Annotated in this window: 45 protein-coding genes (2 of these 45 running past the window's edge); 28 read left to right on the forward strand and 17 right to left on the reverse strand. The window is 70.3% G+C overall.

Annotated elements, in window-relative coordinates; genetic code table 11:
* The 4 genes from OG714_RS47880 to OG714_RS47895 all read left to right on the forward strand — a co-directional run.
* A protein-coding gene (locus OG714_RS47880) for a Zn-ribbon domain-containing OB-fold protein (protein WP_406130758.1) crosses the window boundary here: on the forward strand, positions 1 to 195 show its final stretch. The gene continues 762 nt to the left of window position 1, outside the view; 195 of the gene's 957 nt are visible here — the last part of the coding sequence; its start codon lies beyond the left edge, outside the window; its stop codon occupies positions 193 to 195.
* Positions 195 to 1,259: a thiolase domain-containing protein gene (locus tag OG714_RS47885; RefSeq protein WP_406130760.1), complete on the forward strand. Its 1,065-nt coding sequence runs from the start codon at positions 195 to 197 to the stop codon at positions 1,257 to 1,259. Before OG714_RS47880 ends, OG714_RS47885 begins: the two co-directional genes overlap by 1 nt.
* On the forward strand, positions 1,256 to 2,422 hold the full coding sequence (locus tag OG714_RS47890) for a thiolase domain-containing protein (RefSeq protein WP_406130762.1): 1,167 nt from the start codon (positions 1,256 to 1,258) through the stop codon (positions 2,420 to 2,422). Before OG714_RS47885 ends, OG714_RS47890 begins: the two co-directional genes overlap by 4 nt.
* Positions 2,423 to 2,504: 82 nt before the next feature.
* Entirely contained in the window at positions 2,505 to 2,747 is a 243-nt protein-coding gene (locus tag OG714_RS47895; RefSeq protein WP_019057879.1) for a DUF397 domain-containing protein, read from the forward strand.
* Between the two features lie 61 nt (positions 2,748 to 2,808).
* Here the strand turns inward: OG714_RS47895 and OG714_RS47900 are convergent, their stop codons facing one another.
* Positions 2,809 to 3,777 (reverse strand): oxidoreductase, encoded by a 969-nt coding sequence (locus OG714_RS47900; protein ID WP_406130765.1) that lies wholly within the window; start codon positions 3,775 to 3,777, stop codon positions 2,809 to 2,811.
* A gap of 134 nt (positions 3,778 to 3,911) precedes the next feature.
* Here OG714_RS47900 and OG714_RS47905 point away from each other — a divergent pair, with 134 nt between their 5' ends.
* From OG714_RS47905 to OG714_RS47915, 3 genes are all read left to right on the forward strand, one after another.
* The gene (locus OG714_RS47905) at positions 3,912 to 4,514 is read left to right on the forward strand and encodes a TetR/AcrR family transcriptional regulator (RefSeq protein ID WP_406130767.1); all 603 of its coding nucleotides are present in this window, start codon (positions 3,912 to 3,914) and stop codon (positions 4,512 to 4,514) included.
* Positions 4,515 to 4,584: 70 nt separating this feature from the next.
* Entirely contained in the window at positions 4,585 to 5,004 is a 420-nt protein-coding gene (locus OG714_RS47910) for a PPOX class F420-dependent oxidoreductase (RefSeq protein ID WP_406130769.1), read from the forward strand.
* 100 nt (positions 5,005 to 5,104) lie between these two features.
* Positions 5,105 to 6,010, forward strand: coding sequence for a universal stress protein (locus tag OG714_RS47915; RefSeq protein ID WP_406130771.1), 906 nt, complete (start codon positions 5,105 to 5,107; stop codon positions 6,008 to 6,010).
* Between the two features lie 264 nt (positions 6,011 to 6,274).
* Here OG714_RS47915 and OG714_RS47920 read toward each other — a convergent pair whose 3' ends face one another.
* Positions 6,275 to 6,934 carry a pyridoxal 5'-phosphate synthase gene (locus tag OG714_RS47920; protein WP_406130773.1) on the reverse strand — a complete coding sequence of 220 codons (660 nt, stop codon included), beginning with the start codon at positions 6,932 to 6,934 and terminating at the stop codon, positions 6,275 to 6,277.
* A 235-nt stretch (positions 6,935 to 7,169) separates the two neighbouring features.
* On the opposite strand from OG714_RS47920, the gene OG714_RS47925 reads away from it, so the two are divergent.
* Both OG714_RS47925 and OG714_RS47930 read left to right on the forward strand, forming a co-directional pair.
* On the forward strand, positions 7,170 to 10,082 hold the full coding sequence (locus OG714_RS47925) for an ATP-binding protein (RefSeq protein WP_406130775.1): 2,913 nt from the start codon (positions 7,170 to 7,172) through the stop codon (positions 10,080 to 10,082).
* Positions 10,083 to 10,191: 109 nt separating this feature from the next.
* The gene (locus tag OG714_RS47930; protein ID WP_406130777.1) at positions 10,192 to 10,689 is read left to right on the forward strand and encodes a hypothetical protein; all 498 of its coding nucleotides are present in this window, start codon (positions 10,192 to 10,194) and stop codon (positions 10,687 to 10,689) included.
* Between the two features lie 9 nt (positions 10,690 to 10,698).
* Here the strand turns inward: OG714_RS47930 and OG714_RS47935 are convergent, their stop codons facing one another.
* The gene (locus OG714_RS47935) at positions 10,699 to 12,666 is read right to left on the reverse strand and encodes an N-acetylmuramoyl-L-alanine amidase (RefSeq protein WP_406130779.1); all 1,968 of its coding nucleotides are present in this window, start codon (positions 12,664 to 12,666) and stop codon (positions 10,699 to 10,701) included.
* 279 nt (positions 12,667 to 12,945) lie between these two features.
* A complete protein-coding gene (locus OG714_RS47940; RefSeq protein ID WP_406130780.1) occupies positions 12,946 to 14,091 on the reverse strand; it encodes an aminoglycoside phosphotransferase family protein in 1,146 nt (381 codons plus the stop codon).
* Positions 14,092 to 14,334: 243 nt separating this feature from the next.
* Between OG714_RS47940 and OG714_RS47945 the strand changes: the two genes are divergently transcribed.
* On the forward strand, positions 14,335 to 15,843 hold the full coding sequence (locus OG714_RS47945) for a hypothetical protein (protein WP_406130781.1): 1,509 nt from the start codon (positions 14,335 to 14,337) through the stop codon (positions 15,841 to 15,843).
* 70 nt (positions 15,844 to 15,913) lie between these two features.
* Here the strand turns inward: OG714_RS47945 and OG714_RS47950 are convergent, their stop codons facing one another.
* Positions 15,914 to 17,341 (reverse strand): PP2C family protein-serine/threonine phosphatase, encoded by a 1,428-nt coding sequence (locus OG714_RS47950; protein WP_406130782.1) that lies wholly within the window; start codon positions 17,339 to 17,341, stop codon positions 15,914 to 15,916.
* Positions 17,342 to 17,881: 540 nt separating this feature from the next.
* Here OG714_RS47950 and OG714_RS47955 point away from each other — a divergent pair.
* Positions 17,882 to 20,155, forward strand: a complete 2,274-nt coding sequence (locus tag OG714_RS47955; RefSeq protein WP_406130783.1) for a M4 family metallopeptidase — start codon at positions 17,882 to 17,884, stop codon at positions 20,153 to 20,155.
* Between the two features lie 322 nt (positions 20,156 to 20,477).
* Here the strand turns inward: OG714_RS47955 and OG714_RS47960 are convergent, their stop codons facing one another.
* Complete coding sequence (locus OG714_RS47960) at positions 20,478 to 21,365, reverse strand: SDR family NAD(P)-dependent oxidoreductase (protein ID WP_406130784.1); 888 nt, start codon at positions 21,363 to 21,365, stop codon at positions 20,478 to 20,480.
* 71 nt (positions 21,366 to 21,436) lie between these two features.
* Between OG714_RS47960 and OG714_RS47965 the strand changes: the two genes are divergently transcribed.
* Positions 21,437 to 22,378: a LysR family transcriptional regulator gene (locus tag OG714_RS47965; RefSeq protein WP_406132190.1), complete on the forward strand. Its 942-nt coding sequence runs from the start codon at positions 21,437 to 21,439 to the stop codon at positions 22,376 to 22,378.
* A 157-nt stretch (positions 22,379 to 22,535) separates the two neighbouring features.
* On the opposite strand, the gene OG714_RS47970 is transcribed toward OG714_RS47965, so the two are convergent.
* Positions 22,536 to 23,696: an MFS transporter gene (locus OG714_RS47970; protein ID WP_406132191.1), complete on the reverse strand. Its 1,161-nt coding sequence runs from the start codon at positions 23,694 to 23,696 to the stop codon at positions 22,536 to 22,538.
* Between the two features lie 261 nt (positions 23,697 to 23,957).
* Here OG714_RS47970 and OG714_RS47975 point away from each other — a divergent pair, with 261 nt between their 5' ends.
* Complete coding sequence (locus OG714_RS47975; RefSeq protein ID WP_406130785.1) at positions 23,958 to 24,371, forward strand: SsgA family sporulation/cell division regulator; 414 nt, start codon at positions 23,958 to 23,960, stop codon at positions 24,369 to 24,371.
* Between the two features lie 147 nt (positions 24,372 to 24,518).
* Positions 24,519 to 26,549, forward strand: coding sequence for a phosphocholine-specific phospholipase C (locus OG714_RS47980; RefSeq protein ID WP_406130786.1), 2,031 nt, complete (start codon positions 24,519 to 24,521; stop codon positions 26,547 to 26,549).
* Here the strand turns inward: OG714_RS47980 and OG714_RS47985 are convergent.
* A complete protein-coding gene (locus tag OG714_RS47985; RefSeq protein WP_406130787.1) occupies positions 26,539 to 27,564 on the reverse strand; it encodes a Gfo/Idh/MocA family protein in 1,026 nt (341 codons plus the stop codon). The two genes, OG714_RS47980 and OG714_RS47985, sit on opposite strands and share 11 nt — an antisense overlap.
* 94 nt (positions 27,565 to 27,658) lie before the next feature.
* Positions 27,659 to 28,759, reverse strand: a complete 1,101-nt coding sequence (locus tag OG714_RS47990; RefSeq protein WP_406130788.1) for a chemotaxis protein — start codon at positions 28,757 to 28,759, stop codon at positions 27,659 to 27,661.
* A gap of 487 nt (positions 28,760 to 29,246) precedes the next feature.
* Between OG714_RS47990 and asnB the strand changes: the two genes are divergently transcribed.
* A complete protein-coding gene (gene asnB, locus OG714_RS47995; RefSeq protein ID WP_406130789.1) occupies positions 29,247 to 31,088 on the forward strand; it encodes an asparagine synthase (glutamine-hydrolyzing) in 1,842 nt (613 codons plus the stop codon).
* Between the two features lie 8 nt (positions 31,089 to 31,096).
* Here asnB and OG714_RS48000 read toward each other — a convergent pair whose 3' ends face one another.
* On the reverse strand, positions 31,097 to 32,683 hold the full coding sequence (locus OG714_RS48000; protein ID WP_406130790.1) for an alpha/beta hydrolase: 1,587 nt from the start codon (positions 32,681 to 32,683) through the stop codon (positions 31,097 to 31,099).
* Positions 32,684 to 32,976: 293 nt separating this feature from the next.
* Between OG714_RS48000 and OG714_RS48005 the strand changes: the two genes are divergently transcribed.
* Positions 32,977 to 33,672, forward strand: a complete 696-nt coding sequence (locus OG714_RS48005; RefSeq protein WP_406130791.1) for a chaplin — start codon at positions 32,977 to 32,979, stop codon at positions 33,670 to 33,672.
* A 75-nt stretch (positions 33,673 to 33,747) separates the two neighbouring features.
* Here OG714_RS48005 and OG714_RS48010 read toward each other — a convergent pair whose 3' ends face one another.
* Positions 33,748 to 34,659 carry a LysR family transcriptional regulator gene (locus OG714_RS48010; RefSeq protein WP_406130792.1) on the reverse strand — a complete coding sequence of 304 codons (912 nt, stop codon included), beginning with the start codon at positions 34,657 to 34,659 and terminating at the stop codon, positions 33,748 to 33,750.
* Positions 34,660 to 34,852: 193 nt separating this feature from the next.
* Here OG714_RS48010 and OG714_RS48015 point away from each other — a divergent pair, with 193 nt between their 5' ends.
* Complete coding sequence (locus OG714_RS48015) at positions 34,853 to 35,752, forward strand: SDR family oxidoreductase (protein WP_406130793.1); 900 nt, start codon at positions 34,853 to 34,855, stop codon at positions 35,750 to 35,752.
* Positions 35,753 to 35,822: 70 nt separating this feature from the next.
* Here OG714_RS48015 and OG714_RS48020 read toward each other — a convergent pair whose 3' ends face one another.
* Positions 35,823 to 37,457 carry a glycoside hydrolase family 13 protein gene (locus tag OG714_RS48020; RefSeq protein WP_406130794.1) on the reverse strand — a complete coding sequence of 545 codons (1,635 nt, stop codon included), beginning with the start codon at positions 37,455 to 37,457 and terminating at the stop codon, positions 35,823 to 35,825.
* 61 nt (positions 37,458 to 37,518) lie between these two features.
* A complete protein-coding gene (locus OG714_RS48025; RefSeq protein WP_406130795.1) occupies positions 37,519 to 39,870 on the reverse strand; it encodes a hypothetical protein in 2,352 nt (783 codons plus the stop codon).
* Positions 39,871 to 40,046: 176 nt separating this feature from the next.
* Between OG714_RS48025 and OG714_RS48030 the strand changes: the two genes are divergently transcribed.
* The 6 genes from OG714_RS48030 to OG714_RS48055 are packed head-to-tail and all read left to right on the forward strand — an operon-like array spanning position 40,047 to position 46,490.
* On the forward strand, positions 40,047 to 41,096 hold the full coding sequence (locus OG714_RS48030; protein ID WP_406130796.1) for a LacI family DNA-binding transcriptional regulator: 1,050 nt from the start codon (positions 40,047 to 40,049) through the stop codon (positions 41,094 to 41,096).
* Positions 41,093 to 42,691: an FAD-dependent oxidoreductase gene (locus tag OG714_RS48035; protein WP_406130797.1), complete on the forward strand. Its 1,599-nt coding sequence runs from the start codon at positions 41,093 to 41,095 to the stop codon at positions 42,689 to 42,691. Before OG714_RS48030 ends, OG714_RS48035 begins: the two co-directional genes overlap by 4 nt.
* Before the next feature lie 45 nt (positions 42,692 to 42,736).
* On the forward strand, positions 42,737 to 44,008 hold the full coding sequence (locus tag OG714_RS48040) for an ABC transporter substrate-binding protein (protein ID WP_406130798.1): 1,272 nt from the start codon (positions 42,737 to 42,739) through the stop codon (positions 44,006 to 44,008).
* A 14-nt stretch (positions 44,009 to 44,022) separates the two neighbouring features.
* Positions 44,023 to 44,976, forward strand: a complete 954-nt coding sequence (locus tag OG714_RS48045; protein ID WP_406130799.1) for a carbohydrate ABC transporter permease — start codon at positions 44,023 to 44,025, stop codon at positions 44,974 to 44,976.
* Complete coding sequence (locus tag OG714_RS48050; protein WP_406130800.1) at positions 44,966 to 45,808, forward strand: carbohydrate ABC transporter permease; 843 nt, start codon at positions 44,966 to 44,968, stop codon at positions 45,806 to 45,808. The genes OG714_RS48045 and OG714_RS48050 overlap by 11 nt, the downstream gene beginning before the upstream one ends.
* A gap of 52 nt (positions 45,809 to 45,860) precedes the next feature.
* Entirely contained in the window at positions 45,861 to 46,490 is a 630-nt protein-coding gene (locus OG714_RS48055; protein ID WP_406130801.1) for a hypothetical protein, read from the forward strand.
* A gap of 26 nt (positions 46,491 to 46,516) precedes the next feature.
* Here OG714_RS48055 and OG714_RS48060 read toward each other — a convergent pair whose 3' ends face one another.
* Entirely contained in the window at positions 46,517 to 47,731 is a 1,215-nt protein-coding gene (locus OG714_RS48060) for an MFS transporter (RefSeq protein WP_406130802.1), read from the reverse strand.
* 88 nt (positions 47,732 to 47,819) lie between these two features.
* Here OG714_RS48060 and OG714_RS48065 point away from each other — a divergent pair, with 88 nt between their 5' ends.
* The 3 genes from OG714_RS48065 (at position 47,820) to OG714_RS48075 (ending at position 50,038) form a co-directional block, all read left to right on the forward strand.
* Entirely contained in the window at positions 47,820 to 48,203 is a 384-nt protein-coding gene (locus tag OG714_RS48065; RefSeq protein WP_406132192.1) for a MerR family transcriptional regulator, read from the forward strand.
* 40 nt (positions 48,204 to 48,243) lie between these two features.
* On the forward strand, positions 48,244 to 49,023 hold the full coding sequence (locus tag OG714_RS48070; RefSeq protein ID WP_406130803.1) for a GNAT family N-acetyltransferase: 780 nt from the start codon (positions 48,244 to 48,246) through the stop codon (positions 49,021 to 49,023).
* 67 nt (positions 49,024 to 49,090) lie between these two features.
* Positions 49,091 to 50,038, forward strand: a complete 948-nt coding sequence (locus tag OG714_RS48075) for an NAD-dependent epimerase/dehydratase family protein (RefSeq protein ID WP_406130804.1) — start codon at positions 49,091 to 49,093, stop codon at positions 50,036 to 50,038.
* A 323-nt stretch (positions 50,039 to 50,361) separates the two neighbouring features.
* On the opposite strand, the gene OG714_RS48080 is transcribed toward OG714_RS48075, so the two are convergent.
* Positions 50,362 to 50,625: a GlsB/YeaQ/YmgE family stress response membrane protein gene (locus OG714_RS48080; RefSeq protein ID WP_406130805.1), complete on the reverse strand. Its 264-nt coding sequence runs from the start codon at positions 50,623 to 50,625 to the stop codon at positions 50,362 to 50,364.
* Positions 50,626 to 50,856: 231 nt separating this feature from the next.
* Between OG714_RS48080 and OG714_RS48085 the strand changes: the two genes are divergently transcribed.
* Positions 50,857 to 52,281: a hydrolase gene (locus OG714_RS48085; protein ID WP_406130806.1), complete on the forward strand. Its 1,425-nt coding sequence runs from the start codon at positions 50,857 to 50,859 to the stop codon at positions 52,279 to 52,281.
* A 58-nt stretch (positions 52,282 to 52,339) separates the two neighbouring features.
* Here OG714_RS48085 and OG714_RS48090 read toward each other — a convergent pair whose 3' ends face one another.
* Together OG714_RS48090 and OG714_RS48095 are read right to left on the reverse strand one after the other, a co-directional pair.
* The gene (locus OG714_RS48090; protein WP_406132193.1) at positions 52,340 to 55,093 is read right to left on the reverse strand and encodes a glycosyl hydrolase 2 galactose-binding domain-containing protein; all 2,754 of its coding nucleotides are present in this window, start codon (positions 55,091 to 55,093) and stop codon (positions 52,340 to 52,342) included.
* 102 nt (positions 55,094 to 55,195) lie between these two features.
* Positions 55,196 to 56,380 carry an ROK family protein gene (locus tag OG714_RS48095; RefSeq protein WP_406130807.1) on the reverse strand — a complete coding sequence of 395 codons (1,185 nt, stop codon included), beginning with the start codon at positions 56,378 to 56,380 and terminating at the stop codon, positions 55,196 to 55,198.
* Between the two features lie 140 nt (positions 56,381 to 56,520).
* Here OG714_RS48095 and OG714_RS48100 point away from each other — a divergent pair, with 140 nt between their 5' ends.
* Positions 56,521 to 57,671: the 5' portion of an APC family permease gene (locus OG714_RS48100; protein WP_406130808.1), read on the forward strand. Its footprint extends 319 nt past the window's final position; 1,151 of the gene's 1,470 nt are visible here — the first part of the coding sequence; the start codon lies at positions 56,521 to 56,523; the stop codon falls past the right edge of the window.

The following is a 57,671-nucleotide window of genomic DNA, read 5'->3' on the forward strand; positions in this document are numbered from 1 at the left end:
TACGTCTACGCCCACATCGCCCTCGACGGCGCCGACCTCGCGCTGCACGGACGGATCGGCGGCATGCCCTACGACCAGGTGCGCATGGGGCTGCGCGTCGAGGCGGTGTGGAGTGAGGGCGGCCGGTACCCGGATCACTACCGGCCTACCGGCGAGCCCGACGCGGACTACGACGTCTACAAGGAGCTGCTGTGATGCAGGGTGCTGCTGTGATGCGTGAGATCGCCGTCGTCGCCTTCGCGCAGACCGACCACCGGCGCACCACCGACGAGCTCTCCGAGGTGGAGATGCTGATGCCGGTCCTGCACGGCGTCCTCGAACAGACCGGCCTGAAGACCGCCGACATCGACTTCACCTGCTCCGGCTCCAGCGACTACCTCGCCGGCCGCGCCTTCTCCTTCACCCTCGCCCTCGACGGCGTCGGCGCCTGGCCGCCGATCTCCGAGTCGCACGTCGAGATGGACGGCGCCTGGGCGTTCTACGAGGCCTGGACCAAACTCCTCACCGGCGACGCCGACACCGCGCTCGTCTACTCGTACGGCAAGTCGTCCCCGGGTTCGGTGCGTGACGTCCTGACCCGACAGCTCGATCCGTACTACGTCGCCCCCCTGTGGCCGGACTCCGTGGCCCTGGCCGCCCTCCAGGCGCAGGCCCTCATCGACGCGGGCGACACCGACGAGCCCGCACTCGCCGCCGTCGCGGCCCGCAGCCGGACGGACGCGAGCGCCAACTCCCATGCACAGGTGCGGGGTTCGGTGCCGCAGGGCGACTATGTCGTACGGCCGCTGCGCACCGGCGACTGTCCACCGATCGGTGACGGAGCCGCCGCCGTGATCCTCGCGGCCGGAGACCGGGCCCGCGAACTGTGCGAACGGCCCGCCTGGATCAGGGGGATCGACCACCGCATCGAGGCACACGGGCTGGGCGTACGGGAGTTGACCGACTCGCCGTCCACGCGGCTCGCCGCCGAGAAGGCCGGTGCCTTCGAACGGCCCATCGACACCGCCGAGTTGCACGCGCCGTTCACCGCGCAGGAGGTCGTCCTGCGCAAGGCGCTGCGCCTCGGCGACGACGTGCACGTCAACCCGTCCGGGGGTGCCCTCGCCGCGAACCCCGTCATGGCCGCCGGGCTGATCCGCATCGGTGAGGCCGCCGCCCGCATCCACCGGGGCGAGTCCGACCGGGCCCTCGCCCACGCCACCTCCGGCCCCTGTCTGCAACAGAACCTGGTCGCCGTACTCGAAGGGGATCCGCGATGAGCAAGGAGCCCGTGGCCGTCGTAGGGATCGGCCAGACCAAGCACGTCGCCGCGCGCCGGGACGTGTCGATCGCGGGGCTGGTGCGGGAGGCGGCCCAACGGGCGCTCGACGACGCGGAGTTGACGTGGGCCGACATCGACGCCGTCGTCATCGGGAAGGCGCCCGACTTCTTCGAGGGCGTCATGATGCCCGAGCTGTATCTCGCCGACGCGCTGGGCGCCGTAGGAAAGCCCATGCTGCGGGTGCACACCGCCGGGTCGGTGGGCGGGTCTACCGCGCTCGTCGCCGCGAATCTCGTCGCGGCCCGTGTGCACGGCACGGTTCTCACGCTGGCGTTCGAGAAGCAGTCCGAGTCGAATGCCATGTGGGGGCTGTCTCTGCCGATTCCCTTCCAGCAGCCGTTGTTGGCGGGTGCGGGTGGGTTCTTCGCGCCGCATGTGCGCGCCTACATGCGGCGTACCGGGGCGCCCGACACGGTCGGTTCCCTGGTCGCGTACAAGGACCGGCGCAACGCGCTGAAGAACCCGTACGCGCATCTCCACGAGCACGACATCACGCTGGAGAAGGTCCAGGCCTCGCCGATGCTGTGGGACCCGATCCGGTACTCGGAGACCTGCCCCTCCTCGGACGGCGCCTGCGCGATGGTGCTCACCGACCGGGCGGGAGCGGCCCGCGCACCACGTCCGGCGGCCTGGATGCATGGGGGCGCCATGCGTAGCGAACCCACACTGTTCGCCGGAAAGGACTGTGTGTCGCCACAGGCCGGCAAGGACTGCGCGGCCGACGTGTACCGGCAGGCCGGGATAGCCGATCCGCGTCGGGAGATCGACGCCGTGGAGATGTATGTGCCGTTCTCCTGGTACGAGCCCATGTGGCTGGAGAACCTCGGATTCGCCGACGAGGGAGAGGGCTGGAAACTCACCGAATCGGGAGTGACCGAGCTGGACGGCGACCTTCCCGTGAACATGTCAGGGGGTGTTCTGTCGACCAATCCGATCGGTGCCTCGGGCATGATCCGCTTCGCGGAGGCCGCGCTTCAGGTCCGTGGCCAAGCCGGAGAACACCAGGTGGAAGGTGCTCGACGGGTTCTCGGGCACGCTTACGGCGGCGGATCCCAGTTCTTCTCGATGTGGCTCGTGGGCAGCGAACCACCCGCCTCCTGAAAGGTCCCCCTCACGTGGCCTGTTGGCATCAGAAACCGATCGCTAGGCTGGCCGCGGACGACGAATCGGGAGGAGCACGGACGTGGCCGAGAGCACCATCCAGCAGCACCCGCTTGCGGGCTGGGACAAGCCGGAGCTGGACCTCAGTGACGCCGATTGGCACTCAGGCAGCCGTGGACTGGGGGATGTCCAGATCGCTTTTGTCGAGGGATTCATCGCGATGCGCAACAGCGGCCGCCCGGAAAGCCCTTCCTTGATCTTCACGCCCGCGGAATGGGGCGCGTTCGTGTCGGGGGCGCGGGAAGGGGAGTTCGACCTCACCTGAAGGTGAAGGTTCCCCAGCGAGCCATCGGGGGAAATGCGCACAGGCGTCTTCAGCCCGGCCTTCACTCGTGAGAGTGGCGGCCGGGCTGCGTGCCTGATGGAAACGCGACGCCGGTCATGTCCTGAGAGAGCGCCCACAGGCGGCGTTGCAGCGACGTGTCGTACGACTGCGGGCTGGAGCGGACCACCTTGGGGTACCCCTTGCTCTGCTGGAATCCGCGTGGGCCGTAGTACTCACCACCCCGTACGCCCGGGTCGGTCGCGGCGCGCAGCACGGGCAGTGCTCCCCTCTCGGGGGACTGCAGGAGCAGCGGTCGGATCGCCGCGAAGGCCGTGCGGGTTAGGGCGGAGGAGTGGGACATCGCGCTCCGGGAGCCGGTCGTGTCGGCGCCGCCGGGATGCGCGGCGACGGCCAGCGGCCCGCCTGCGGGCAGTCTGCGGTCGAGCTCGTAGGTGAACAGCAGGTTGGCCAGCTTGGAGTGCCCGTACGCGGCGGTCCGGTCGTACGGGCGCCCGCGCCAGTCGAGGTCGTCGAGATCGATCGGGCCACCCATACGGTGACCCGCGCTGCTGACGGTGACGACGCGGGAGGCGGGCGAGGCCGGCAGCAGGTCCAGCAGCAGCACGGTCAGGGCGAAGTGCCCCAGGTGGTTGGTTCCGAACTGGAGCTCATAGCCGTCCGAGGTCGTCCGGTGCGGGGTGTACATCACGCCGGCGTTGTTGATCAACATGTCGATCCGGGCGTAGGCATCTCTGAGTTCCCCGGCCGCGTCGCGGACCGAGGCGAGCGAACTCAGGTCGAGCCGCTGGACGTGCACCGTCGCCGTCGGCGCGACGAGAGCGATCTCCTCCGCCGCGCGCTTGCCCTTGTCGGTGTCCCGCACCGCCAGGACCACCGCTGCCCCGCGCAGGGCGAGGGCCTTGGCCGTCTCGAATCCGATGCCGGTGCTGGCACCTGTGATCACCGCGGTGCGGCCGTGCTGGTCGGGAATGTCGCGGGCTGTCCAGTGCGCGGGCTTCGATCCGGTCATCGGTTCCTCCAGAAGTCGTACGGGGACTAGGCGGCCGCGAGGGGCAGCCGTGGCCTGCTTGCCTGGCCAGCCGCCTGCCCGTCCTCGAAGGTGAATGCCGTTCACCTATGGTGAATAGTGTTAACCTTGTGGGCATGGCAGTCAAACGGCGTCCCACCGGCGCCCACCACGGGGATCTGCGCAACGCGCTGGAGGAGGCGGCTCTCGCCCTGGTCGGCGAGCGCGGCCCACACGGGTTCACCCTCGCCGAGGCGTGCCGTAGGGCCGGGGTGAGCGTGTCGGCCCCTTACAAGCACTTCAGTGACCGGGAGGCACTGCTGGCCTCGCTGGCTCTGAAGGGCTACCAGGAGCAGCGCCGTCGCTACCGCACCGCGCTGGCCGCGCACTCGGACCCGGTCGAGCAGTTGGCGGCCTTCGCGACCGCCTATGTGCGGTTCGCCGCCGAGGAGCGCGCCCTCTTCGACATCACCTTCCTGGCCGGCCTCGACAAGAGCCGACATCCCGAACTGGCTGAGGCGGGCGGTGCCTTGCACGACGACCTGATGCCCGTCACCAGTCGCATCGCCCCCGACCCGGACGAGGCGTTCGAGCTGCTCGTCCAGGTCGCCGCGGCAGCCCATGGGCTGGCCCTGTTCCAGCAGCAGGACATGCTGCCCGGCCGCTGGAACACCCGGTCCTCCGTCGAGGAGCAGGCCGCGCGCACGGCCCGTGCCCTCGCCGGCCGGAAAACCCGCTAGCCCCCGGAAAACCCGCTAGCCCCCGGAAAACCCGCTGGCCCCCGGAAAACCGCTAGCCCTGGAGACCCGCATGACCACCCCACGCAGCGACTTCGACCAGGCGCTCGACCGCATCGGCAGAGGAAGCCACGTCAGCCTGACCACCTTCCGCCGCAACGGCCAGGCCGTTCCCACCCCCGTCGGCAGCCTCGTAAAGGACGGCACCCTCTACGCCCTGACACCGCCGGAGACGGGCAAGGCCAAGCGGATCCGCAGCAACCCCCAAGTGACCATCGCCCCGTGCAACATGAAGGGCGTCGTGCCCACCGACGCCCCCGTGGTGCGGGCGACCGCCCGGCTCCTGGATCCTGCGGAGACCGTCCGCGTCCAGGAGATGATGAGGCGACGCTTCTTCATGTACCGCCTGGTGCGCCTCGCCGACCGCGCTCTGGGCCGCGAACGCCGACTCGTCGGCATTGCCGTCACCGTCGCGGAAGGGTGTCCCACCTGATTTTTCGGACACGCGACCTTGAGAACCCTTCCGGGGCCGACGCCTGAGCCAGGCTGGCCGCAGTAGGGGAAGGTCCCGTTACTCCAGAGGTGAGGAACCCATGAGCACCCTGCCGGTCATCGCGGCGGTCGACGGTTCGGACGACAGCCTGCGTGCCCTGGACTGGGCCCTCGACGCGGCCCGTGGACGCGGGGCGCCGTTGCGGGTCGTCCATGTGTGGCAGTACGCCGCGGCCTGGACACCGCCCGGCGTCCTGGTCGCCGGGCCGCCGGAGCCGGACGAGGACGAGGTGCTCGACCAGGTCCGTACGTATCTCGAAGGGCGTGCCGACCGGCCGGTCATGGAATACCTCGGGCTGCAAGGCGCACCTGGTGCCGTACTGCCCGAACTCGGGTCCACCGCACAGCTGTTGGTGCTCGGCTCGCGCGGTCGCGGCGGCTTCGCCAGCCTGCTGCTGGGCTCCAACGGCATGGCCGCAGCCCGCGACGCCGACTGCCCCGTCGTCGTGGTGCCCCGGCCCGGACGTGAGGTCCACGGCGCGATTCCGGCCGAACCCGGACCCCGGGTGGTCGTCGGCCTGCACGTGGACAGCCCCGACGAGGCCACCCTCTCCTTCGCCTTCACCGAGGCCGCCCTGCGCGGAGCCCGCCTCCAGGTCGTCGCCGCCTACCCGTGGCCGCCGCAGGCCTGGGCGTCCCCCGGCGAACTCGTCCCGCCGGTCATCGACCAGGACGCCATCGAGAACGAGACCCGCACCCTCACCGAGGCCCTCCTCGCCCCGCACCGCGAACACCACCCGGACGTCCGGACCGAGCCGTACGTCGCCCCGGGCGACGCGGCCGGCCACCTCGTCGCCGCCTCCAAGGACGCCGAACTCGTCGTCGTGGGCCGCCACCGCCGCCGCCTGCTCTCCCCGGCCCGGTTGATCGGCTCGGTCACTCAGGCGGTCCTGCTGCACGCGGCGAGTCCGGTCGCGGTGGTGCCGCCGACGGCGTTGGAGCAGTGAGGAAGTCCCTTTTCCCTACGGTGATTTGGCGGGGCGAAGTCGAGATGGCCGCGCCGAGTCGGTGGGGCCGTGCCGCCGTCCCGGGGACGCCGTTCAGCTTCAGCTAGGCGAAGGGTCACACCCCCGCGCGGTCAAGTCGCCATATCCGCACCGCCGTTCACCCCGGTCACCCGAAGGGCCGCACCCCATGGTCAAGTCGCGATGGCTCCGCCGCCGTTCGACCTCTTCGGTCCGAGGTCCCCCACCCCACAAGCAACTTACCGATCAAGGCCACAACAATTGCTTGAGCCACCCCTCGCCCCCGCCCTCACGCACGTACACAAGCCGCGTATGCCGCCGCTCCTTGTCGCCCTGCCAGAACTCGACCGACTCCGGCCGCACGGTGTGCAGGGTCCAGCCCGGGGCCACGAGATCCGGCTCGTCCTCCAGTCGCTCCAGTGACTCCTTGACCGCCGCGTCCCGTTCGGCGAGGTCAGCCAGCGGCTGCGACTGGCGGCCGACCAGTGCCTCCGCGCGGGCGCCGGTGCCGCGGGCCAGGAAGTCCGCCGCGCTGTTCGCCTCGCCCGCCGCCACGACGGGACCGCGCACGCGGATCTGGCGGGCGAGCGGTGACCAGTAGAATGTCAGGGCGGCGAAGGGCCGTTGGGTGAGATCGCGGGCCTTGACGCTGCCGCCGTCCGACGCGAACCGCCAGCCGTCCGGGCCAACGCCCTTGAGGATCAAGGTCCTTGCCGTCGGGTTGCCGTCGGCGCCGGCCGTCGAGACCGTCATCGCGTGCGGCTCGCGCACACCGGCCTCCAGCGCCCCCAGCAGCCACTCCGTGAACAACTCCGACGGGGTGTCCGGCGCGGCCAAGGGGTCGAAGGTGGGCAGTTCGCCCGCGAAGACCTCCAGGTCGCGCAGCAGCTGCCGTAGATCGTCCATCGACGTTCGCCTCCCAGTCCGAGGGGCAGTGGTGATCCCATCGTCCGTCTCGGGCGGGACTTGATCAAGCGGGATCCGTGCCCCTGTCGTCCCTGGCGAAACTGGAAAACCGGCCGGTACGCCTTCGTCGACTACCGGGTCGCGCGACCCTCGGGGAGCGTACGCTGAGGTCCCTGTAGCTCACGGTGCGCGTTCGCTCCCCGCGCGGGCGCACCACCGTGGCAGGGGGTATGGCATGGGGCAGCGGAGTGCACGCAGCAGAAGGACACTCCTCGAACGGGAGAGTGAACTCGCCGCCGTGGACGAGGCGTTGGGCGAGCTGACAGGTCTGCGCACGGACGGCGGTGAGCCGGGAGACCGGCCGCGCGGTGCCCTGCTCGCCTTCGCGGGACGGGCCGGTATCGGCAAGACCACCCTCCTCACCGAAGTGCGCCGCCGGGCCGCGGCGCAGGGCTGCACCGTGCTGTCCGCACGCGGCGGCGACCAGGAACAGCGCGTCGCCTTCCACGTCGCCCGACAGCTGCTGCAACCGCAGTTCGCCGGCTCGGCCGACGCCGATCTCCGCTCCTCGCTGGGGAGTTGGTACGACATCGTCGGCCCGGCCCTCGGGCTGTGCGCGCCCACCGAAGGTTCCCCGCCCGACCAGCAGGGTCTGCGTGACGGCCTCGACTGGGTGCTCACCCACCTCGCGGTGCAGCGTGCCCCGATGGTCCTCGTCCTCGACGACGCGCACTGGGCCGACCCCGAATCGCTGGGCTGGCTGGCCGCGTTCGCGCCCCGCGCCGAACAACTCCCGCTGCTGGTCGTGGTCGCCTACCGTCCCGACGAACTCCCCGACCACGCCGAGTCGTTCAGGGGGCTGCCCGGCCGGGCCGGCGGACGCCCCCTCGATCTCGAACCGCTCAGCGTCGTCGCCGTGGCCGATCTGGTCCGGGAGACGCTCGGCGCGCACGCCGACGACGCGTTCTGCCACGAGTGCTGGGCCGTCACCGCCGGGAACCCCTTCGAGACCGTCGAACTCACCGCCAAGATCCACGACCGGGGCCTGACCCCCACCGAGGCCGGGGCCGACCAACTGCGCGACCTCGCCGCCGCCGTCAAGGGCAGCGGCCTCACCACCCGCCTCGAACGGCTCGGCACCTCGACCGTCCGCTTCGCCTGGGCCTGTGCGGTCCTCGGCACCGAGCCCCATCCGATGCTCGCCGCCGCCGTCGCCGGACTCGGCCACGAGGAGGCCGCCGACGCCGTCGACGCACTGCGTGACGCCCGTATCTTCACCGGCACACTCACCGCCGCGGGCACCCTCGAATTCGTCCACCCGCTCATCGCCACCGCCGTCTACCGGGCCATCCCCGCCGGCGTCCGCGTGGCCCTGCACGGCCAGGCCGCCTGGTGCGTCATCAACGAGGGGCAGGGCCCCTCCGCCGCCGCCCGCCACCTCATGGAGACCCACCCCGACGGCGACAACTGGGTGGTCCAGCAACTCCGCGCGGCGGCCGGTGAGACGCTGCGCGCCGGCGCCCCCGACACGGCCCGCAGCTATCTCGCCCGCGCCCTGCGCGAACCCCCGCCCTTCGACGACCGGGCCGCCGTCCTGTACGAACTGGGCAGCGCCTCCCTGCTCACCGAGCCGGCGACCACCGTCAACCATCTGCGGGCCGCCCTCGAAGAGCCGATCAGCGACGCCGGCCTGCGGCAGAACATCGTCTACCGCCTCTCCCAGGTCCTCGCCCACAGCGACCGTCTCGCCGAGGCCTCCGGCACCCTCGCCCGCGAGATCCGTGTCACCGGCGATGCCCGGGTCAAACTGCGCATGCTCTCCGAGCAGTTCATGTGGGACGCCTTCCGCGCCGACGAACCCGACCACCCCTCGCGCTCCCGCCGCCTCACCAAACTCGCCGACCGCCTCAAGGGCCGCGACCTCACCGAGCGGTACATCATCGGCCTGCGCACCTGGGACGCCGTACTCCGTGGTGAGCCCGCACATGTGGCGCTGCATCATGCCGAGCGCGCGTTGGCCGGTGGCCTCGGCTGGGCGGAGGCCGACCGCGGCTTCGAGGTGCCGGTACTGGTCGCCCTCACCTTCATGTACTGCGACCGACCGGGCCGCGCGGAGGAACTCTTCGCCACCGGCATCGCCGACTTCGAACAGCAGGGCTGGCGCGGAGCGCACCTGTCCTTCGGGTACACCTTCCTCGGCTACCTCCGCTACCGGCGCGGCCGTCTCGCCGAGGCCGAGGACTTCGCCCGCGCGGGCCTGCGCCTCGCCGAACGCGTCGGACCGGGCACCCCCGTCTACTGGTACGGCACCGGCATCCTCATCGAGGTCCTGCTGGCCCGCGGCCGGGTCGCGGAAGCCGTACAACTCGCCGAGGACCACGCCTTCGCGGAACCCTTCCCGGCCGCCGTCGTGTTCCCGGACGCCCAGACCGTCTACGGCGAACTGCTTCTGGCCCGCGGCCTCGCCAAGGAAGCTGCCGCCGAACTGGCCGCCGCCGGCCGCCGGCTGGACCCGCGCGGCATCCGCAACCCCGCCTGGTGCCCCTGGCAGCTCCACCTCGCCCGCGCCGAACGCCACGACACCCCCGAGCGTGCCGTCGCCACCGCCCACGAAGCGGTCGCCCGCGCCCGCCAGTTCGGCACCCCGTCCGCCATCGGCCAGGCCCTGCGCATCGCCGCCGAGGTCTCCTCCGGCTCGGCCCGCGCCAAACTCCTCGAAGAGTCCGTCACTCACCTCGAACGCTCCCCGGCCGCCTATGAGTTGGCCTGCGCCCTCGTCGCCCTCGGCACCGAACTCCGCCGGGTAGGCAGGTCCAAAGAGGCAGGTGACTACCTCTACCGAGGCCTGGACGCAGCCGTCCAATGCGGCGCCGACGGCCTGGCGGACACGACCCGCGCCGAGCTGGCGGCAGCCGGCCTACGCCCCCGCCGCCTCCACAGCGCGGAGACCGACACCCTCACATCCCAGGAACGCGCAGCCGCGACCCTGGCCGCCCAAGGCAGTACGGACCATGAAATAGCCGTAGAACTCCACACGGAAGAACAGACGGTGGTGCGCTTGCTCTCGTCGGTCTGCCGGAAGGTGGGCACGGAACGCTCAGGGCTGGAAACGGCACTTGTCCAGCCAACGCGGGACGCACCCACCTAGGGGCGCGGGGAACTGCGCGACAAGCCACGACGGACCCGCACCCGACAAGGTCCCCGGAACCCACGTGACCTCGCGCACATCGCCGAACGGCACCGCGTACCATTGCGCCATGTCGTTCCTCCGCCGCCGCAGCGCCACCCCCGCCGGCCCCGAATTCGATGTGCTGGCCATGGACCCGGGCGACTGGCCCGGCAACCTGGGTGCCGGTCTGCTGCCCGCGCCCGATGGCAGCTGCCAGGGCGTGTTCCTGCGGTACGACCTGTTCGGCGGCCGCGGCCCCGCGATGGTCATCGGCAATCTGCCGGAGGGCTCCCCGGCCCGTGACGTCGCCGAGGACGAGATCCCGTTCGAGGTCGCGCAACTGCTCCTCGCGCTGGAGAACGACGAGGAGGTGACCGTCGTAGGCACCGAGGACATGCCGGTGATGCAGGGCGACAACCTGCTGATCGTGCGCCGCCTCAAGCTCTCCGAGAGCAGGATCTCCTGCGTCCAGTTCGACCGCAGCGACAACGTCCTGGTCACCATCGCCGCCTGGGACCGCCCCATCACGGACGACCTCTACGCCCTGCTGAAACCGCTCCCGGCGGAACTGTTCCAGCAGGGCTGAGGCGACCGCCTACCGGCCGGAACGTTCCACCGTCACGTCGGCGGCCCGCACGAACTCCACGCGGTGGCCGTACTGGATCTCGTAGTAGAGATCCTTTCCTACGACGACCTTGTGCGAGTCGGTGGTGAAGGTGACCGCGTAGTAGTACTCGCCGGGCACCTTGTCACCGACCACGTACTTCTGGCCCTTGAGCAGCTTGTACGGCAGCGGGGACACCGCCTGGGCGGGCACTCCCGTCGGATAGGCCGAGGCCTCCGGGTAGGCGCGGCCGTACACCGGGACGCTGTCCACACCCTCCTTCGGCGTCACCACCAGACCGGCCGCCTTCACCGCGGTGGGCTGCTTCTTCGGGTTCTTGAACCAGGCCTCCTGGCCCAGGTACCAGATCGCGGTCCAGTCCCCGGAGCGGTCGGCCACCGCGTACTGCTGACCGGTGGACACCCGTGAGGAGAGGTCGTTGACCCCGGTGGTCGGGGTCGTCCCGAGGCCGATGTCCTTGATCAGGGGGTAGGTCTCGCCGGGCCCGGAGTACAGCCGGACCTCGCTCGACCCGTGCACCGCGCACGGCTGGCCGGCGGTGGCGCAGCCCGTGTACACCGGCTGGTTGGCGGCGTAGTCGGGGCGGATCGTCACCAGGCCGCCGCCTTTCTTGGCGGTCTGCTTGAAGGAGTGGCCCAGCAGGGCGAAGTAGTGCGCCCAGTCCCAGTACGGGCCCGGGTCGGTGTGCATCCCGGGGACCGTGGACGTGGTCGGCCCCGGCACGTTGTCGTGGCCGAGGATGTGCTGCCGGTCCAGCGGGATGCCGTACTTCTTCGTCAGGTACTTCACCAGCCGCGCCGAAGAGCGGTACATCGCCTCCGTGTACCAGGCGTCAGGCGAGGCGAGGAAGCCCTCGTGCTCGATGCCGATCGACTTGGCGTTGATGTACCAGTTGCCCGCGTGCCAGGCCACGTCCTTGGCCTTCACATGCTGGGCGATGAGACCGTCGGTGGAGCGGATCGTGTAGTTCCACGACACATAGGTGGGGTCCTGGACCAGGTTCAGGACACCCGCCCACTGGCCTTCCGTGTCATGGATGACGATGTACTTGATGCTCTGCGACGCGGGCCGGTCGCCCAGGTCGTGGTTGCCGTAGTCGTTGTCCCCGAACTGGGAGTACGGCGCCGGGATCCACTCGCAGGACACCTTCTTGGGGCATTCGGTGCCGTCGGCGGAGACCGTGCGCAGGCCGGTCTCCTTCAGCTGCGCGGTGTCGGGCGCGAGATCCGGCTGGGCGGCCAGTGTGACCTGCTGCCCGGCGTCCGTTTCGCGCGTCTCGCCGGTGTGGATCACGTCGTAGACATCGTTGGCATACGCGGCCGCCGTCGCCGTGTCGTCGGCGCCGGAGAAGCGCGCGATCGCGCCGTACCAGTCGGCCGGGTCCGCGCTCAGCGACTCCCCGAGGCCCTTCTGGGCGTCGGCCAGCAGTGCCGCGCCGCCGGCCACGTTGGCGGTCTCGTCGGTACGCAGGTTGGTCGCCGGAAGCCCGGTCAGCTCGGCAGCCTTCGTCAACGTCCTGAGCCGGGCCGGGAGTTGGGACTCCGCCGGGATCTGCGTGGTGGGGTGCAGGGCGGTGCGGGCGCTGTCGCCGCGGGGGTCCTCGGAGCCCTCGCTCAGGTGCTCCGTCGCGGCGAGGGCGGTGCGGGCGTCCGTGAGGTGCATCGGTCCGTAGCCGCCCGTCACGCTCGGCGCTCCGCCGTGCGTGTCCCAGCGGGACTGGAGGTAGGAGACGGCCAGCAGAACCGTCTGCGGCACGTGGTACTCGGCGGACGCCGACGCGAACGCCCGCTGGAGGGTGGCGGAGGAGTCGGTGGCGCTCTCCGAGGGGGCCGCGCCCAGCAGGGGCAGCAGCAGGGCGGCGGTGGCGAGCGCGCCGGCGGACCGGCGCGCGCGTCTGTGTCCGGGAGCGCGGGTGGGGTCGGTCGGGGATCCTCGCAATGCAGCCTCCTGGGACGGCGGGATTGTCATGAACCGTGCGGGGCCGGGCGTGCGTCAGTGGTACCGGCTGGCCGACGATCCGTCAATCATGCGCAGAGGAAGGCGATTTCCCATGTCAACGGGGGATACGAGGAGTTTCGTGGCGGTGGTGTTCGGGCCTGCGGGGCGTCAGTGGAGTACACCAATGGGCGAGCCATATAGGCGGACGCCATATATGGCTGAGACACACGAAGGTCCGCGGTGCGCCGCTGCAGGGCGCACCGCGGACCTTCGTCCCCGTCAGCGAGTGCCGACCGCCGCACGCACGGCCCGGCGGGCCATCTGGCAGTCGTCGTGCAGCCGCCTCAGCAGCAGCCGTTGTTCCTCGCCGGACGGCGCAGCACCCGGGTGGGCCACCACTCCCGGTGCCGCCGGGGTCGAGTCGTGCATCGAACGCTGTACGGCCATCTCGTAGGTGCGGATCTCCCGGGTCAGCACCAGCATCAGGTTGACCAGGAACGCGTCACGCGACGCGGGTCCCGCCGACTGCGCGATCTGACTGATCTGCCGCCGGGCCACCGGAGCGTCCCCGAGGACCGCCCACAGCGTGGCCAGGTCGTAGCCCGGCAGATACCAGCCCGCGTGCTCCCAGTCCACCAGCACTGGACCGGCCGGTGAGAGAAGGATGTTGGACAGCAGGGCGTCGCCGTGACAGAACTGGCCCATCCCGCCGCGGCCCGCCGAGTGCGCGATGCCGTGCAGCAGCTTCTGCAGGTCGCCCATGTCGCGGTCGGTGAGCAGCCCCAGCTCGTGGAAGCGGGAGATGCGGGCCGCGTAGTCCAGCGGGGCGTCGAACGTGCCCGCCGGCGGCCGCCAGGCGTTCAGCCGGCAGATCGCGCCGAGCGCCGCCCGGATGTCCGCCCGCGGCGGGGCCTCCGCCGGGTGCCGGTGCAGCGCCGCCACCCGGCCGGGCATCCGCTCGATGACGAGGGTGCAGTTGTCCGGGTCCGCCGCGATCAGGCGCGGTACCCGCACCGGCGGGCGGTGCCGGACGAACGAGCGGTAGGCGGCTATCTCGTGCCGGATCCGCTCGGCCCACGCGGGGGAGTGGTCCAGTAAACACTTCGCCACCGCCGTGCTGCGTCCGGTCGTTCCGACCAGGAGCACGGAGCGTCCGTTGCGGCGTAGCACCTGCACCGGAGCGAACTCCGGGCAGATCCGGTGCACCGACGCGATCGCCGTACGCAGCTGGGCGCCCTGAGGGCCGGACAAGTCGAGTCTCCCGCTGAGCGGTTGGGGGCCGAGACCGGGAACGCGCCGCGGCCTGCCCGCACCGAGCACGGGGGCGGCCGCCGGCCGCGCCGGGTCGAGGTAGGGGCCGCCGGCGCCCGGGCGGGGGTGCAGCGACCGGGGCGGGGCGGACACGGAGGACGATGCTGTGTACATGGGAGATACAGATCCCTTCGTGTGCCTGCAGTGCCTGTCCAAGCAAGCGCGCTCCCCGGCCCGGTCCCCCGGGTGCACCCTGGGGAATGTCCCTCGGTGACCGGGTCGGGGTGGCGCGTTCCTACCTGACACCAGATGCGCAGTGGCACACCATCTGGCGCACCCTGGCGAACCCTGGCGAATAGTCGCCCGGCAACCCGCACCGGGCTATGTTCAAGTCAGCCGAGAACCTGGGGGCTTGACGTGAACGGACAACCCAACTCCCGTCTCTCGGACCTGTTCGGCCTGGCCGGCTGGTCCAAGGGCGAGCTCGCGCGGAGGGTCAACCGGCAGGCGGCGGCCATGGGCCACCCCCAGCTGTCGACCGACACCTCGCGGGTACGGCGTTGGATCGACATGGGAGAGATCCCGCGCGATCCGGTGCCGAGGGTGCTGGCGGCTCTGTTCACCGAGCGTCTCGGCCGTGTCGTGACCATCGAGGACCTCGGTCTGGTCCGGCACGGGCGTGCGGGGAAACGGCCCGACGACGGGAGTGTGGAACATCCCGACGGTGTGCCGTGGGCGCCCGAACGGACTGCTGCGGTCCTCACCGAATTCACGGGAATGGACCTCATGCTCAACCGACGCGGCTTGGTGGGCGCGGGCGCCGCGCTCGCCGCAGGCTCCGCACTCAGCAGCGCCATGTACGACTGGCTGCACTCCGATCCGACTCTTTCCGCCGATGCTCCCCGATTCGACGATCCCCTGCACGCCGACCCCGCTGGGCTCGACCGCTACGAGGCCGCACCCATCGGGTCGCAGGAGATCGAGGAACTGGAGGAGTCCGTCGAGGTGTTCCGCGCCTGGGACGCGGCCCGCGGCGGCGGGCTGCAGCGCAAGGCTGTGGTGGGACAGCTCAACGAGGTGGGCGGCATGCTCGCCTACCGCCACCCCGACCATCTCCAGCGGCGCCTGTGGGGCGTCGCCGCCAACCTCGCCGTACTCGCGGGCTGGATGTCGCACGACGTCGGCCTGGAGCCCACGGCCCAGAAGTACTTCGTCATCGCCGCCCACGCGGCCCGTGAGGGCGGCGACCGGCCCCGCGCCGGGGAGGCGCTCTCACGGGCGGCTCGCCAGATGGTGCACCTGGGCCGGCCCGACGACGCACTCGATCTCATGAAGCTGGCCAAGGCCGGTTCCGGCGACCAGGTGCTGCCGCGCACCCGGGCGATGCTCTACACCATCGAGGCCTGGGCACAGGCGTCGATGGGCAAGGGCCAGGCCATGCGCCGCACCCTCGGCCAGGCGGAGGACCTCTTCGTCTCCGACCGCGGCGACGTACCGTCCCCGAGCTGGATGCAGACGTTCAAGGAGGAGGACCTCTACGGCATGCAGGCCCTGGCCTACCGCACCCTGGCCGAGCACGAGCCGGAAGCGGCCGTGCACGCCCAGTACTTCGCGGAGAAGGCCCTGGCACTGCGGGTCGACGGACGGCAGCGGTCGAAGATCTTCGACTTCCTGTCGATGGCCTCGGCCTGTTTCATCGCCGACGACCCCGAACAGGCGGACAGGTACGCACGGTTGGCCCTGGCGTCGATGGGATCGAACTCCTCCCACCGCACCTGGGACCGGCTGCGCGAGATGTACCGGCTCACCGCCCACTACTCCGGCTATCCGAAGATCCACGAACTCCGGGAGGAGATCAAACTCGCGCTGCCGAAGACACAGCCGAAGAGCCCGAGGGCCAGGGGCGGCAACAGCGCACAGGCATAAGGGGTTTGTGCCGCTGTTTCTCTCCTGCCAGGTGCTCCTGGTGGTCTGGCCGCCAGGTACTCGTGGTGGTCTAGGTGGTCCTGGCGACGAGCACGCAGGCGTCGTCCGCGCGCTCGGTGTCGCCGAACTCCTCCACGACCATCCGCACGCAGTCCTGTGCGGTGCGCGCCTCGCCGAACCGCGGGGCCAGGCCGAGGAGTTGGTCCACGGCGGCGGCTCCACCGTACCCGGGCACCAGTCCGTCCGTGTGCAACAGGATTACGTCGCCCGCTTCGAGGGTTTCCTCGGCCTGTCCGTAGGCCGCTCCCGAGGTGGCGCCGAGCAGGACGCCGTCCGGTGCGCTCAGCATGCGCCCCGTCCCGCCGCGGAACAGCAGCGGGGCGGGGTGTCCTGCCTGCGCCCATGTCAGGGTGCGGGTCTCGGGCCGGTAGCGGCAGCACACCGCGCTGCCCAGGGCCGGTTGCACGGTGGCGTCGAGTAACTGGTTGAGCCAGGACATCAGTTGACCGGGCTCGGTGCCCGCCATCGCCATGCCGCGCAGGGCGCCGAGCAGCATCGCCATGCCCGAGGTGACGGCGACACCGTGTCCGGTGAGGTCGCCGACGCTCAACAGGGTTGCCCCGTCCGACAGTTGGAGCGCGTCGTACCAGTCGCCGCCGATCAGTGCGCTCGTCGACGAGGGCAGATAGCGGGCGGCCAGGTCCAGTGTCTCCGGTCCCTGGTGCGGGAGCCGCAGGGAACCGCGCCACGGCGGCAGCACGGCCTCCTGCAGCTCGACCGCGAGCCGGCGCTCGGACTGCGCGTGGTGCCGGTGGCACTGTAGCGAGTCACGGGTCTCGCTCACCGTCCGCTGGCTGCGGCGCAGTTCGCTGACGTCCCGCAGCACGGCCCACATCGAGGCGGTGCCGCCGTCGGCGTCGAGCACGGGCTCGCCCATCATGTGCACGGTCCGTACGGCGCCGTCGGGCCGGACGATGCGGAACTCGCCGTCGATGGGCTTGGAGTCGATCAGGCAGTCCGTGACCATCGCGGTCAGCCGGGGCCGGTCCTCGTCGAGGACCAGGGACGGCAGTTCGTCCAGGGTGAGCGGGGGAGCGGCCGGATCGCGGCCGAGGATCTCGTACAGCTCCCCGGACCAACTGGCCCCGTCCGTAAGGAGGTTCCACTCGGCACTGCCGACCCGGCTGAGCAGCGAGTCGTCCCGGGGTGCGTCCGGTGCGGCGGTCGGCGCGGGAGGCGCTTCCACCGTGGCGGGCACGGGCGGCGGGCCGTCCCGCAACTGGGCCAAGTGCTCGTCGAGGTCGTTGAGCTGATGCAGCGCCAGATCGCACAGCGCCCGCTGCCACCGCTCGCGCGGGTCCGAACCGTCGTGCTGCGCGTCCCGTCGTACGGCGTCCACGTCGCCCATGAGCTGCCGCGCCTGCGATATCAGCGCGTCGACCGAGCCGCGCGCGGGCGGCTGGGCGGCTGGGCGGTCCGCAGAGAGATGGGACGGCATGACGCACTCCGATGCGGGGACGGTACGACCAAGGCGGATGGAGGGACCGGTTACGACTGTCGCACAGGCTGCGACGCCCTGTAAGGGATTTGGCAACACACGATCCGGTGGTGCTTCTGGCATATGCCAGCGTCTTCACGAGCGACTGGTGCCGTGCTCGTGGCGTGGCTGGCCTGGTGCGGCAAGTCGTAGACGCCGTACGCGAGTTGAAGGACTGATTACCCTTCTGGGCCGTCATTCAACCACCTGTTCGACGGCTCGATGTTCCCGCGTGGCGCCGGTGCCCGGCGTGAGGCTGAAAAGCGTTGCTCGAGTGAGTTATCCGCAGTACGCAACAGTCATTTTGAGCCGTTGCTTTGTTATAGCCATGACAATTCTGTGGACGTGATGCCACGCTGCTGTGCACCACGCTCACCGAGCGTTCACTTCCTCCTCACCCTTCCTCCTCAGTACCCGCGCGCCCGCCGGACGGCCGTACCCCGGCCCGACCCGCTCTCCAGGACTCCACCGAGTCCGACCACCCCACATAAGGAGAACGCCTTGACCCGGCATGACCGTTTTTCGCACCACCCCAGATACACCGCCGCCCTGGTCCTCACGGCGGTCGGCACCCTGCTGGCCGCCGGTATGCAGACCGGCGCCGCCTCCGCCGCCCCCGGTGGACACACCGCCCCCGCGAAGATCCTGGCCACATCCCGGGCCGGAGCGGCCCCGGTCGCCCTGTCACCGACGAAGCACGCCGCCCTCCTCAAGAGCGCCGGCGCGGCCGTCAAGAACACGGCGAAGACCCTCGGCCTCGGTGCCAAGGAGAAGCTCGTCGTCAAGGACGTCACGCAGGACGCCGACGGCACCACCCACACCCGCTACGAGCGGACGTACTCCGGACTGCCCGTCCTCGGCGGCGATCTGGTCGTCCACGCCAAGAGCGGCCGCCTCACGGTCTCGAAGGCCGCGAAGGCCGACCTCACCCTGTCGGACATCACCCCGAACGTGTCGTCGGCGACGGTGAAGGCCAAGGCGCTCGCGAGCGCGGCGAAGGCGGGCGGCGAGAAGGCCGAGCTCGACGGCTCCCCGCGGCTCGTCGTCTGGGCCGCCGGAGCCAAGCCCGTCCTGGCCTGGGAGGCGGTGGTCGGCGGCTTCCAGGACGACGGAACGCCCAGCGAACTCCATGTCATCACCGACGCCGACTCGGGCAAGGCCGTCTTCCACTACCAGGGCATCGAAACGGGCACCGGCACCGGCCAGTTCAACGGAACGGTCCCGCTCAGCACCACGCTCTCCGGCTCGACGTACCAGCTCGTCGACGGCGACCGAGCCGGACACAAGACCTACGACCTGAACCAGGGCACCTCGGGCACGGGCACTTTGTTTACGGATGACAACGATGTCTGGGGTGACGGGACCGCGAGCAACCGTCAGACCGCCGGTGTGGACGTCGCGTTCGGCGCCGCGGCCACCTGGGACTACTACAAGGACGTCTTCGGCCGCAACGGCATACGCAACGACGGCGTGGCCGCCTACAGCCGGGCCCACTACGGCAACAACTACGTCAACGCGTTCTGGTCCGACACCTGCTTCTGCATGACGTACGGCGACGGTTCGGGCAACACCCACCCGCTGACGGCGCTGGACGTGGCCGCGCACGAGATGAGTCACGGCGTCACCGCCGCGACCGCCGGCCTCACCTACTCCGGTGAGTCGGGCGGTCTCAACGAGGCCACCTCGGACATCTTCGCCGCCGCGGTCGAGTTCCACGAGAACCTGTCCGCCGACGTCCCCGACTACCTGGTCGGCGAGAAGATCGACATCAACGGCAACGGCACACCGCTGCGTTACATGGACAAGCCGTCCAAGGACGGTGCGTCCCGCGACTACTGGAGCTCGACGCTCGGCAGCGTCGACGTCCACTACTCCTCGGGCCCGGCGAACCACCTCTTCTACCTGCTGTCCGAGGGCAGCGGCGCGAAGACCGTCAACGGCGTCGCCTACGACAGCCCCACCTTCGACGGCGTGCCCGTCGCCGGCATCGGCATCGACAACGCCCAGAAGGTCTGGTACCGGGCGCTCACCACGTACATGACCTCGTCCACCAACTACGCCGGTGCCCGCACCGCGACCCTCCAGGCCGCCGCGGACCTCTTCGGCGCCTACAGCCCCACGTACCTGGCCGTCGCCGACGCGTGGGCGGCGATCAACGTCGGCAGCCGGATCGCGCTCGGCGTCAACGTCGCCCCGATCTCCGGCCAGATCAGCGGAGTCGGACAGTCCGTGTCCCTGCAGACGGACGCGTACACCACCAACTCCGGTGCGGGGCTGACCTATTCGGCCACCGGACTGCCGGACGGACTGACCATCAGCAGCACCGGCCTGATCTCCGGCATCCCGACCACCCTCGGGAGCAACGACGTCACGGTGACCGTCACCGACGACACGGGCGCGACCGCCACCACCGCCTTCACCTGGCGGGTGGCCAACATCTACGCCAGCGCCACCCGCGTCGACATCCCCGACAACAGCACTGCCGTGGAGTCCCCGATCACGGTCACCGGCCGCGACGGCAACGCCTCGGCCACCACCCAGGTCTACGTCAAGGTAGTCCACACCTACCGTGGCGACCTCACCGTCGATCTCGTCGGCCCGAACGGAACCGTCTACTCGCTGCTGAACCGCGCCGGCGGCTCCGCCGACGACGTCGACCAGACCTTCACCGTCGACGCCTCCGCCCAACCGGTCAACGGCACCTGGAAGTTGCGGGTGCAGGACCACGCGGCGGTCGACATCGGCTACATCGAGCAGTGGCAGCTCACTCCGTGAACAGGCGGCCGTAGCCCCGTAGTTCGGGGTTCATCCGTCCAGGTTCGCTGACCGACAGCACGAGGTGGTTCTGGCCGCGCCGGTATGCACGGAGGCGCGGCCAGAACTGGCGTCCAGGGGTCGTGGATTGAGCCCATGGCCGAGGAGAGTTCGCCCGCGCGGTCCGATCGGTCACGGACCCGACTGCCGGCCACCACCCACAACCAGGCCAACACCGTGCCGACAAGTCTGTCGGATCGGGGAGTTGCCGAGTCTGCCCGGACCGGGATGAGCGCCGAGCACCTGGGGCGGCCTCGTCACCCGTGAGCGGATGCCGGTGCCGTCACGGTGTGATCAGCCGGTCCTGCTCGACCGGCGGAGTACCGCCGTACCAGTCCAGGGACTTGCCGAAGCGGACCAACTCGCCGTAGTGGGTGGGGTCGACGTGGTCGGCGAGGACGAGGTCGAGGACGGCGGCGGCCGCGTCGGCGGGGGACCGTGCCTGGCTGAAGTCGCTGAACCAGGGGCGGGACGTGGCCGTGTCGACCATGCCCGGGCACACGGAGGCGATCAACGTGCCTGTCGCCAGGTCGTGTTCGCGGCGTTCGGCCGCGACCGCGCGCACGGCGGCGACCTGGGCCACCTTCGAGGGCACGTTCAGCCAGAGCGGCCAGCCCGCCTCGGCCGTGGTCCGGTGGTGGACGGCACCGCGCCAGGACTCGACGGCGTACTCGACCTGGTCCAGGCTCGCGCCGTCGAACAGGTCGTGCAGCGCGGGGTCGAGGTGCCCGAGGGTGCCGAGGCTGCTGGCCACGACGAGGAACCGGCCGCCCGGGCGCAGGATGGGCCCGAAGGAACGCAGCATCGCGTGGGTGGCGGTGTTGGAGACGTCGATGAACTCGTCGGCGCGCGCCGCCTGCGATTCCCCGGGCAGCACCCGGGCCACGGCGTTCGAGATCACGATGTCGACGCCGCCGTGGCGCTGCCGGAGATCGTCGGCGAGTTCGGTGATGGCGTCGGTGTCGGTGACGTCCAGGACCCGGCCCTCGACCCGGCCGCGGGTGCCGGGCAGGCTTGCGACCTCGTGGGCCGCGTCGGTGACCCGCCGCTCGTCGCGTCCCGAGAGCAGGACCAGGTCGTCGGCGCCCATCCGGGCCGCCAGGCCCTCGACGAGAGCGCGGCCGAGTCCTTGGTTGGAGCCCGTGACGAGGGCGATGCGCGAAACGTTCATGACAGCCACGGTAGGAACCCGCCGGGTGTGCGTCCAACGAAAGTAACGCACCGCTAGCATGCGTGATCGTCATGGACTTCACGGATGTGTCACTGACCGCGTTGCGCGTCTTCCGCGCGGTCGCCGAACAGGGAACCTTCACCGCGGCCGCCGCGTCACTGGGCTACACCCAGTCCGCGGTGTCCCGCCAGATCGCCGCGATCGAACGGGTGGCGGGCGCGGAACTGCTGGAACGGCGCCGCGACGGCGTACGGCTGACTCCGGCCGGCCGGATCGTCATGCGCAGGGCGACGGTCGTACTGGACGAGATCGACGCGACCGCGCGCGAGCTGTCCGGTCTGCCGACGGAGGCCGCGACCGTGCGCCTGGGCTGGTTCCCCAGCGCGGGAGCGGTCCTGCTGCCCCGCGCCCTGGCCGCCCTGCGCCGCACCGACCCCGACCTGCACGTCGTCAGCCGGGAGGGCGGCACCCCGGCCCTGGTACGCGCCCTGCGCGCCGGCAGCCTCGACCTGGCCCTGCTCGCGTCGGCGCCGCCGTTCCGGCCACCGGACACCGAATCGCCGCCGCTGGTGCTGCGCACGCTGACCGAGCGCCCGTTGTACCTCGCGGTGCCCGCCACGCATCCGCTGGCCCGCGGCGACTACGTCGATGTGGCCGACCTGCGCGGGCAGCGCTGGATCGCGAGTCCCTCCTCCGGCGAGGACCGGCTCATGGGCGTGTGGCCGGGGCTGGACGAGCGGCCCGAGATCGTCCACAGCGCCCGCGACTGGCTGGCCAAGCTCCAACTCGTCTCGGCGGGCTGCGGGTTGACCACGGTGACCGGCTCGCTTGCCCCCGCCGTGCCGACGGGCGTACGCGTCCTGCCGGTGCGCGGCGGACCCCAGGAACAGCGCCGCCTGCTGCTGGCCCGCCTTCCGCACCCGCCCACCGAAGCGCTCACTCGCGTGGCGGCCGCGCTCCGGCTCGCCGCGCTCGACGCGTACTCCCCGAGTACGGGGCCGGCGCAGGAGTGAGCCCTTCAGATCGCCTGGGGGTTTCTCAACTCGGCGTTGCTGGACGGGTCTTGGTCCGTGGTGTGCCACCCGCGCGCCGAGCGGCATCGGCAGGTCCCGCCGGTCAGTAGTACGTCGCGGTGGCTGCGGTACCGGTGCCTGCAGGGGAGGGAGTTGGTCAGCCGCCAGCCCTGCCCTCTTCCCCAACACGGCGTCGTCCGGCGGACGTTGGCCCGCGATCCAGTACCCGTGCACCGGCCAGTACCGCACAGGCCCCCACGGTCGGCAGCCCGCCGGTGAGGAACGTGCTCCGCACATCGGCGAGCCGCAACACGAGTCCGCCGAGCGCGGCGCCGGTCGCGATACCGGCGTTGTAGGAACCGGAGTTGGCCGCGAGAGCGATGTCCGTACGTCCCGGTGCGCACTGGAGCATCGCGTTCTGGGCGGTCATGAACACCGGCCCGAGCGCACCGCCCATCAGTGTCAGGAACACCACGGCCGCCACCGGACGGGCGCCGACCGCGTACAGGCCGAGCATGCCCACCGCCTGCACGGCGACGGCGGTGCTGAACGCCGCCTGCGGAAAGCGGTCAAGTACCGCTCCGGTGACGGTCACCCCGGCCAGACACGCGACGCCGAAGACCACCAACAGGACGCAGACCGCGCTCGGGGAGAACCCGCTCACGTCCCCGAGGAACTTCACGATGTAGGTGAACCCCGCGAACGCCCCGGTGGCGGCCAGGGTTCCGGCCGCCAGGACGGTGCCGAACCGGCGGGCGTCGGGACGGGTGCCGTAGGCCGCCCGCTCCTCGTCCGGACGGGAGGTCGGCAGCAGTACGGCGATCGTCACCAGGGACATGAGCCCCAGGGCCGCCGGCACGGCGATCGGTACGGGCCAGCCCTCGCGGCGGCCCAGCCAGGTACCGGCGGGCACCCCGAGCACGAGCGCCAGCGAACCCGCGACGGACAGCGCACCGATGACCCGCCCCCGGACCGAGGGTGAGAACAGGCCCACCGCGACCGGTCCCATCACGGCCCAGAACAGCGCCTGGGCCAGCGCGGTCAGCAGCCGTGCCGCGAGGAGCAGCCAGTACGACGTGGCCAGTGCCGCCACCACACTGGACAGCACCAGGGCGGCCAGCAGTGTCGTGAGCACATGGCGTCGGGCCACACCTCGCATGACGTGGGCGAGTGGGACGGACGCGACGGCCACCGTCACGCCGTAACCGGTGACCAGCAGTCCGACCGCCGGCACGGACACCCGCAGGCTCTCGGCCATGAGTTCGAGGAGGCCGATCGGCAGGTTCTCCGCGGTGTTGAAGGTGAAGGCGGCCAGCATCAGGGCCGCGAGCACCGCCGACCTCTGCCACCGTGCCTGTCGTGCCCGTAGTGCCTGCTCCGCGGCCCCGTCCATGGGTCCACCCCACCGGGCTCACCCGTCCCACCGCAAACGAATTCACCGGCCGCCACACACATCGACGGCATAGTGACGCAGGTCACATCAATTCATTCGAGGTTCCGCGTAATGCGAACGGCACCTACGAGGTCGTACAGGCACACGGCAATCCGGCCGACCTCACGCCCGCAGTGGAGACCGACCATGGACATCACCCTCGAACAGCCCACCCGTGCCCGGCTGATCACGGCGGACGAGACGGAGATTCCCGTGTCCGCCACGCTCCGCTACCTCGCCTCGGACCCGCTGGCCGTGCACCTCGACTTCCCGCCCGAGGTGTCCCTCGACGGCGACGGCGTCACCTGGACCTTTGCCCGGTCGCTGCTGGAGGAGGGGCTGCGCAGGCCGGCCGGCGGCGGTGATGTGCACCTGTGGCCGTGCGGCCGGGCCCGTACGGTGCTGGAGTTCCACTCGCCGTTCGGGCTCGCCCTGCTCCACTTCCACACCCCGGAACTGCGCCGCTTCCTGCTGCGGACTTACGAGGTGGTGGCCACCGGGCAGGAGGACATGGACGCGGTTGTCGACCGGGGGCTGAGCGCCCTGTTCGGAAACGTGTGAACGGCTGAGGGCAACTCGGCGTCCCGGAGCCGACTTTGACTTCTGTTCACCTCCATCTCACCGCGCGGGGATGGACCTTGGCGATCACCCCGTGCACCCTTGCGCGCGGTGTGCCGTTCGGGCACGCCGGTGACGAGGGTGGGGCGAATGACACCGATCAGCCGAAGAGGCTTCGTGGGACTCGGGGCCACCGTGGCGGCGGGCATGGCTACGGGCACCGGCGCACGGCCGGCGGTCGCGGCGCAGCGGACGGCGGCGGCGACCGGCACGATCTCGGACGTGAAACACGTGGTGATCCTCATGCAGGAGAACCGCAGCTTCGACCACTACTTCGGGCGCCTCAAGGGCGTCCGCGGCTTCGACGACCGCAGCGGCATCACACTGAACGGCGGATACCCGGTCTTCGACCAGCCCAACGGCGGCGGCCGTCAGTACCCGTGGAAGCTGAGCGCCACCCCGGCCGCGGGCGGCCAGGACGGCGAGACCCTCGCCCAGTGCAACGGCGACTTGCCGCACTCCTGGTCCTCCCAGCACTCCGCGTGGAACAAGGGCCGCCTCGACAACTGGGTCTCGGGCGTGGGCAACGTCCGCTCCCTCGGCTATCTGGACCGCTCGGACATCCCGTTCCACTACGCGCTCGCCGACAACTACACGATCTGTGACGCCTACTTCAGCTCCACCCTCAGCGCGACCGGCCCCAACCGCACCTATCTGTGGAGCGGCAAGGTCGACTCCTCCAGCTACGACGGCGGTGACGAGTCCGGCCTGACCTGGCAGAGCTACGCCGAGTCCCTGCAGAACGCCGGAGTGACCTGGAAGGTCTACCAGAACGCGCAGGACAACTACGGCGACAACGCCTGCGCCTACTTCAAGAACTTCGCCAACTCCAAGGCGGGCAGCGCCCTTTACGACCGCGGCATGTCCTCGGTCCCCGCCACCACGGGCTCGACCCCCGACGACATCGCCGCCGCCATCAAGGCCGACGTCCTCGCGGGCACCCTCCCGCAGGTCTCCTGGATCGTGCCCAACCAGGCCTTCTCCGAGCACCCCTACGCCCCGCCCGGCGACGGCGCCCACTTCGTGAGCCTCGTCTACCAGGCCCTCGCCGCCGACCCGGACGTCTTCGACTCGACCGTCCTGTTCCTCAACTACGACGAGAACGACGGCTACTTCGACCACGTCCCGCCGCCCGTTCCGCCCGCAGGCACCGACGGGGAGTTCCTCAACGGCGTGCCCTACGGCTTCGGCTTCCGCGTCCCGATGATCGTCATCTCGCCCTGGACACGCGGCGGTTGGGTCTCCTCCGAGGTCTTCGAGCACACCTCGGTCCTGCGCTTCCTGGAGACCTGGACCTCCTCCCTCGGCAAGCCCGCCGCCTGCCCCAACATCAGCACCTGGCGCCGCAGGGTCAGTGGCGACCTGACCGGCGTCTTCGACTTCGCCAACCCGGTCCACGGCGCGGTGTCCCTGCCCGCGACCAGCGTCATCGGTATCTCCACCTGCGGCCCGCTGCCCAACCCGGTGCCGACGGACAACGCCCTGCCCGCGCAGGAGACCGGCACCCGACCCGCCCGCGCACTGCCGTACCAGCCCAACGGGTACCTGGACCACCTGGAGTTCGGGTCGAGCGGCAAGATCCTCGCCTGGTTCGCGATGTCCAACCAGGGCGGCGCCGCGAAGAGCGCCGCCCATCTCTCCATCCACCCCAACGCCTACCGCGACACCACACCCTGGCAGTACACGATCGACCCGGGCGGCACCGCCTCCGACTACTTCAACATCGGTACGGGCTACGGCAGCGGCAAGTACGACATCACCATGGTCGGCCCCAACCGCTTCCTGCGCCGCTTCCAGGGCGACGCGACGAAAGCGGGCAAGTCCGTCGAGGTGAGCACCCGTTACGCCGTCGAGCCGGGCGCCGGCAAGCTCGCCGTCTACTTCAAGATGACCAACTCGTCCGCCGTGTCAGTGAAGTTCACCATCGCCTCCAACCACTACCGCGGTGACGGTCCGTGGACCTACACGGTCGCCGCGGGCGCGTCGACGGAGGACTTCTTCAACGCCGTGGCGAACCAAGGCGGTTGGTACGACTTCACGGTCACCGTCGACTCCGACGCGACCTGGTCGCGCCGGTTCACCGGGCACCTGGAGTCGGGTGCGGCGAGCGTCAGCGGCTGACGTCGGCGTACAGGTCCGGGCGCGGGGCGAGGTCGACGGTCACCCGGCCGCCGCTCTCCTGCGCCCGGACGCCCGCCTCGGCGATCGCGGAGGAGGCGTAGCCGTCCCAGACGCTCGGGCCGGTGACCAGGCCCCGCCGGGTGGCGTCGACCCAGGACTGCACCTCACGGTCGTAGGCGTCGGCGAACCGGACGAGATAGTCCAGCGGTACGTCCTCGTGGGCACTGCCCCGCGTGGTGACGACCATCGCGCGGTCCTCGCCGATCCGGGCGCTGCCCGCCTCGCACACGGCCTCGCAGCGCACCTGGTAGCCGAAGCCGCAGTTGACGAAGACCTCGACGTCGACCAGGGCGCCCCCGTCGGTCTCGAAGAGCACGAGCTGCGGGTCGAGCAGACCCTCCGGGGCGTTCGCCGAGGAGCGCGGGCTGAGCACGGTCACCGCGGTGAGTTCCTGGCCGAGCAGCCAGCGGGCCGCGTCGATCTCGTGCGACACCGAGCTGTCGATGAGCATCGCGGAGGTGAAGTACGGCGGCGACGACACATTGCGGTGGACACAGTGCAGCATCAGCGGGCGGCCCAACTGGCCGCTGTCCAGCAGGGACTTGAGGCTCTGGTACTCCGCGTCGTAGCGCCGCATGAACCCGATCTGCGCCAGCCGTCGCCCGAGGCGGCCCTCCGCCTCCACCACCCGGAGGGCATCGGTGGAGTCGGGCACCATGGGCTTCTCGCACAGCACCGGAAGCCCGCGCACGAAGGCCGCGAGCAGCGCCTCCTCGTGCGCGGGACCCGGCGAGGCGATGAGCACCGCCTCGACCCCGGGGGCATCCAGCGCGGCCACGGCGTCCTCGTGCACCGCGACCGCGTCCAGACCGGCCACCGCCTCCTTGGCGCGATCCGTGTCCGGGTCGGCCACCGCGGCGACCCTGGCGCCGCTCACCACCTGATCGAGGCGTCGTATGTGGTCGGCGCCCATGTGTCCCGCACCCAGCACGGCCACGCCCAGCAGGTCACCCACGTGTGCACTCCCTCTCCGTCGACGATCACGCCGTAGCGTACGCCGTAGGGGGAGGGGGCCTCCGAATGAGCGGGGGCCCGGCAGTGAGGTGGGCTCAGTAGCGCAGCACGCCCGCGATGCCGTCCGCGTCGTTCAGGGTGCCGTCGGGGACGAAGCGGACGTCGGCGCCGGTCTCCAGGCACCGTTCGACGATCTCGTCCACGATGTCCTCGCGGGCGTCGAGGTCGCTGCCGTCGGCCGGGACCAGATGGTCGCCGTGGTCGTCGCGGACCGTGACGCGGTAGTTCTCCTCGACGGCCAGCAGCCGGACCCGGCCCTCGCGGGCGTTCTGCCAGACCTCGTCGACGCCGGCCGCGAACTCCTTGCGCCCACGCGCGGATTCGAGCTCGCGGGTCACGGTGACGGTGCTCTTGCGGGCCTCGGCGTCGACCAGTGGCCGTACGGCCTGCCACACGGCGTCGGGCGTGCCGTGCGCGAGGCCGCCGTGCGCGATGTGCACCGCGTCCTTGGTGGCGCCGCCGACCTCGTCGAGGGCGGACAGGGCGGCCTGTTCGCCGGTGATGTAGAGCGGGCGCCGGTGCTCGCGCAGGATCCGGCCCATCGCGGTGTCGGCCTCGCGCAGGAAGTGGCGGGTGTCCTCGTCGCGGAAGGTGCTCGGGATGTCGCCGATCCGCTCCTGCCGCTCGGCGTCGAAGTTGTCCCGGTGGTCGCGGGTCAGCGGGAAGCCGCCGGTGTGGGTCTCGACGACCCGGTCGACACCGCCGTTCCACAGCGTGACGCGGTCCGCGGCGAGCGACAGCACCCAGAACGGGCGCTCGGAGGCCTGCGCGGAGACGAGATTCCGCGTGAGGAACGTGTCGGAGAGCACCACACGTTCCGGCACGGACCTGGCGAGGGACCACACCTGGTGCTCGCCCGGCGCGGCGAAGATCACCAGACCGTCCTCGGCATGCGCCAGATCGACCTCGGCGAGCGCCTGGTCGAGCTGCCGGGAGACGTCGATGCGCCGCTCCCGGGGGACCGCGGGATCGGCCTCCAGCTGCTTCTTGGCCTCGGCCAGCACATTGCGCAGCCGGACCGGATCCTGGGCGTTGTCGGGCTCGCGACGATGCGTCGGGGTGAGCACGGAGACCGCGGGGTAGGGGCGCGGGCGCCGCAGTTCGGTGAGGGTGGCGGGACTCAGTGCGTGCTCCATAACAGCACGATAGGGCCGATCGACGGATGGGGCATATGGGGGAAGCCCGCCAGACAAATGGGGTGATCGGTTACCAACACTCCCGGTGACCCGATCGCCGGGTCCGTCGCCCCGAAACCGGGCCGGATCGGCCCCGGAACCGGCGCCCGATCTCGCCCCGGGCGTGGGCACCGCAGGCTCACCCCGACCGACTCCGGCGACCTGCTCCCCGGCGACGTTGTTGAGCAACTCTTTGCCCATGGCCGATTTCTGACGAGAACCACCCGGCGGAGACCCGGTCCGAGGATCTCGGGGACGCAAAGCGCGGCCGAAAACCCGGGGTCGGCAAGGCCGTTGAGGTTACGGGCATGTTGACCGGCCCTGCGGGCGTGACACAGGCTCGTCATATAGGTGCTGAATACATCTGGTTCGGCGGGTGCAGGTCGGGCGTGTGGGAAAACGCAGGTGGATGACCTCTTTCCGGCGGACCGAACGCAGGAGGTAACGCATGTGCGGCATCACCGGCTGGGTCTCCTTCGACCGTGAACTGCGCACCGAGGCCGCGACATTGGATGCAATGACGGAGACGATGGCCTGCCGCGGACCGGACGACCGCGGCAGCTGGGTCCAGGGGCCCGCGGCCCTCGGACACCGCCGGCTCGCGATCATCGACCTGCCCGGCGGCCGTCAGCCGATGACCGTCGACACGGCGGACGGCACGGTCGCGCTCGTCTACTCGGGGGAGACCTACAACTTCACCGAACTCCGTCGCCAACTCGCCGAAAGGGGACACCGGTTCACCACCGACTCCGACACCGAGGTCGTGCTGCGCGGCTATCTCGAATGGGGCGACGCGCTCGCCGAACGCCTCAACGGCATGTACGCCTTCGCGATCTGGGACGGTCGCCGCGACCGGCTCGTCATGATCCGCGACCGCATGGGCATCAAGCCCTTCTACTACCAACCGACCCCGGACGGCGTCCTGTTCGGCTCCGAACCGAAGGCGATCCTCGCCAACCCGCTCGCCCGCGCCCGGGTCACCCTGGACGGCCTGCGCGAACTCTTCACCATGATCAAGACACCCGGACACGCCATCTGGGACGGCATGCACGAGGTCGAGCCCGGCACCGTCGTCACCGTCGACCGCTCGGGTCTACGGCGCCGCGTCTACTGGCAGTTGGAGACCCGGCCGCACACCGACGACCGCGACACCACCGTCGCCGCCGTCCGCACCCTCCTCGACGACATCGTGCGCCGCCAGCTCGTCGCCGACGTACCGCGCTGCACCCTGCTCTCCGGCGGCCTCGACTCCTCCGCCATGACCGCGATCGCCGCCCGTCAACTCGCCGAGCACGGCGAGAAGGTGCGCAGTTTCGCCGTCGACTTCGTCGGCCAGAACGAGAACTTCGTCGCCGACGAACTGCGCGGCACCCCCGACACGCCCTACGTCCACGACGTGGCCCGCGCCTCGGGCACCGACCATCAGGACATCCTGCTCGACGCGCAGGCCCTCGCCGACCTCGACGTACGCGCGAAGATGCTCCGTGCCCGCGATCTCCCCCTGGGCTTCGGCGACATGGACTCCTCGCTCTACCTGTTGTTCCGTGCCATCCGCGACCAGTCCACCGTCGCCCTGTCCGGCGAGTCCGCCGACGAGGTCTTCGGCGGGTACCTGCAGTTCTTCGACGAGGAGGCGAGGCGCGCCGACACCTTCCCCTGGCTCGTGCGGTTCGGCCAGCACTTCGGGGACGACGCCGACGTACTGCGCCCCGACCTGACCAAGGCCCTGGACACCGAGACGTACATCGCGGACGGCTACCGCACCGCCGTCTCCGGCATCCAACGCCTCGACGGCGAGAGCGACTTCGAGTACCGCATGCGGCGCATCTGCCACCTCCACCTCACCCGCTTCGTACGCATCCTGCTCGACCGCAAGGACCGCGCGAGCATGGCCGTCGGGCTGGAGGTCCGCGTCCCGTTCTGCGACCACCGGCTCGTCGAGTACGTCTTCAACACGCCCTGGTCCCTCAAGTCCTACGACGGCCGGGAGAAGACCCTGCTCAGGGAGGCCACCGCGGACGTCCTCCCGAAGTCCGTCTACGACCGGGTCAAGAGCCCGTACCCGTCCACCCAGGACCCCAAGTACGCGGTCGCCCTCCAGGACCACGCCAAGGACCTCCTCGCCCGGCCCTCCCACCCGGTCTTCGGCCTGATCGACCGCGAGAGGCTCCGGCAGGCCGCCCACCGCGACACCCCAATCAGCACCCAGGCGGGCCGCCGTGGTCTGGAACGCGCCCTCGACCTGGCGCTCTGGATGGACCTCTACAAGCCCGAGATCGTGCTCGGCTGAGCGGTCCCTCAGGGCACCTCGGCGGTGTCCGGCTGGCACGAACTCCCGCTGGGCGGCAGCGAGCCGTACAGCAGGAAGTCGTTGACCTTGTGGTGCACACACTTGGAAGACGCGTAACCGGTGTGGCCCTCACCCTTGTTGTCCAGCACCACAGCCGACGAACCGAGCCGCTGGGCCGTCTCCACGGTCCAGCGGTACGGCGTCGCCGGGTCGCCCCGGGTCCCGACGAGCAGCATCTTCGCCGAGTCCACGTCCTTGACGTCGTCGCGGATGTAGTCGGTGCCCTTGGGACGGCCGTAGCACATCAGCACCTCGGTGAGCCGGTAGCGGCCGAAGACCGGCGACGCCTGCTCGTACTCGGCGCGCAGGCCGGCAAGGTGCTTGGTGATCTGCTCGGCGGTGGGACGGTCGGGGTCGTCCGCGCAGTTGATGGCCATCAGCGCGGCCGGGAGGTTGTCGAGCGGGACGTCCTGGGCGTCGACGATCCCATCGCCCCCGCGCAGCTTTGGCAGACCGGCGCCGCCCGGCGAGAACGCCATGATGGCCCGCGTGTCACCGTCCTCCACCAGCGACGCGATGGCCCGCTCCAGCGTCGGCCACAACTGCTTGGTGTACAGCGCCTGACTGATGGAACCCACCAGGTCCTGACCGGAGAACGGGTCGCCGAAGCCCGACTGCACGGGGTCCTGGTCGAGCGAACGGACGAGTCCTACGGCCCGGTCCGGCGCCGATCGCGCGTCCGTCCCGAAGGGGCAGGCGATGTCCTGCACACACCAGTTGAGGAAGTCCTCCAGTGCCGTCTGCTGTCCCTCGGCGCCCGCGATCCCCTGCTCGGACAGCGGTTCGGTGAGGGTGTCGACGCCGTCGAGCACCAACCGGCCCACCTTCTTGGGGAATTGGGCCGCGTACACCGCGCCGAGCCGCGTTCCGTAGGAGAAACCGAGGTAGTTGAGCTTCTTGTCGCCGAGGGCCTGGCGCATCACGTCCAGGTCCCGGGAGGCGTTGACCGTGCCGATGTGGGGCAGGACCGGGCCGGAGTACTTGGCGCAGGTGGCGGCCGCTTTCCGCAGCTGCCTGAGGAGGATCTTCGGATCGCTGCTCTCGGTGGGGTCCTCGTCGACCGCGGTCGAGCCCTGGTCGGAGCCCTCGCCACAGCTCACGGGCGAGGACTGGCCGACACCGCGCGGATCGAAGGTGACGACGTCGTAGCCGTTCGTCAGATCCATGAACTCCTTGCCGCCCGAGGCGAGTTCACTGACACCCGCGCCACCGGGACCGCCGAAGTTCAGCAGCACCGACCCCCTCGACCTCCCGGTCGCCCGGTAGCGGGCCAGCGCGAGATCGAGCGTCCCGCCGCCGGGCTTCGCGTAGTCGAGCGGGACGGTGACCTTCCCGCATTGCAGGTCCTTGGGCGCGTCCGGAGTCCTGCACGCGGCCCACTTCACCTTCTGCCGGTAGAACCGGGACAGGTCGGGCGCAGGCCGGTCGTCGGCCGTGGCCAGCGCGGGCAGCCCCGCGCCGAGCAGCGCCAGTGTGAGGACCCCGGTGACCGCACAGCCCCGGAACGCGGGCCGCGATGACAGCTTGGCCAGCATCAATGCCTCCAAGAACGCGCCGTGACCAGCGCCTGCGATCACGATAAGCGGGCCTCGTGGGCCCCGCCTCCCGGCGGGCGGGCCGGTGAGCGCTGCCGTATTCTGCGCCCCTTCAATAGGCATAAGAGGTTTTCCGACTAATGGTTTCCGACCGATGAAGAGTCGTTACGAGTAGTTCGATAACCGTGACGCTCGATGGAGTGAAAGGCCGATAAGCCATAACTCGGATGGTGCGCCCGCGTTTTATCCGGTGCGGGTGAGTGCTCGCTACATCTCTGGAAGGCAGGGACCCTATGAAACGGGTTACCCGAAACGGTGTGATCGCCGTCGCCGCCGCATCCGGTGCGATGGCCATGGCGATGCCGGCGTTCGCCGACTCCGGTGCGGACGGCGCTGCGGCCGGTTCGCCCGGGGTGATCTCCGGCAACACCATTCAGCTCCCGGTGCACGTACCGGTGAACGTGTGCGGGAACACCGTGAACGTGGTGGGTCTCCTCAATCCCGCCGCGGGGAACACATGCGCCAACGAAGGCGGCGCGAAAGCGGGCGGTGGGAAGAGGAGCGGCGGGAAGAGCCCCGGTGGTCCGCACGGCGGTGCCGTCGCGCAGGGCGGCGAAAAGGACTCGCCGGGTGTGCTCTCCGGGAACGGACTGCAACTCCCGATCCACCTCCCCGTGAACCTCAGCGGGAATTCCGTCAGCGTGGTCGGCGTCGGCAACCCGAGCATGGGCAACCACTCCACGAACACCTCGGGCGACCACCCCCACCACCCCACGCGGCCGACCCCGGCGCCGCCCACGCCGTCGAAGCCGCACCCGGGGCCACGACCGGTGACGGAGGTGGAGGGACACCCCAGCCAACCCGCCGCCGAGGCGTCGCTCGCCCACACAGGCGCTGACAACACAGTCCCGGCCGCCGTCACGAGCGCGGCCCTCCTCCTGGGCGGCGCCGCCCTGTACCGGCGCAACCGCCCCAGGGCGGGTCGCTGACCCGAGCACCCGCTCCGGATCGGAAGGCCCCACCGGGTACGTGACCGGTGGGGCCTCCGTCGATCCGCGGGGGAGCTACTCGGCCTGCTCCGCCGGAGCCCTGAGGAGTGCGTGGGCCGCCTTACGGAACGCGGTCAGCAGCCGGTTGTGCTCGCCGGCGCGGGTCGCGAGGGCCACGTGGCTCGGTTCGACGCCGTGGAGGGGGATCGCCATGATGTCGGGGCGGATCGTCTGGCCCGGCTGGAGACCGGCCGTGATGGCCACCGCCTGTCCGTCCGCGACGAACTCGAACTTATCCTCCAGGACCCGGATGACCGGACCCCCGGGTGCCGGGCGACCGTCCGGCCGGGGATCGATGCGCCAGAACGCGCTCCACGCCGGATCCGCGCCGGGCGTCTGGGGAAGCGGCTCGTCGGCGATGTCGTCCAGGGTGACGGACTCCTTGCCGGCCAGCCGATGGTCCAGCGGTACGAGCAGGACGCGCGGCTCGTCGTAGAGGACCGTGACGTCCAACTGGTCGGTGGGGAAGGGCAGTCGGGCCACCACCGCGTCCACCCGCCGATCGAACAGGGCCGCACGCACATCGTCGTAGGCCAGATGTACGACGTGCACATCGGCGTCCGGATGCCGGTGCCGCACCTCGCGCACCGCCGGGGTGACGAACAGGTTCGCCATGTACCCGACGGTGAGGCGGCTGGGCTCCGCTGCGGCCCGGGTCTCGGCGGCGGCCTGGGCCGTGGAGCGCAACAGCGCCTTGGCGCGCGGCAGGAACACCTCCCCGGCCGCCGTGAGCCGGGTGCCCTGTGGCGTACGGTCCAGCAGTCGGGCCCCCAACTGCCCCTCCAGCCGCCGGACTTGGCGACTCAGCGACGGCTGGGTGATGTGCAGCGCCTCGGCGGCACGGCCGAAGTGACGCTGCTCGGCGACGGCGATGAAGTACCGCACGAGACGCAGTTCGAGATCGGGCGCGGGAGGCAGGTCCGTCATGCCTGAAGTGTACGGCGTGAGACGGCGGCGACTCCGGCCCAAAGGGCAGGTGAGCTGCTGTGATGCCTGATCCGTATTGCCTCATGCGGAACAGGCTTTGGACCCGGAACCCATGCCCCGCCCACGATGGAAACACAGCACGGCGCAATACATCGCAGCGCAAGCTCACCCCACCTCATCGAAGGAACGCACCATGCGTGTTTTCGTCACCGGCGCCACCGGCTTCATCGGTTCCGCCGTGGTCCGCGAACTCCTCGACGCCGGGCACACGGTCACCGGACTGGCCCGCTCGGACGCGTCCGCCGAGGCGTTGACGGCCGTGGGCGCCGCCGTACACCGGGGCTCGCTCGACGACCTCGACAGCCTGCGCGAGGGCGCCGCGGCGGCGGACGGGATCTGCCATCTCGCCTTCATCCACGACTTCACGGACTTCGCCGCCAACTGCGCCACCGACCTGCGCGCCATCGAGACGATCGGTGAGCAACTCGCGGGCACCGACAAGCCGTTCGTGGTCACCTCGGGCACGCCCGGGCTCGGCGACGGGCGGGTGGCGACGGAGGAGGACAGCGTCGAACCCGGGTCGTTCGCGGCGATCCGGCAGCCGTCCGAGATCGCGGCGGTCGCGCTGGCGGAGCGCGGGGTGCGGTCGTCGGTCATCCGGCTGCCCCGGTCCGTGCACGGCACCGGCGACCAGGGCTTCGTCCCCCAACTCATCGCCGTAGCCCGAGAGAAGGGCCTGTCGGCGTACGTCGGCGACGGCTCCGCCCGCTGGCCCGCTGTGCACCGGCTCGACGCGGCCCGGCTGTACCGGTGGGCCCTGGAGTCGGCCCCGGCGGGCGCGCAGTACCACGCGGTCGGCGACGAGGCGCTGCCGCTGCGCGAGCTCGCGGAGGTCATCGCCCGCCGTCTCGACGTCCCGACCGGAAGCGTGCCGCCCGAGCAGGCGGTCGACCACTTCGGCTTCCTCGGCCTCGTCGCCTCGCTGGACTGCCCGGCGTCGAGCACGCTGACGCGCAAGCAGACGGGGTGGGAGCCGCTGGAGGCGGGCTTGATCGCCGACCTCGAGACGGGTCACTACTTCGGGGAGGCGTAGGAAACCAGGGCCTGTCCGGTCAGCGGGGAGTGGGACCGGACAGGCCCTGGGGACTCGTGGATGTGGCTCGCTACACCGCGAGCCACGCCGCCTGGTCGGGGGCCAGGCGGTTGTTCTCGACGGGACCGCTGGCCAGCAGGACCGAGGTGTGGTCGGGCAACTCGTACGGCTCCGTCGAGAGGTTGACCACGCAGACGAAGCCGGGTTCGCGGCGGAGGGCGAGGACGCCGGTGGGGGCGTCCAGCCAGGTCAGGCCGCCGTCGCCGAGGGCGGGGTGCTCACGGCGCAGCAGGAGGGCGGCGCGGTAGAGCTCCAGCATCGAGGTCGCGTCGCCCGTCTGCGCCTCCACCGTGTACGGCGACCAGTCGGCGGGCTGAGGCAGCCAGGGCGCGGCGGTGGCGCCCTCGGGTACATCGGGTGTCTCAGGACTGAAGCCGTACGGCTTGGTCCGCCCCGACCAGGGGATCGGCACCCGGCAGCCGTCGCGGCCTCGGTCGGTGTGTCCGGAGCGTTCCCAGACGGGGTCCTGGAGGGCGGCCTCGGGCAGGTCCTCCACCTCGGGCAGGCCGAGTTCCTCGCCCTGGTAGACGTAGACGCCGCCGGGGAGGGCGAGCGTGAGCAGGGCGGCGGCGCGGGCGCGCCGGGTGCCCAGTTCGAGGTCGGCGGGGCCGGCGGGGACGTAGGACTCGTTGGCCACCCACTTCCTGGCGGCGTTGCGGCCGTAGCGGCTGGCGTGCCGCATGACGTCGTGGTTGGACATGACCCAGGTGGCCGGGGCGCCGACCGTGCCGAGCGTCGCAATGGTGTCGTCGATGACGGCGCGCAGGTCCTTCGCGTCCCAACTGGCCATGAGGTAGTCGAAGTTGAAGGCGGTGTGCAGGACGTCCGGGCGGAGGTAGGCGGCGAGCCGCTCGGGGGTGTCCGTCCACGCCTCGGCGACGAAGGCGCGGTCGCCGGGGTACTCGTCGGCCACCTTGCGCCAGGCGCGGTAGATGTCGTGGACCTCGTCGCGGTCCCAGAAGGGGTGCGTGCCGCCGTCGTGGCCGGCCAGGTCCGGCAGCTCGGGGTCCTTGACGAGGCCGTGGGCCACGTCGATACGGAAGCCGTCCACGCCGCGTTCGAACCAGAACCGCAGGACGGACTCGAACTCCGCGTGCACGTCCGGGTGTTGCCAGTCGAGGTCCGGCTGCTGAGGGGTGAAGAGGTGGAGATACCACTCGCCGTCGGCCACCCGGGTCCAGGCCGGGCCGCCGAAGCGGGAGTCCCAGTCGTTGGGCGGCAGGGCGCCGTCGGGGCCGCGGCCGGGGCGGAAGATGAAGCGCTCGCGTTCGGGGCTGCCCGGGCCCGCCGCCAACGCGGCCCGGAACCAGGCGTGTTGGTCGGAGGAGTGGTTCGGGACGATGTCCGGGACGATGCGGATCCCGTGCGCGTGCGCTTCCTCGATGAGCTGCTCGGCCTCGGCGACCGTGCCGAACAGCGGGTCGATCTCCCGGTAGTCGGCCACGTCGTAACCGTGGTCCGCCATCGGGGACTTGTACCAGGGGTTGATCCAGAGGGCGTCCACACCAAGGGACTTGAGGTACGGCAGCCGGGAGCGGATGCCGGCGATGTCGCCGACGCCGTCACCGTTGCCGTCGGCGAAGCTGCGGATGTAGACCTGGTAGATGACGGCACTGCGCCACCAGGGGGCGGTGGTGGGGGACATGGGCGTTTCTCCTCGGTCCGGTTGTCCTTGGGCGCTGTCGTGCGGGGGCATCTCGCCCGCCTCAGTTCTGGACCGGCGTGCACGCCAGGGTGTGCTTGCCCTGGCTGTCCGTGCGCGGCACGAGGCCGTAGTGGATCCGTGGCGCACCGTCGAGCGTCAGCGTCACCTTGCCGCCTGCGACCGGGAGTTGGCGGACCTGCCCGACCGCGTCCACCTGCCGCACGGCAGTCGTGGCGGCGACCACCAGGGTGGTTTTGGTCGGCCAGGGGTCGACCCACACCTCGGGGGCGGGGAAGTGCCAGTCGGTGCGCTGGCCCGCCGTGTTCAGCAGGTAGCCGTCCGCCCGGTTCCACAGCACGACCGCGGGACCGTCGGGGGTGTCAAACCACAGGCCGAACGTCTGCGGGTCGGCGAACGTCAACCGGCCCCGGAAGGTGGCCTGGTCGAGCGTGCGGGCCGCTGTCGCGTACGCCAGGAGCGACGGCTTCGGGCTCAGGTCGCGGTTCATCAGGCCGTAGTGGTACTCGACGTTGTCCGGGTCGGCGACCTGCGGCATGCCGAGCACACTGTCGTGGAACTGGTACCAGCACACGCACCGGACCCCCTCGGCCTTGGCCAGCGCCAAGGTGAGCAGCACGTTCTCCGCGGCGTGCCGGTAGGTGTCGTGCCACCAGCTGTTGGGCTTGGTCGGCGCGTAGGCCTCGGTCAGCCAGATCTCCTTCTCGCCGTGCTCCGCCATCAGCGCCTTCAACTGCCGCAGGCCGCCGTAGAAGTTCCAGTAGGTGCCGTCGCTGCCGGTGCTCCAGTCGTCGCCCGGCGGTATGTAGTCCGGGGTGAAGTTGCCGCGTCCCGGGTGGTAGGCGAAGGCGTCGATCAGGTCCCAGCCGCCCGCCGCGATGAAGTTCTCCACCCACGGCTTGTCCATGCCGGCCAGCCCGTTGTTCATCAGCTTCACGGTGTCGCCGGTGGCCGCGCGTCGGTCGAAGACCGGCCGTAGCGCCTTGTCGAGGTACGCCTGCGCGGCGTCGCCGGTGTTGAACGGCCTGTTCAGCTCGTTGCCGACCTCGAAGTAACCGGCGCCGGCACCGACCGCCACCGCCAGTTTGTCCGCCGCCCAGGCCGTCGCCTCGGCGTCGGTGGCGTCCAGCGACGGCTGGAGTTCGATGTTGTGCCGCATGCCGCGCGCGTCGAAGGAGGCGGGCGGCAGCCCGGGGCCACCGTCGTACGCGATCCGGACCAGGCCGATGCCGGCCTTCTGCCACAGGTCCAACAGGGCGTCGGCGTTGGGCCGTTGGAGCCACGGGTAGTTGGCGATGCCGAACATGCCGTCCGCGCCGGCCTGGTAGTCGTACGACGGGAGCACCGCGAGATTGGTCCGGGCGAACGCCTCGTCGTCGCCCGAACTGACCACCACCTCGGCCAGTGCGATTCCGCCGGCGGGTGCGGTCAGGGTGAAGGTGTGCTGCCAGGTGTCGGCCGCGGCGACGCTGCCGGTCGTGGTCGTGGAGGCCAGCAGTGTGCCGTCGAAGCTACGCACCCACAGGTCCAGGTCGACCGAGGTGGCTGCCGTGCCGCCGTTGGCGACGAGGGCGGTCAGCTGCATCTGGTCGCCGGGCGACTCGTACAGGTTGAAGTCGCGGTCGGTGGTGAGTTCGAGGCCGAGCGCACGGCCCCGGCCGATGGTGGCGGTGGCCGACGGGCGGGTCTCGGAGAAGAAGAAGTCGGCCCGGCTGGTCCAGCCGCCGGCCGGATCGGCCACGCCCGGCGCGTGCACCCAGGTCGCGTTCGTCCAGGCCTGGCGGGAGCGGTCCAGCAGGAACAGGCCGTGCAGCGCGGTTCCCCAGGTGGAGGTGTGCGCGACCCCGAGGGTGTCCTCGTACGGGATGCCGCCGCCCGCGTCGCGGACCCATTCGGTGATCGCGATGTAGTCGTCGGGCGCGGTCGGCGCCTGGATCGCCCGGCTGAACAGGAAGCCGTCCGGGACCAGGGTGGCCGCTCCGGTGATGTCCCACTCCAGCACGGCGTGGGAGGTGCCGACGCTGAACCAGCCGGTCACGCCGGTCGGGCCGGCGGCCGCGTCGAACGTGTAGTCCATCCGGATCGCCGGTGTCCCGTCCGGGAGCGCGGTCAGGGTCGGGGTGCCGCCTGTGGACAGGTGGATGCCGGTGACACTGTCCTTGACCTGGAACTTCGAGCCGGCGGACCGGGTGACTCCGGCGGCGTCACGGATGGCGAGCCGGCCGCCCGTACTGGCCAGCAGGCTGATGCCGCCGGCGGTCAGGGTGACGTCGCCGGCCGCCGCGTATGCCGCGATCGGGGTCGACCCGGCGACGAGTACGACGCCCGCCGCGAGGGCCGCGCCGAGGAAGCGCCGGCGATCGAGGGTGGGTCTGGAGAAGGCCTCGGAGGTCAACGTCTGCTCCTGTCCGGCGCTCGGTGGCGCGCCTTGATAATGCCTATCTTCAACTCCGTGAACGTCACGTTTCCAGGCCGATACGTTGATGTCAACGGGTGCTTGTCCAGGCGGGCACCCTTGGGTTACGGTCATCACCAGCAAGTGAAGATAGGCATTATCAAGATGGAGGATCGATGTCGCCGAGACCTCGCCGCGTCACCCAACGCGAGATCGCCGAGCTGGCGGGCGTCAGCCAGACCACCGTGTCGGTGGTGCTGAACGACCGCGACGGCTCGAACGTGCGGGTCCCCGAGGCCACCAGGGCGCGGGTCAAGGCGGCCATTGAGCAACTCACCTACGTCGCCGACCCCGCGGCCCGCAGACTCGCCGGTCTGGACAACCAGATCATCGGCGTCTTCACCTATGAGGCCGCGTTGTCCCCCGAGAGCATGGACTTCTACGGTCCGCTGCTGAACGGCATCGAGCGGGCCGCCGAACACATCGGCTGGGACCTGCTGTTCTTCACCTCCTCGCCGGTCGAGAACGGCACGCGGAGCCTCTTCCACCGCAAGACGCGGCTGCGGCTGACCGACGGCTGCGTCCTGCTCGGCCAGCAGATGGTCGCCTCCGAGCTGGAACGGCTGGTGGCCGAGCAGTTCCCGTTCGTCGCGATCGGCCGCCGGGACGAGACCGCCGCCGCCGTGCCATACGTGGCCATCGACTACGTCACCCCGACCACCGCACTGATCGACCAGGCCGCGGCCGACGGGCACCAGCAGGCGCTGTACGTCCACCGCGGCCGTGACACGCCGACCGCGCGGGACCGGCGCGGCGCCGTCGAAGCAGCCTCGGCGGACGGCCGGCTGGCCTTCCTGCTGGTCGGTGAGGAGCGGATCGCCGACCTGCCCCGGCTGGCCCGCGCGACCGGCGCCACCCTGATCATCGCGGAGGACGCGTTCCTGGCCGAGGACGTCGCGCACGCGCTGTCCGGCGCCCGGGTCGCCGTACCGGACGAGATCTCGGTCGCCGCACTCGGCGAGGTGCGCGGCCATCGCGTGGACGGCCGGGTACTGGCCGGATTCCACGTCCCCAGGCAGCAGTTGGCGGCCGAGGCGCTCGATCTCCTGCAACTCCTGATCACCACGGACCCGCAGGAGTGGGCCGGTCTGGACACCGAGCGGCTGCTGGTCGCCGAGGTCGAGCCGGGGGACACCATCGTCACGCGGACGGACACGTCGTCATGACCGACCGGATCACGGCCGAGGTGGCGATCATCGGCGGTGGACTCGGCTCCGTCGCCGCGGCGCTGGCGTTGCTGCAACGCGGCCGCCGCGTGGTGATGACCGAGGAGTACGCCTGGCTCGGCGGACAGCTCACCTCGCAGGCCGTGCCGCCCGACGAGCACATCTGGGTGGAGCAGTTCGGCGTCACCGCGCGCTACCGCGCGTTGCGGGAGGACATCCGCCGCTACTACCGCGACCACTACCCGCTGACGGCGGCCGCTCGCGCGGACCGTGAACTCAACCCGGGCCGCGGCCGGGTGAGCAGGCTGTGCCACGAACCGAGGGTCGCGAACGCGGTGATCACCGCCCTGCTCGCGCCGTACCGGTCGACCGGGCGGCTCACCGTCCTGCAACCCGCGGTGCCCGTCGCGGCCGAGGTGAGCGACGCGACGGTCCGCACGGTCACCGTCGCGGACCCGCGGACCGGAGCCGAGACCGCGATCACCGCCGAGTACGTCCTCGACGGGACCGAGACCGGCGACCTGCTGCCCCTGACCGGGACCGAGTACGTCGTCGGGGCCGAAGGGCGGGCCGACACCGGTGAGCCGAGCGCCCCCGAGGCCGCCGATCCGGGCAACGTGCAGTCGATCGCGTGGTGCTTCGTCTTCGACCACGTCGCCGGCGACCACACCATCGCGCGGCCGGACGACTACGACTTCTGGCGCTCCTTCGAACTGCCGTACTGGGGTGCGCCGATGCTGTCCTTCGTCGCGCCGAACCCACGGACCCTCGTGCCGGAGGAACGAACCATGAACGTCAACCCGGCCGGCGACGTCACCGGGGACCCCCGATTCGACGCGGGCGACCGGGACCTGTGGCAGTTCCGGCGGATCGCCGCCCGGCAGAACTTCGCCGACGGCTTCTACGACAGCGACATCGTGCTCGCCAACTGGCCCCAACTGGACTACGTCAACGGCTCGATCATCGACACCGACGACCGGCAGCACCACCTGGACGCCGCGAAGGCACAGTCCCGTGCCTACGTGTACTGGCTCCAGACAGAAGCGCCCCGCCCCGACGGCGGCCGCGGCTGGCCCGGACTGCGACTGCGCGGCGACCTGGTCGGCACGACCGACGGGTTCGCGCAGGCCCCGTACATCCGCGAATCCCGGCGGATCAAGGCACTCACCACGGTGCGCGAGCAGGACATCTCCGTCAAAGCCCGCGGGGACGCCGGACCGGCCCGATTCGACGGCTCGGTCGGGGTCGGGATGTACCGCATCGATCTGCATCCCTCCACCGGCGGCGACAACTACATCGACGTCGAGTGCGCGCCGTTCGAGATACCCCTCGGCGCGCTGATCCCGGTGACCACCCAGAACCTGGTGCCGGCCGCCAAGAACATCGGCACCACCCACATCACCAACGGCGCTTACCGGCTGCATCCGGTCGAGTGGAACGTCGGTGAATCGGCCGGCGAGCTCGTGGCGTACTGCCTCGACCTCGGCCTGAGCCCACGCCAGGTCGCGACCGACGAGAACCTCGTCGACCGACTCCGGAACAGGTTGACCGAGGCCGGGATCGAACTCCACTGGCCGCAGATCGCCGGCTACTAGCCAACCCGAGGCGCAGCGCGCCGAGAGCACGAAGGAACCACTCCCATGAACAGAGCGAGAAAGCTGTTCGGCGCGGTCGCGCTGACCACGGCACTGGCGCTGACCGCCGCCTGCGGCGCGTCCGGCGACGGATCCGGGGCGACGGACGCCACGAACGTCAAGCTGCGCATGGCCGTCTGGACCTCGAACCAGGACCAGCTCAAGCTGTTCGACACGATCGCCGCCGCCTACCGCGCCCAGCACCCCGAGATCTCCTCGATCACCTTCGAGAGCCTACCCTTCGACGACTACAACACCACCCTGACCACGCAGATCGCCGGCGGCAACGCTCCCGACCTGGCCTGGATGGGCGACCTGTCGAAGGACCTGATCGCCTCCGACGCCCTGGTCGGCCTGACCGACAAGCTGAAGGCGACCGACGGCTGGCAGTACGGCGACCTGGAGCCCAGCGCGACCAAGGAGTTCAGCCGGGACGGCACGCTCTACGCCTACCCGTTCTCGACCTCGCCGTTCGCGCTGTACGTGAACACCGACCTGCTGGCGAAGGCCAAGCAGAAGATCGACCCGAAGACCCTGACCTGGGACCAGGTCTCCGCCGCCGGCGCGGCCGTCCACTCGACCACCGGCAAGGCCGGGTTCGTCGTCCGGGACTTCGACTACAAGGCGTGGAACACACTCGCCACGGTGTGGACCGGCTTCGGCGCCGCCGCGTGGAGCGCGGACGGCAAGAAGTGCACCTTCACCAGCCCCGAGATGCAGCGGGCCTTCACCTTCCTGCACGACGCCGCGTTCAAGACCAAGGCCATGCCCGGCCCCGGTACGACGGCCGACTTCTTCGCCGGTGACGCCGCCTTCACCGTCGCCCAGGTCTCCCGTGCCTCGCTGCTCACCGACAAGTTCAAGTACGCGCTGTACCCGCTGCCGGCGGGCCCGGCCGGCAAGTACTCCGTCATCGGCCAGGCAGGCGTGGGCGTCCTGACGGCGAGCAAGCACAAGACGCAGGCCACCGACTTCCTCGCCTACATGACGAACCCGGCGAACTCGGCGAAGCTGGCCCAGTACTTCCCGCCGCCCCGGAAGTCGCTGCTCACCGGCGCGAAGCTCGCCGCCGACAACCAGGTGCTGACCGCCGCGCAACTCCAGCAGGCCGTGGTCGACCAACTGCCGAACGCCGTCACCCTGCCCAACCACACCAGCCCGGCCGAGATCGCCCAGAAGGGCAAGACCGCACTGGACGCCATGTGGAAGGCCGACGCCGACATCCCCGCCGTACTGAAGTCGGTCTGCTCCGCGATCGAACCGATTCTGGCCAAGTAACCATGGCCGCCCTCATGAAGACCCCCGCGGCGACACCGGACGCCTCCCGGGCACCGACAGGAGCCCGGAGCGCCGCCGCCCCACCGTTCTGGACGAGCCGGCGCAGGGACGTGCTCGCCGGCTATCTGTTCATCGCTCCGCAGCTCGCCGGGGTCGTGCTGTTCGTGCTGATCCCGGTCGGACTGGCGATCTGGTACAGCCTGAGCGACTGGAACGTCTTCACCGGCGAACAGACCTTCGTCGGAGCCGACAACTACGCCGCCCTGGCCAATGATCCGCAACTGCCCTCGGTGCTGTGGGCCACCGCCGTCTTCTGCGTCGGTGTCGTGATCCTCAACATCGGCCTGGGCCTGCTGCTCGCCGTACTCCTGAACCGGCGGTTCCGCGGTGCGACGTTCTTCCGCACCCTGTTCTTCTCCCCGGTCGTCGTCTCCGTGGTGGCCTGGACCCTGGTCTGGGGCTTCCTGCTCCAGGACAACGGCGGTCTCAACGGCCTTCTCGGCACGGTCGGCATCACGGGTCCGAACTGGCTCCAGCACGGCGACACCGCGATGGTGTCGGTGATCATCACGCAGGTGATCCGCAGCGTCGGCGTCAACATGGTGCTCTTCCTGGCCGCGTTGCAGGGCGTGCCGTCGAACCTGTACGAAGCCGCCCGGATCGACGGCGCGGGAAACAGGGTGCTGTTCACCCGGATCACCCTGCCGCTCATCTCACCCACGGTGCTGCTGACCTCGATCATCACCATCGTCGGGGCGTTGCAGTCGTTCGCGCAGATCGCCGTACTGACCAGCGGCGGCCCGGAGTTGAGCACCACCGTGCTCGTGTACTACGTCTTCCAGCAGGCCTTCGAGTTCAACCACATCGGCTACGGCTCGACGCTCGCCCTGATGCTGCTGTCCTTCGTCATGCTGCTGACCCTGTTGCAGTGGCAGCTGCGCCGAAAGTGGGTGTTCCATGAGCAGTAGGTCGACGTCCGTGCTCCGGAGAGTGTTCCTGGTGACGGCACTCGGCGTCCTTGCCATCCCGTTCGTGGTGCCGACGATCTGGATGGTGGCCGCTTCGGTGAAGCCGCTGCCCGAGATCTTCAAGTCCCCGCCGTCGCTGTGGACTTCCGACCCCACGCTGTCCGCGTACCGCGAGGCGTTCAGCTTCCAGCCCTTCGCCCGGCAGTACGCGAACAGCGTGTACATCGCCGTCCTGGTCACCGTGATCACCCTGCTGGTCTCCAGCCTCGCCGGGTACGCCTTCGCCCGGATCCGCTTCCCCGGCGCGAACGCCCTCTTCCTGGTGGTGCTGGTCGGCCTCCTGGTGCCCAGCGAGGTGACGATCGTGCCGCTGTTCCAGATGTTCAAGCGGGCCGGGATGATCAACACGCACTGGCCGTTGATCCTGGTCACGGCGCTGGCCGGCCCCTGCGTCCTGGCCACCTTCATCATGCGGCAGTTCTTCATCGCGCTGCCGGCCGAGTTGGAGGAGGCGGGCCGGCTGGACGGTCTCGGCCGCCCGGCGCTCTGGTGGCGGATCTTCCTGCCGCTGGCCAAACCGGCGCTGTCCGCGGTCGCGATCCTGACGTTCCTCACCTCGTGGAACCTCTACCTGGAACCCACCGTCTACCTCACCTCGCCGGACCTGTTCACGCTGCCGCAGGCACTCACCCGGTTCACCGACTCCTACGGAGGCGAGATGTGGAACACCCAACTGGCGGCCGCCACCATGACCGTTCTTCCGGTCCTGATCGTCTTCGTCGTCGCCCAGCGCCAGTTCGTCGAGGGCCTGGCCCACTCGGGCCTCAAGTGAGGCCGCGGTCAAGCGTCTTGGGCTCGGTCCGGCAGGGCGAGGGGAGATGGGTATGACCGCTGATGAGGACCTCAACTGGGCGAGCATGCTGCGGTTCGACCAGGAGGGAGGACTGGTGAGCCGCCGGCACGACGCGGAGGCCGCCGGGCGGCGCGGGGACGCGTCGGAGCGGGCCCGGTACCTCAGGGAGGCGGCGCAACTGGAAATGCTGCCCAGGCTCTGGGAGTTCGGTGTCCGGCTCACCGTGGAGGAGTACCAGGACGCGGTGCGAGTGAGGTCGTGGATCACCCATGAGCAGACGATCGCCAGACATGAGGAGATGGCGCGGAGGCATCCGTCGTCGGCTCACTGGGATCGGGAACGGATACGTGAACTCCAGGCTGGGACAAGGCACTTCTGGTCCCCGGACGGACACCTTCTCTATGTCGCCGTCCGTGATGACGGTCGGTTCGTGGCCAATCACGGATTTCTGACACCCGAGTGGGCCGAACGGCTTCGTCAGGACATGCCGCAGCACGCGAAGCTCCTGAAGCTGTACGAGAGGAACCAGCGGATCGGACTCGGCCATGCGAACACCCCGGACGGCACGCCCCTCGTGGGTGTCCACGAACCCGACCCGGTGAGGCTGTGGCGTGAGCGCATCGAGGGCGAATTACGGCGAAGGTCCACCGGCCAGGCCTAGGCCCGTGACGCATCAGCGCATCGCGCCTAGGCGCAGGGCGAGTTGACGCGCCCCTCGGCCTCCACGGCTGCCGCCGGAAAGGCGAAACGGCGGCCCAGTACAACCACGACGAGCGCGCCCGCGACCAACGGCAACGCCGTCCAGGGCAAGGCCCCCGCGCCCATCCCCGACAGCGCGAGCCCACCGGTGAACGAGCCCCCGGCGATACCCGCGTTGTACACCGTGGTCTGCAACGACGTCGCCACATCGGCGTGTTCGGGACCGGAGGCGTTGACGAGCGCGGTCTGGATCAGCGTCGGGGCCCCGCCGAAGGCGACTCCCCACACGGCGACAGAGGCGAGCAGCAGCACAGGAGAGTCGCCATACAGGCCGAGCACACACATGACCGCCACGAACAGTGTTGTCGCGCCCAACAGTGTGGGCCGCGCCCACCGGTCCACGAGCACCCCGGTGGCCCAGATCCCGACCACCGTGGCGACCCCGAACACCAGCAGGACGACGTCCGTACGGCCGTAGCCGGAGTGCGCCGTGAACGGGGCGACGTACGTGTACATCACCTGATGCCCCAGCAGCAGGAACAGCGTGACCGACAGGATCGCCGGAATCCCCGGGAGCACGGCGACACCCCTCAACGGGACGCGTGCGCCCGGGAGTTCACCAGGGAAGCCGGGGACCCGCAGCCGTATCCAGACCACCACCAGGACCGACAGCCCGGCCAGCATCCCGAACGCCGGGCGCCAGCCGACCGCACCGGCGAGCGCGGTGCCGGCGGGTACGCCCAGGGAGAGGGCGAGGGTGATTCCGGCCAGCACGATCGCGATGGCCCGGCCGCGGCGCTCGACCGGCACCATCCGGGCGGCGTACCCGGCGAGCATCGCCCACATCGTGCCGCCCATGACCCCAGCCAGCAGCCGGGCGCCGAAGGTGACGGCGTACGACGACGACAGCGCGACCACCGCGTTGGCGCAGGCGAAGCCCAGCAGCGTACCGACGAGGACCGGACGGCGCGGCAGTCCGCGCAGGGCCGCGGTGACCGGGATCGCGGCCAGGAAGGAGGCGACCGCGTAACCGGTGACCAGGAAGCCGACCCGCGCCTCGGAGACGCCGAGCGCTGGTGCCATCCGGGGCAGCAGACCGGCGGGGAGGAGTTCGGTCAGGACGGCGGTGAAGGCGGCCGTGGACAGGGCGAGGAGCCCGGACCAGGGCAGGACAGTGCCCTTGGCCGGGGATGCGGTGGTCATGGGACCATGGTCGAACCCTCACATCAGTGTGAAGGCAAGCGAACCTCACGAGTGAGCCCCCGTGAGCACGCCCTCCCCGGAGGCAGACATGAAGATCGGCGAACTGTCCCGCCGCACCGGCGTCCCCACCCGCCTCCTGCGCTACTACGAGGAACAGGACCTGCTGCACCCCGACCGCACCGAGAACGGCTACCGCTTCTACGGCGAGCCCGCGCTGCGGGACGTCCAGCAGATCCGCGGGCTGCTGGACTCGGGGCTCACCACCGAGATGATCCGCGCGATCCTGCCGTATCTCTCCGGTCCGGACGAGATCCACGTCCCCGCCGACTGCCTGACCCCCGAGACGGCCGCGCTGCTCAGCGACCACGTCGACCGGATCCAGGCCCGCATCGACTGCCTGGCCCGCAACCGCGACCGGCTGAGCGCGTATCTGGCGGCGGTCCGGGCGGACGTGCCGGTGCGGGGCTCGTAATTGCGTTGCCGGGGCCGTCCGCGGATGTTGAAGTGAGCCCATGGATCACGCCTCGGTACTCGCCCTCCACGACCGCGACCTGCGCGAAGGCGCCCGGCCCGACGGCCCGGGGTCCCGCGTCGAACGGGCCGGGGGAGTGGTGCGCCAGGTCGCCGCCGACGCGCACGGCTGGAACGGCGTCCTGTGGTCGGACCTCGACCAGGCGGACGCCGACGCGGCGATCGCCGAGCAGATCGCGTACTTCACCGCGCTCGGCCGCGACTTCGAGTGGAAGCTCTACGGCCACGACCTGCCGACGGATCTCGGACAGCGGCTGTCGGCGGCCGGGTTCACCTCCGAGCCACAGGAGACGCTGATGGTCGGCGAGGTCGGCGCACTCACCCTCGACGCCCAACTGCCGGACGGCATCCGCCTGTTGCCCGCCACCGACCGGGCCGGCATCGACCTCGTGGCCGACGTCCACGAGCAGGCTTTCGGTACGGACAGCACCCGGCTGCGCGCCCGCCTGCTCGCCCAACTCGCCGCCGAACCCGACACGGTTGTCGCAGTCGTCGCCCTCGCCGGCGACGAACCGGTGAGCGCGGCGCGCATGGAACTCGTCCCCGGCACCCGGTTCGCCGGCCTGTGGGGCGGCGGCACGGTCGAGGCCTGGCGGGGCCGTGGCATCTACCGCGCCCTGATCGCCCACCGCGCCCGCATCGCCGCGGACCGCGGCTACCGCTACCTCCAGGTCGACGCCTCCGACCAGAGCCGCCCCATCCTCGAACGCCTCGGTTTCTCCCCGCTGACCACGACCACGCCCTACGTCTACGAGCCGTAGACCCCCGTAGACCCGCAGGTCAGGCGGCCGATGTCACAACCGCGCCGACCCGACTCGTCTCACCGTCATGACGACGAACGAGAGCAACGAGGGCAACCAGGGCAACGAGAACAGCCGGAGCATCCTCCTCGCCGGTGCCACCGGCGTCCTCGGCCGCCACATCACCCAGGCCCTGACCGACGCCGGTCACAAGGTCACCGGCCTCGGCCGCGGACCCGGCAACGACGTCCGCGCCGACCTCATGGACCGCGACGGGCTGCTCCGAGCGGTCGACGGACAGCACTTCGACACGGTGATCCACGCCGCGACCGCCCTGCGCAAGGCACCCCTGCGCCATCGCGACATGCACGCCACCGACGCCCTGCGCAGCCAGGGCACCGCCCACCTCATCGAGGCCGCCCGGGCCACCGGCGCCCGCCGTTTCCTCAGCGAGTCGATGGTCTTCGGCTACGGCTACGGGGACTTCGGCACCCGCCCCCTCACCGAGGACGACCCCTTCGGCCCGCGCGGCACCACCCCCGCGCTGGAGAAGCACATCGAGGGAATGCGCACCAAGGAGCAACTCACCTTGGAGGCAAAGGACTTGGAGGGCATCGCCCTCCGCTTCGGCCTCTTCTACGGTCCCGGTGGAACCGAGGCTCTCCTCTCCATGCTGCGCCGACGCCAACTGCCCGCCCCCGACGACCACGGCCGGGTCGTGCCCTGGGTCGGACTCACCGACGCGGCCCGCGCGGTGGCCGCCGCCGTCGAACACGGGTGCCCGGGGCAGGCGTACAACATCGCCGACCGCACACCGCTCGGCTTCCGCGCTCATCTCCTGTGCGCGGCGCGGGAGTTCGGCCTGCCGAAGCCGATGGCCGTACCGCTGTGGATGGTTCGGCCGATGGTGTACGCGCACACGCTGATGGCCGGCAACCTGCGCGTGTCCAGCGCGAAGGCCGAGCGGGAACTGGGCTGGACGCCCGTGTACGCGTCCAGCGGCGACGGCCTCGCCGCGATGCGGGCCGCGCGCTGAGCCGCACACCGGGGCCGAACGGGCCGTAGCGCAGGGGAAGTTGGTGCCGCACGCCCAGCTGCGCCCGCCCCTCCGTGAAGAACGGAGGAACAGGCGCAGCGAAGCCGACCCGACGGGCCGGACTCCGGATCGACGAGCGGAGTGATGCGGGGTTACGCGGTGTGGCGTGTGGTGATGCGTGGTTGACAAGGGTTCTTTGTGAGGAGAGTCGGGAGTGCGGGAAACGGGGGATCGGGCGGCAGGCCCGCAGTAGCCGGCCGCCGCCCGGTCTCACCCGTGACGCATGTCCCGCGTCTCAGCCGTGACGCATGTCCCGCCCAGGGTCAGCGGCGCGCCCTCGACCGGTCCAGCGCGGCTATGCCGACCGCCGCCAGGCCGATCTGGATGAGCCACTCGATCCAGTCGATGCCGTTGGTGTCGGCGACCCCCAGGCCCGATGCGATCGCCGCGCCGATCAGCGCGGCCACGATGCCGACGACGATCGTCAGCAGAACGCCTACGTGCTGGCGCCCAGGGACGACGAGCCGTCCCAGCACGCCAATGATGATGCCGATGATGATGGCACTGATGATGCCCGAGATCTCCATCTCCGCCCCTCTTTGTCGATAGTGCTGCTCTCTTCATGTGCCCGCTGGACGCCAAGGCAGTCCGCCGGAGTTTTGTTGCCCGTTATTGCCGGGACTTTCTGTTCACCGCCCCTACATGCCATGTACCTTTCAATCGTTCAACGCGTGTAGAACTCCCCCACTACCGTTCTACGCGCGCAGATCAGGCGCCCGCACCGCACCCTTCCCCATCCCCTCACGGAGGTTCGACGGATGCTTGGATCCAGAAGATCCCGCCGCAGACTCACCACCGCCCTCGCCGGCCTGGGACTTTTCGTCACGGGGGCCGCCCTCCAGGTCACCACCGCGGCCGCGCCCGCGCAGGCGGCCACCACGAACCGCGTCCTGTTCGACGACGGCCACGCCGAGGAGGCGGGCAACGCGGACTGGATCATCTCCACCAGCAAGCCCGACCCGCTGTCCCAGGACTCCTCCCCGTCCTCCGATACGGACTGGACGGGGGCGCTCTCCTCATGGGGCGTCGCCCTGCAGAAGACCGGTGACTACAGCCTGAAGACCGCCACCAGCGCGCTGACGTACGGCGGTTCGTCGACGACCGACCTGTCGAACTTCGACACGCTGGTTCTGCCCGAGCCCAACACGCTGTTCACGACGGCCGAGAAGACCGCGATCATGACGTTCGTCCAGAACGGCGGCGGCCTGTTCATGATCTCGGACCACACCGGCGCCGACCGCAACAGCGACGGCGAGGACGCGGTCGAGATCCTCAACGACCTGATGACGAACAACAGCGTCGACTCGACCGACCCGTTCGGCTTCTCCATCGACACCCTCGACATCAGCTCCGGCTACCCGGCCGCGATCAGCGACAGCACCAACGAGGTCCTGAACGGCGCCTTCGGCACGGTCACCAAGAGCCTGATCGCCGACGGCACGACGGCCACCCTCAAGCCCGCCGACAACGCGAACGTCAAGGGCCTTGTGTACCGCAGCGGTTACTCCGGCAACACCGGCGCGTTCTTCGCGACCAGCACCTTCGGCAGCGGCCGCGTCGCCTTCTGGGGCGACAGCTCACCGATCGACGACGGCACCGGCCAGTCCGGCAACACGCTCTACGACGGCTGGAACGACACCGGCGCCACCAACGCCGCCCTCGCCCTCAATGCCACCGCGTGGCTGGCCGGCGACGGCAGCAGCGGCGGCGGAGGTGGCGGAGACGGCACCTGCACCGCCGCCCAACTGCTCGGCAACCAAGGCTTCGAGTCCGGCAACACCACCTGGACCGCCAGCAGCGGCGTGATCACCAACTCCAGCAGCGAGGCCGCCCGTACCGGTTCGTACAAGGCCTGGCTGGACGGCTATGGAACCGCCACCACCGACACCCTGTCCCAGGCGGTGACCATCCCGTCCGGTTGCTCCGCCACCCTCAGCTTCTATCTGCACATCGACACCGCGGAGACCACCACCAGTACCGCCTACGACAAACTGACGGTCACGGCCGGATCCACCACCCTGGCCACGTACTCCAACCTGAACGCGGCCTCCGGATACGTCCTGAAGTCCTTCGACGTGTCCTCCCTGGCCGGCACCACCGCCACCATCAAGTTCAGCGGCGTCGAAGGGTCCACCCTCCAGACGTCCTTCGTCATCGACGACACCGCGCTGAACGTCAGCTGAAGACGACCGGTGGGGCCCGGCGGCGGCCGGGCCCCACGGGTTTACGAGGTTTTCGGGTTCAGCGCGCAGGGACCGTCCGCTCCGGTGTGTTCCAGCCGGAGACCCGTACCCGTGGCGCCGACCCGTGCAGATCAGCCGTCCGGTAGGTCGCCGTCAGTGTCGCCGACTCCCCGGGCCACAGGCTCACGTCGTTGTCGGACCACTTGACCGGCAGCACGGGTTTGCCCGCCGAGTCCACGAGATGGACGTCGGTGAGGAGGGAAGGCGTCTTCCCCGAGCCCTTGCCCGTCCCGGAGTTGCGCACCGTGACCGTCGTGGTCGAGGTGCCGTCCGCACCCGCCTCGGTCGACGCCGTCGCCGAAACCGGCACCCGCGCCATCGAGTTGAGCCCCTTGAGGTCGGCGTAGCTCGTCGTCGGCGTGTAGTACCAGTCGGTGTGCGCCCAGTCGAGCGTGTCGGGCTTGGCGGAGAGCCAGTACACGTTCCGGCTCACCTCCTTGCCGGACGCGTCGGTCAGGGTCAGCCGTACCAGGTACGTCGTCGACAGCCCGCTCACCGTCGACGGCGAGGGCAGGGTGAGCGCCGTGCTGTGCGCGCCACCGCCGGAGACCTTCACCCCGGCCACCTTCTTGTCGTACTTCCTCGTGCCGTCGGTGTTGAACAGGGTTGCGCGGGCGGTGAGTTGGCGTGCCGACGTGTTCCGGTTGTTGACCACGACGACCGAGCGGTCGTCGTACGAGTACTGGATGTGCAGCGGCTCGTTCGCCTTCTTCGCGCCGAAGTAGGCGCCGCCCTGGTCGAGGTAACGGTCCATCAACTGCCAGTGCAGCGAGGTCCATCCGCTGTTGAACATCCAGTAGACGACTCCGGTCGCCGGCTTCGAGGCGTCGGTGGCGTTGCGCTCGTACGCCTCGAACTGGGCGCGCACGTTCTCGTACTGGGCCAGCTGCGCCTTGCGGACGTAGTCGGTGAGGCTCGTCGGTGGGCCGTAGCGGCCGGTGAGGGCGTTGTCGTAGAGCTTGAGGGTGTTGAAGGTGGAGGACGGGGAGCGGTGGTACTGCTTGGCGGTCGGGTTCTTCCAGAGGGTGGCCAGTTCGGCCGGGGTCATCATGCGGCGCAGGGTGTCGAGGGTGGGGATGTCGGGGCCCGCGCTGGTCTCGGAGTTGAAGCCGGTGGCGCCGCCCTCGCGCTTGGCGTACCAGTAGTTCGGCGGGATCCAGTCGTACGGGCCGGTCATCTTCATGCCCGAACTGCCACTGACCGGCGATGAGTTGTCGGACGCGGCGGCGACCACCGGGGTCTTCCAGTCGGCGGCCTTCAAAGCGTCCAGGTACGTCTTCTCGATCTTCGCGTCAGGGGCGAAGTCGCTGCCGATGAGGAAGGAGATCACGCTCGGGTGGTCACGCAGCCGGGCGGCCTCCGCGGCCATCGACGCCTTGGCGACCGGGTAGTCGGCGGCGGTCCACTTGTCGCCGGTCTCGTCCCCGTTGACCTGGCCCTCCCACTTGTCGCAGCACTCCCAGCCGGGGAGGGTCAGGATGCCGTAGCGGTCGGCCAGGTCGAAGAACTCGTCCGGCTCGATGTGCCCTTCCAGGCGGATGGTGTTCAGGCCCAGATCGAGGGCGTACTTGAGGCGGTCCTCGACATAGGTCCTGTCCCAGCGCAGGAACTCGTCCGGTGACCAACCGCCGCCCTTGATCAGCAACTTGCGGCCGTTGACGCGGTATTGGCGGGCCCCGTCGGAGTTCAGCGGCGCTTGGACGTCGCGGACCCCGAAGGTCTGGTGCGCGGTGTCGGAGAGGGCGCCGTTCACGGAGGCGGTGAGGTCGAGTCCGTAGAGCGGCTGGCCGCCCATGCCCGCGGGCCACCAGACTTTCGGGGAGGTGAGGTGGAGGCCGAAGGTGATGCTTCTCGTCTCGTGTGCGGCGAGGGAGACCGTCTTCTCGAAGGTCGAACTGCCGATGCTGCCCCCGACCTTCGCGGTGACGGGAGTGTTCGAGTCGTTGCGCGCCTGCGCCTTCACCGTCAGGTCCGCGGTCGCCAGCGACGGCACGGCCAGCTTCGTCACCACATGAGCGTCGCGCAGCGCGACCGGACCGCCGCGCCGGACCAGGACGTCACGGACGATGCCCATGTTCTCGTCGGGCGGCGGCTGGAGCCAGTCGATCCAGCCCATGGTGAGGTTCTTGTTCGGGTCGTTCGGCCGGATGCGGAAGGCGACCGTGTTCGTGCCGGAGCGGACGAGCGAGGTGACGTCCAACTCGTGCTGGGCGTAAGCCCCGTTGACGTCCGCGGCCTTGGCGATCCGCTTGCCGTTGACGTAGACGTCGGCCGCCGAGATCACCCCGCTGAAGTCGAGGTAGGTGCGCTGGCCGGGGTCGGCGACCGTGAAGTCGCTGCGGTACCACCACGGCACCTGGAAGTCGGCCTTCGGGATCTTCCGCTGGTTGGTCGAGTAGAAGGGGTCCGGGTACACGCCGTCGGCGATCAGGGCCGCGAGGACGGTCGAGCGCGCGCCGGCCGGGTACCAGCCGGTCGCCTGGTAGCCGGGGGAGGAGACGGCCGCTGCGGAGTCGGTGACCTTGGCGGACGACTGGATCGCGTAGCCGGACAGCGGGGTGGCGGTCCCGGCCTTCGAACGTACGGCAGTGGGTGATACGGCGGTCACCGGGGCCTGCGTGCGCTGTGGCGGGGACGACTCCCGGGCCCCCGCCCACGCGCTGGTGGTGAGGGAACCCAACAGGCCGAGCGCGACCGCGGCCGTGGCCAGCCGGCTTCTGAGGAGTGGGGGAACGGCGGGGCGGTGGAACACGGCGGTCTCCAGCCTCGTCAAGTTAGGAAGCTTTACTAACCGCACCAGAAGGTAGGGCGCGAGCGGGGGCCTGTCAATCACCGTTGCCCGTGGGCGAGTTGCTCAGGACGCCGAGTGGCGCTCGAACACGAGGTCCCGCGCGGTGCCCAGAGCGGTGGCCACGGCGCCCAGCAGTACCGCGTCCTCGCCCAGCGCGCTGGGCACGATCTTCGGCCGGAGCGGAGTGAGCGCGCGTAGGTTCTCCCGCACCGGGCGCAGCAGCAGATCCACGCTGTGTCCGACACCGCCGCCCAGCACCACGAGGTCCGGATCGAGCACGGCCGCGGCCGCCGCCACCGTGTGCGCGATCCGCTCACCCTCCAGCTCGACGGCCTTGATCGCGGCGGCGTTTCCCTGCCGGGCCGCGTCGAACACGGCCTTCGCGGTGAGGTGCTGCCCGCTCATGCCGAACCTGCGGGCCGCCTCCACGACGGCCACCCCGGACACCGCGTCCTCCAGAGTCTCCGGCTTCTGCTGCCCCGGCCACGGCAGGAACCCGATCTCCCCGGCACCGCCGTGCGCCCCCGTGAACAGCCGCCCCTCGCTGACGACCCCCATGCCGAGACCGGTGCCGATCAGGATGTACGCGAACAGCCGGCTGCCCGCGCCGACGCCGTACGTGTACTCGCCCAGCGCCGCGAGATTCGCGTCGTTGTGCACCTCCAGCGGGATGCCCAGCTCATCCCGCATCCGGTCGAACAGCCCGGCCCGGCCCCAGCCCGGCAGATGCATCGCGTACCGCACCCGGCGCCGCTGCTCGTCGTACACGCCCGGCGTACCGACCACGGCGTGGACGACCGCAGCGGGTTCGACCTCGGAGTTCGCGACGACCTGATGGGCGGTGGCGACCACCAACTCGGCCATGGCGCCTGAGCTGCGGGCCCGGTTGCGGACGTCCGCGCGGGCCACCACCTCGCCGTCCAGATTGGCGACCGCGACCCGCAGCCAACTGCGCCCGACGTCGATCCCGAGCGCGTACCCGGCGGACGGATCGGGGGCGTAGAGCACGGCGGTGCGGCCGCGCTCGGGGGCCTGCGTGCCGACCTCGTGGACCAGCCCGGCCTCCTCCAGTGCGGCCAGCGCGCTGGAGACCGTCGGCTTCGACAGGCCTGTCTCGCGGGCGAGTTGGGCGCGCGAGGCGGCACCGGCGGTGCGCAGCCGGTCGAGCAGCAGCCGCGCGTTCGTACTGCGCAGCCGCTGCCGACTCCAGGGCTGTTCCGGTCGCTCCACGGCGTCACTGACGGGCATCGCATCATTCTCCGGCATCCGGGACAGCCTCTTGACGAGTCTAGTAAGGCTCCTTAACTTTATCGCCCAGTCACCCGCGCCGGGCCACCCGTATCCCTCTCGCCGTATTCCTCTCGCCGTGACCAGCCCCAGGAGTCCCCATGTCCGGTAGTCCGCCTCCCGGTAGCCCGCCCCCCGACGGCGGGTTCGTCCGCCGCGTCGGCCTCTTCCAGGCCACCGCCATCAACATGAGCCAGATGTGCGGCATCGGTCCGTTCGTGACGATCCCGCTGATGGTCGCCGCGTTCGGCGGCCCGCAGGCGGTGATCGGCTTCGTCGCGGGCGCGATCCTCGCGCTCGCCGACGGACTCGTGTGGGCCGAGATGGGCGCCGCGATGCCCGGCTCCGGCGGCAGTTACGTCTATCTGCGCCAGGCCTTCCAGTACCGCACGGGCCGGCTGATGCCGTTCCTGTTCGTGTGGACGGCGATGCTCTTCATCCCGCTGATCATGTCGACCGGCGTGGTCGGCTTCGTGCAGTATCTCGGTTATCTGGCACCGGACCTGGGCCGGACGTCCGGCGACCTGATCGGCCTGGGCATGATCGCCGTGGTGATCCTCCTGCTGTGGCGCGGCATCGAGAACATCGCGCGCATCACCGCCGTGATGTGGACGGTGATGATCGCCGCGGTTTTCCTGGTCATCGTGGCCGCCGCGAGCGACTTCAGCGCGCACCTCGCCTTCACCTACCCGGCGCACGCCTTCGACCTGGGCAGCGACCACTTCTGGCTCGGCTTCGCCGGCGGCCTCACCATCGGCATCTACGACTACCTCGGCTACAACACCACCGCCTACATGGGCGCCGAGATCAAGGACCCCGGCCGTACGCTGCCGCGCTCCATCCTCTTCTCCATCGTCGGCATCATGGCGATCTACCTGATGCTCCAGATCGGCACGCTGGGCGTCATCGACTGGCACCGGATGACGAACGTGAACGACATCGCCTCCACCTCGGTGGCCTCGGCGGTCCTGGAGGAGACCTGGGGCAAGGGCGCCGCCGACACGGTCACCGTCCTCATCCTCATCACGGCCTTCGCCTCGGTCTTCACCGGCCTCCTCGGCGGCTCCCGGGTCCCCTACGACGCGGCCCGCGAACGCGTCTTCTTCCGTCCCTACGCCAAGCTCCACCCCAAGCACCGCTTCCCGATGCTGGGCCTCGCCACGATGGGCGTGATCACGGCGATCGGCTTCCTGATCGGCCGCCACACGGACCTGGCGACCCTGATCCAGTTGCTCACCACGGTGATGGTCAT

The sequence above is a fragment of the Streptomyces sp. NBC_00989 genome, assembly GCF_045162655.1.
Taxonomy (GTDB): Bacteria; Actinomycetota; Actinomycetes; order Streptomycetales; family Streptomycetaceae; genus Streptomyces.

Bases quoted from the DNA above. Each gene is read 5' to 3' on its own strand.
- OG714_RS47885 (WP_406130760.1), top strand. From the start codon at position 195: ATGCAGGGTGCTGCTGTGATGCGTGAGATCGCCGTCGTCGCCTTCGCG.
- OG714_RS47890 (WP_406130762.1), top strand. From the start codon at position 1,256: ATGAGCAAGGAGCCCGTGGCCGTCGTAGGGATCGGCCAGACCAAGCAC.
- OG714_RS47900 (WP_406130765.1), bottom strand. From the start codon at position 3,777: ATGACCGGATCGAAGCCCGCGCACTGGACAGCCCGCGACATTCCCGAC.
- OG714_RS47905 (WP_406130767.1), top strand. From the start codon at position 3,912: ATGGCAGTCAAACGGCGTCCCACCGGCGCCCACCACGGGGATCTGCGC.
- OG714_RS47910 (WP_406130769.1), top strand. From the start codon at position 4,585: ATGACCACCCCACGCAGCGACTTCGACCAGGCGCTCGACCGCATCGGC.
- OG714_RS47915 (WP_406130771.1), top strand. From the start codon at position 5,105: ATGAGCACCCTGCCGGTCATCGCGGCGGTCGACGGTTCGGACGACAGC.
- OG714_RS47920 (WP_406130773.1), bottom strand. From the start codon at position 6,934: ATGGACGATCTACGGCAGCTGCTGCGCGACCTGGAGGTCTTCGCGGGC.
- OG714_RS47925 (WP_406130775.1), top strand. From the start codon at position 7,170: ATGGGGCAGCGGAGTGCACGCAGCAGAAGGACACTCCTCGAACGGGAG.
- OG714_RS47930 (WP_406130777.1), top strand. From the start codon at position 10,192: ATGTCGTTCCTCCGCCGCCGCAGCGCCACCCCCGCCGGCCCCGAATTC.
- OG714_RS47940 (WP_406130780.1), bottom strand. From the start codon at position 14,091: ATGTACACAGCATCGTCCTCCGTGTCCGCCCCGCCCCGGTCGCTGCAC.
- OG714_RS47950 (WP_406130782.1), bottom strand. From the start codon at position 17,341: ATGCCGTCCCATCTCTCTGCGGACCGCCCAGCCGCCCAGCCGCCCGCG.
- OG714_RS47960 (WP_406130784.1), bottom strand. From the start codon at position 21,365: ATGAACGTTTCGCGCATCGCCCTCGTCACGGGCTCCAACCAAGGACTC.
- OG714_RS47965 (WP_406132190.1), top strand. From the start codon at position 21,437: ATGGACTTCACGGATGTGTCACTGACCGCGTTGCGCGTCTTCCGCGCG.
- OG714_RS47970 (WP_406132191.1), bottom strand. From the start codon at position 23,696: ATGCTGGCCGCCTTCACCTTCAACACCGCGGAGAACCTGCCGATCGGC.
- OG714_RS47975 (WP_406130785.1), top strand. From the start codon at position 23,958: ATGGACATCACCCTCGAACAGCCCACCCGTGCCCGGCTGATCACGGCG.
- OG714_RS47980 (WP_406130786.1), top strand. From the start codon at position 24,519: ATGACACCGATCAGCCGAAGAGGCTTCGTGGGACTCGGGGCCACCGTG.
- OG714_RS47990 (WP_406130788.1), bottom strand. From the start codon at position 28,759: ATGGAGCACGCACTGAGTCCCGCCACCCTCACCGAACTGCGGCGCCCG.
- asnB (WP_406130789.1), top strand. From the start codon at position 29,247: ATGTGCGGCATCACCGGCTGGGTCTCCTTCGACCGTGAACTGCGCACC.
- OG714_RS48000 (WP_406130790.1), bottom strand. From the start codon at position 32,683: ATGCTGGCCAAGCTGTCATCGCGGCCCGCGTTCCGGGGCTGTGCGGTC.
- OG714_RS48005 (WP_406130791.1), top strand. From the start codon at position 32,977: ATGAAACGGGTTACCCGAAACGGTGTGATCGCCGTCGCCGCCGCATCC.
- OG714_RS48010 (WP_406130792.1), bottom strand. From the start codon at position 34,659: ATGACGGACCTGCCTCCCGCGCCCGATCTCGAACTGCGTCTCGTGCGG.
- OG714_RS48015 (WP_406130793.1), top strand. From the start codon at position 34,853: ATGCGTGTTTTCGTCACCGGCGCCACCGGCTTCATCGGTTCCGCCGTG.
- OG714_RS48020 (WP_406130794.1), bottom strand. From the start codon at position 37,457: ATGTCCCCCACCACCGCCCCCTGGTGGCGCAGTGCCGTCATCTACCAG.
- OG714_RS48030 (WP_406130796.1), top strand. From the start codon at position 40,047: ATGTCGCCGAGACCTCGCCGCGTCACCCAACGCGAGATCGCCGAGCTG.
- OG714_RS48035 (WP_406130797.1), top strand. From the start codon at position 41,093: ATGACCGACCGGATCACGGCCGAGGTGGCGATCATCGGCGGTGGACTC.
- OG714_RS48040 (WP_406130798.1), top strand. From the start codon at position 42,737: ATGAACAGAGCGAGAAAGCTGTTCGGCGCGGTCGCGCTGACCACGGCA.
- OG714_RS48045 (WP_406130799.1), top strand. From the start codon at position 44,023: ATGAAGACCCCCGCGGCGACACCGGACGCCTCCCGGGCACCGACAGGA.
- OG714_RS48050 (WP_406130800.1), top strand. From the start codon at position 44,966: ATGAGCAGTAGGTCGACGTCCGTGCTCCGGAGAGTGTTCCTGGTGACG.
- OG714_RS48055 (WP_406130801.1), top strand. From the start codon at position 45,861: ATGACCGCTGATGAGGACCTCAACTGGGCGAGCATGCTGCGGTTCGAC.
- OG714_RS48060 (WP_406130802.1), bottom strand. From the start codon at position 47,731: ATGACCACCGCATCCCCGGCCAAGGGCACTGTCCTGCCCTGGTCCGGG.
- OG714_RS48065 (WP_406132192.1), top strand. From the start codon at position 47,820: ATGAAGATCGGCGAACTGTCCCGCCGCACCGGCGTCCCCACCCGCCTC.
- OG714_RS48070 (WP_406130803.1), top strand. From the start codon at position 48,244: ATGGATCACGCCTCGGTACTCGCCCTCCACGACCGCGACCTGCGCGAA.
- OG714_RS48075 (WP_406130804.1), top strand. From the start codon at position 49,091: ATGACGACGAACGAGAGCAACGAGGGCAACCAGGGCAACGAGAACAGC.
- OG714_RS48080 (WP_406130805.1), bottom strand. From the start codon at position 50,625: ATGGAGATCTCGGGCATCATCAGTGCCATCATCATCGGCATCATCATT.
- OG714_RS48085 (WP_406130806.1), top strand. From the start codon at position 50,857: ATGCTTGGATCCAGAAGATCCCGCCGCAGACTCACCACCGCCCTCGCC.
- OG714_RS48095 (WP_406130807.1), bottom strand. From the start codon at position 56,380: ATGCCCGTCAGTGACGCCGTGGAGCGACCGGAACAGCCCTGGAGTCGG.